The sequence below is a fragment of the Halorubrum salinarum genome (assembly GCF_013267195.1).
GTDB lineage: Archaea > Halobacteriota > Halobacteria > Halobacteriales > Haloferacaceae > Halorubrum > Halorubrum salinarum.
The window spans coordinates 500,045-554,315 of the sequence record NZ_CP053941.1 but is presented as its reverse complement, the minus strand read 5'-3'; the positions used below and the strand labels follow the sequence as shown (position 1 = coordinate 554,315).

Annotated in this window: 58 protein-coding genes (2 of these 58 cut by a window edge); 30 read left to right on the top strand and 28 right to left on the bottom strand. The window is 70.5% G+C overall.

Translation table 11 applies throughout. The annotated features are described in order from the left end of the window. From HPS36_RS02900 to HPS36_RS02890, 3 genes are all read right to left on the bottom strand, one after another. A protein-coding gene (locus HPS36_RS02900) for a methyl-accepting chemotaxis protein (protein WP_235681729.1) crosses the window boundary here: on the bottom strand, positions 1-502 show its start. The gene continues 1,046 nt to the left of window position 1, outside the view; only the first 502 of its 1,548 coding nucleotides appear in the window; the start codon lies at positions 500-502; the stop codon falls past the left edge of the window. 121 nt (positions 503-623) lie between these two features. Continuing rightward, positions 624-2,996: a DNA mismatch repair endonuclease MutL gene (gene mutL / locus HPS36_RS02895; protein WP_173228431.1), complete on the bottom strand. Its 2,373-nt coding sequence runs from the start codon at positions 2,994-2,996 to the stop codon at positions 624-626. 277 nt (positions 2,997-3,273) lie between these two features. Beyond that, positions 3,274-4,407 carry an ABC transporter ATP-binding protein gene (locus tag HPS36_RS02890; RefSeq protein WP_121561809.1) on the bottom strand — a complete coding sequence of 378 codons (1,134 nt, stop codon included), beginning with the start codon at positions 4,405-4,407 and terminating at the stop codon, positions 3,274-3,276. 274 nt (positions 4,408-4,681) lie between these two features. Here HPS36_RS02890 and HPS36_RS02885 point away from each other — a divergent pair, with 274 nt between their 5' ends. Genes HPS36_RS02885 through HPS36_RS02875 form a run of 3 tightly spaced genes read left to right on the top strand, consistent with a single transcriptional unit; the run spans position 4,682 to position 8,067 of the window. After that, the gene (locus HPS36_RS02885; RefSeq protein ID WP_235681728.1) at positions 4,682-5,977 is read left to right on the top strand and encodes an extracellular solute-binding protein; all 1,296 of its coding nucleotides are present in this window, start codon (positions 4,682-4,684) and stop codon (positions 5,975-5,977) included. Positions 5,978-5,992: 15 nt separating this feature from the next. Next, complete coding sequence (locus HPS36_RS02880; protein ID WP_121561810.1) at positions 5,993-6,988, top strand: carbohydrate ABC transporter permease; 996 nt, start codon at positions 5,993-5,995, stop codon at positions 6,986-6,988. Continuing rightward, the gene (locus tag HPS36_RS02875; protein ID WP_173228430.1) at positions 6,985-8,067 is read left to right on the top strand and encodes a sugar ABC transporter permease; all 1,083 of its coding nucleotides are present in this window, start codon (positions 6,985-6,987) and stop codon (positions 8,065-8,067) included. Before HPS36_RS02880 ends, HPS36_RS02875 begins: the two co-directional genes overlap by 4 nt. Positions 8,068-8,130: 63 nt before the next feature. On the opposite strand, the gene HPS36_RS02870 is transcribed toward HPS36_RS02875, so the two are convergent. After that, the gene (locus HPS36_RS02870; RefSeq protein ID WP_173228429.1) at positions 8,131-9,162 is read right to left on the bottom strand and encodes a glutathione S-transferase family protein; all 1,032 of its coding nucleotides are present in this window, start codon (positions 9,160-9,162) and stop codon (positions 8,131-8,133) included. 545 nt (positions 9,163-9,707) lie between these two features. Here HPS36_RS02870 and HPS36_RS02865 point away from each other — a divergent pair. Continuing rightward, positions 9,708-10,976, top strand: a complete 1,269-nt coding sequence (locus HPS36_RS02865; RefSeq protein ID WP_173228428.1) for an NAD(P)/FAD-dependent oxidoreductase — start codon at positions 9,708-9,710, stop codon at positions 10,974-10,976. Positions 10,977-11,006: 30 nt separating this feature from the next. Here HPS36_RS02865 and HPS36_RS02860 read toward each other — a convergent pair whose 3' ends face one another. The 3 genes from HPS36_RS02860 to HPS36_RS02850 form a co-directional block, all read right to left on the bottom strand. Beyond that, a complete protein-coding gene (locus HPS36_RS02860; protein ID WP_137717500.1) occupies positions 11,007-11,423 on the bottom strand; it encodes an Hsp20/alpha crystallin family protein in 417 nt (138 codons plus the stop codon). 3 nt (positions 11,424-11,426) lie between these two features. Next, positions 11,427-11,582: a DUF7559 family protein gene (locus HPS36_RS02855; RefSeq protein ID WP_008581677.1), complete on the bottom strand. Its 156-nt coding sequence runs from the start codon at positions 11,580-11,582 to the stop codon at positions 11,427-11,429. 79 nt (positions 11,583-11,661) lie between these two features. After that, on the bottom strand, positions 11,662-12,111 hold the full coding sequence (locus HPS36_RS02850; RefSeq protein ID WP_173228427.1) for a hypothetical protein: 450 nt from the start codon (positions 12,109-12,111) through the stop codon (positions 11,662-11,664). 94 nt (positions 12,112-12,205) lie between these two features. Here HPS36_RS02850 and HPS36_RS02845 point away from each other — a divergent pair, with 94 nt between their 5' ends. Together HPS36_RS02845 and HPS36_RS02840 are read left to right on the top strand one after the other, a co-directional pair. Next, positions 12,206-14,068 (top strand): radical SAM protein, encoded by a 1,863-nt coding sequence (locus HPS36_RS02845; protein ID WP_173228426.1) that lies wholly within the window; start codon positions 12,206-12,208, stop codon positions 14,066-14,068. A gap of 3 nt (positions 14,069-14,071) precedes the next feature. Beyond that, the gene (locus HPS36_RS02840) at positions 14,072-14,923 is read left to right on the top strand and encodes an MBL fold metallo-hydrolase (protein ID WP_173228425.1); all 852 of its coding nucleotides are present in this window, start codon (positions 14,072-14,074) and stop codon (positions 14,921-14,923) included. Positions 14,924-14,951: 28 nt separating this feature from the next. Here the strand turns inward: HPS36_RS02840 and HPS36_RS02835 are convergent, their stop codons facing one another. Together HPS36_RS02835 and HPS36_RS02830 are read right to left on the bottom strand one after the other, a co-directional pair. Beyond that, the gene (locus tag HPS36_RS02835; RefSeq protein ID WP_173228424.1) at positions 14,952-15,572 is read right to left on the bottom strand and encodes an HAD family hydrolase; all 621 of its coding nucleotides are present in this window, start codon (positions 15,570-15,572) and stop codon (positions 14,952-14,954) included. A gap of 55 nt (positions 15,573-15,627) precedes the next feature. Continuing rightward, complete coding sequence (locus HPS36_RS02830) at positions 15,628-16,110, bottom strand: DUF7321 family protein (RefSeq protein ID WP_053771629.1); 483 nt, start codon at positions 16,108-16,110, stop codon at positions 15,628-15,630. 138 nt (positions 16,111-16,248) lie between these two features. Here HPS36_RS02830 and HPS36_RS02825 point away from each other — a divergent pair, with 138 nt between their 5' ends. The 9 genes from HPS36_RS02825 to HPS36_RS02785 all read left to right on the top strand — a co-directional run bounded on the left by HPS36_RS02825 (position 16,249) and on the right by HPS36_RS02785 (position 22,064). Then, entirely contained in the window at positions 16,249-17,130 is an 882-nt protein-coding gene (locus tag HPS36_RS02825; protein WP_173228423.1) for a DUF7319 domain-containing protein, read from the top strand. A gap of 96 nt (positions 17,131-17,226) precedes the next feature. Beyond that, positions 17,227-17,874, top strand: a complete 648-nt coding sequence (locus HPS36_RS02820) for a halocyanin domain-containing protein (RefSeq protein ID WP_121561820.1) — start codon at positions 17,227-17,229, stop codon at positions 17,872-17,874. After that, positions 17,871-18,260, top strand: a complete 390-nt coding sequence (locus tag HPS36_RS02815) for a DUF7318 family protein (protein ID WP_121561821.1) — start codon at positions 17,871-17,873, stop codon at positions 18,258-18,260. Before HPS36_RS02820 ends, HPS36_RS02815 begins: the two co-directional genes overlap by 4 nt. A 7-nt stretch (positions 18,261-18,267) precedes the next feature. Next, a complete protein-coding gene (locus tag HPS36_RS02810) occupies positions 18,268-19,077 on the top strand; it encodes a cytochrome b (RefSeq protein ID WP_053771625.1) in 810 nt (269 codons plus the stop codon). A gap of 4 nt (positions 19,078-19,081) precedes the next feature. Then, positions 19,082-19,870, top strand: a complete 789-nt coding sequence (locus HPS36_RS02805) for a cytochrome b family protein (RefSeq protein WP_137717508.1) — start codon at positions 19,082-19,084, stop codon at positions 19,868-19,870. A 76-nt stretch (positions 19,871-19,946) separates the two neighbouring features. Next, positions 19,947-20,378 carry a DUF7315 family membrane protein gene (locus tag HPS36_RS02800; protein ID WP_053771623.1) on the top strand — a complete coding sequence of 144 codons (432 nt, stop codon included), beginning with the start codon at positions 19,947-19,949 and terminating at the stop codon, positions 20,376-20,378. Positions 20,379-20,382: 4 nt separating this feature from the next. Then, a complete protein-coding gene (locus HPS36_RS02795; RefSeq protein WP_137717509.1) occupies positions 20,383-20,667 on the top strand; it encodes a DUF7314 family protein in 285 nt (94 codons plus the stop codon). Between the two features lie 112 nt (positions 20,668-20,779). Continuing rightward, entirely contained in the window at positions 20,780-21,523 is a 744-nt protein-coding gene (locus HPS36_RS02790) for an NAD(+)/NADH kinase (protein ID WP_173228422.1), read from the top strand. 97 nt (positions 21,524-21,620) lie between these two features. After that, positions 21,621-22,064, top strand: coding sequence for a DUF7313 family protein (locus tag HPS36_RS02785; RefSeq protein WP_173228421.1), 444 nt, complete (start codon positions 21,621-21,623; stop codon positions 22,062-22,064). A 42-nt stretch (positions 22,065-22,106) separates the two neighbouring features. Here the strand turns inward: HPS36_RS02785 and HPS36_RS02780 are convergent, their stop codons facing one another. The 5 genes from HPS36_RS02780 to HPS36_RS02760 all read right to left on the bottom strand — a co-directional run bounded on the left by HPS36_RS02780 (position 22,107) and on the right by HPS36_RS02760 (position 27,123). Further along, on the bottom strand, positions 22,107-23,429 hold the full coding sequence (locus HPS36_RS02780) for a M28 family peptidase (protein ID WP_173228420.1): 1,323 nt from the start codon (positions 23,427-23,429) through the stop codon (positions 22,107-22,109). 92 nt (positions 23,430-23,521) lie between these two features. After that, the gene (locus HPS36_RS02775) at positions 23,522-24,181 is read right to left on the bottom strand and encodes a DUF420 domain-containing protein (protein ID WP_137717513.1); all 660 of its coding nucleotides are present in this window, start codon (positions 24,179-24,181) and stop codon (positions 23,522-23,524) included. Positions 24,182-24,304: 123 nt separating this feature from the next. Then, positions 24,305-25,357: an NAD(P)-dependent glycerol-1-phosphate dehydrogenase gene (locus tag HPS36_RS02770; protein WP_137717514.1), complete on the bottom strand. Its 1,053-nt coding sequence runs from the start codon at positions 25,355-25,357 to the stop codon at positions 24,305-24,307. Between the two features lie 106 nt (positions 25,358-25,463). Beyond that, the gene (locus tag HPS36_RS02765) at positions 25,464-26,162 is read right to left on the bottom strand and encodes a LysE family translocator (protein ID WP_173228419.1); all 699 of its coding nucleotides are present in this window, start codon (positions 26,160-26,162) and stop codon (positions 25,464-25,466) included. A gap of 160 nt (positions 26,163-26,322) precedes the next feature. Then, positions 26,323-27,123 (bottom strand): DUF2103 domain-containing protein, encoded by an 801-nt coding sequence (locus HPS36_RS02760; protein WP_173228418.1) that lies wholly within the window; start codon positions 27,121-27,123, stop codon positions 26,323-26,325. A 130-nt stretch (positions 27,124-27,253) separates the two neighbouring features. Here HPS36_RS02760 and HPS36_RS02755 point away from each other — a divergent pair, with 130 nt between their 5' ends. Together HPS36_RS02755 and HPS36_RS02750 are read left to right on the top strand one after the other, a co-directional pair. Continuing rightward, positions 27,254-27,913 (top strand): hypothetical protein, encoded by a 660-nt coding sequence (locus HPS36_RS02755; RefSeq protein ID WP_121561829.1) that lies wholly within the window; start codon positions 27,254-27,256, stop codon positions 27,911-27,913. Next, positions 27,910-28,545 carry a hypothetical protein gene (locus HPS36_RS02750; protein ID WP_173228417.1) on the top strand — a complete coding sequence of 212 codons (636 nt, stop codon included), beginning with the start codon at positions 27,910-27,912 and terminating at the stop codon, positions 28,543-28,545. The genes HPS36_RS02755 and HPS36_RS02750 overlap by 4 nt, the downstream gene beginning before the upstream one ends. Before the next feature lie 31 nt (positions 28,546-28,576). Here the strand turns inward: HPS36_RS02750 and HPS36_RS02745 are convergent, their stop codons facing one another. The 3 genes from HPS36_RS02745 to aroA form a co-directional block, all read right to left on the bottom strand. Next, the gene (locus HPS36_RS02745; RefSeq protein WP_173228416.1) at positions 28,577-29,752 is read right to left on the bottom strand and encodes an ArsA family ATPase; all 1,176 of its coding nucleotides are present in this window, start codon (positions 29,750-29,752) and stop codon (positions 28,577-28,579) included. A gap of 82 nt (positions 29,753-29,834) precedes the next feature. Then, the gene (locus HPS36_RS02740; protein ID WP_137717520.1) at positions 29,835-30,377 is read right to left on the bottom strand and encodes a GNAT family N-acetyltransferase; all 543 of its coding nucleotides are present in this window, start codon (positions 30,375-30,377) and stop codon (positions 29,835-29,837) included. Between the two features lie 116 nt (positions 30,378-30,493). Then, positions 30,494-31,873, bottom strand: a complete 1,380-nt coding sequence (aroA, locus tag HPS36_RS02735) for a 3-phosphoshikimate 1-carboxyvinyltransferase (protein WP_173228415.1) — start codon at positions 31,871-31,873, stop codon at positions 30,494-30,496. A gap of 144 nt (positions 31,874-32,017) precedes the next feature. Between aroA and HPS36_RS02730 the strand changes: the two genes are divergently transcribed. Further along, complete coding sequence (locus HPS36_RS02730; RefSeq protein ID WP_173228414.1) at positions 32,018-32,545, top strand: multiprotein bridging factor aMBF1; 528 nt, start codon at positions 32,018-32,020, stop codon at positions 32,543-32,545. 49 nt (positions 32,546-32,594) lie between these two features. Here HPS36_RS02730 and HPS36_RS02725 read toward each other — a convergent pair whose 3' ends face one another. Beyond that, positions 32,595-33,005 carry a disulfide bond formation protein B gene (locus HPS36_RS02725; protein WP_137717522.1) on the bottom strand — a complete coding sequence of 137 codons (411 nt, stop codon included), beginning with the start codon at positions 33,003-33,005 and terminating at the stop codon, positions 32,595-32,597. Then, on the bottom strand, positions 33,002-33,802 hold the full coding sequence (locus HPS36_RS02720) for a DICT sensory domain-containing protein (RefSeq protein ID WP_173228413.1): 801 nt from the start codon (positions 33,800-33,802) through the stop codon (positions 33,002-33,004). Before HPS36_RS02720 ends, HPS36_RS02725 begins: the two co-directional genes overlap by 4 nt. Before the next feature lie 164 nt (positions 33,803-33,966). Here HPS36_RS02720 and tpiA point away from each other — a divergent pair, with 164 nt between their 5' ends. The 5 genes from tpiA (at position 33,967) to HPS36_RS02695 (ending at position 39,251) form a co-directional block, all read left to right on the top strand. Then, positions 33,967-34,611, top strand: coding sequence for a triose-phosphate isomerase (gene tpiA, locus HPS36_RS02715; RefSeq protein WP_137717524.1), 645 nt, complete (start codon positions 33,967-33,969; stop codon positions 34,609-34,611). A gap of 213 nt (positions 34,612-34,824) precedes the next feature. Continuing rightward, a complete protein-coding gene (gene dnaK / locus HPS36_RS02710; protein WP_173228412.1) occupies positions 34,825-36,759 on the top strand; it encodes a molecular chaperone DnaK in 1,935 nt (644 codons plus the stop codon). A gap of 82 nt (positions 36,760-36,841) precedes the next feature. Next, positions 36,842-38,011: a molecular chaperone DnaJ gene (gene dnaJ / locus HPS36_RS02705; RefSeq protein WP_121561839.1), complete on the top strand. Its 1,170-nt coding sequence runs from the start codon at positions 36,842-36,844 to the stop codon at positions 38,009-38,011. A gap of 85 nt (positions 38,012-38,096) precedes the next feature. After that, the gene (locus HPS36_RS02700) at positions 38,097-38,417 is read left to right on the top strand and encodes a cupin domain-containing protein (protein WP_121561840.1); all 321 of its coding nucleotides are present in this window, start codon (positions 38,097-38,099) and stop codon (positions 38,415-38,417) included. Between the two features lie 81 nt (positions 38,418-38,498). Further along, entirely contained in the window at positions 38,499-39,251 is a 753-nt protein-coding gene (locus tag HPS36_RS02695; protein WP_173228411.1) for an acyl-CoA synthetase family protein, read from the top strand. 27 nt (positions 39,252-39,278) lie between these two features. Here HPS36_RS02695 and HPS36_RS02690 read toward each other — a convergent pair whose 3' ends face one another. From HPS36_RS02690 to aglJ, 6 genes are all read right to left on the bottom strand, one after another. Continuing rightward, positions 39,279-40,613, bottom strand: coding sequence for an ABC transporter ATP-binding protein (locus tag HPS36_RS02690; RefSeq protein ID WP_173228410.1), 1,335 nt, complete (start codon positions 40,611-40,613; stop codon positions 39,279-39,281). Beyond that, entirely contained in the window at positions 40,606-41,667 is a 1,062-nt protein-coding gene (locus tag HPS36_RS02685; RefSeq protein WP_173228409.1) for an ABC transporter ATP-binding protein, read from the bottom strand. The genes HPS36_RS02690 and HPS36_RS02685 overlap by 8 nt, the downstream gene beginning before the upstream one ends. Further along, entirely contained in the window at positions 41,667-42,851 is a 1,185-nt protein-coding gene (locus HPS36_RS02680) for an ABC transporter permease (protein WP_173228408.1), read from the bottom strand. The genes HPS36_RS02685 and HPS36_RS02680 overlap by 1 nt, the downstream gene beginning before the upstream one ends. 8 nt (positions 42,852-42,859) lie before the next feature. Further along, positions 42,860-43,834 (bottom strand): ABC transporter permease, encoded by a 975-nt coding sequence (locus tag HPS36_RS02675; RefSeq protein ID WP_137717530.1) that lies wholly within the window; start codon positions 43,832-43,834, stop codon positions 42,860-42,862. Positions 43,835-43,876: 42 nt separating this feature from the next. Next, positions 43,877-45,808, bottom strand: coding sequence for an ABC transporter substrate-binding protein (locus HPS36_RS02670; protein WP_173228407.1), 1,932 nt, complete (start codon positions 45,806-45,808; stop codon positions 43,877-43,879). 317 nt (positions 45,809-46,125) lie between these two features. Then, positions 46,126-47,184, bottom strand: a complete 1,059-nt coding sequence (gene aglJ / locus HPS36_RS02665) for an S-layer glycoprotein N-glycosyltransferase AglJ (RefSeq protein WP_173228406.1) — start codon at positions 47,182-47,184, stop codon at positions 46,126-46,128. Between the two features lie 105 nt (positions 47,185-47,289). On the opposite strand from aglJ, the gene HPS36_RS02660 reads away from it, so the two are divergent. Then, complete coding sequence (locus tag HPS36_RS02660) at positions 47,290-47,670, top strand: DUF7522 family protein (protein WP_121561847.1); 381 nt, start codon at positions 47,290-47,292, stop codon at positions 47,668-47,670. Between the two features lie 126 nt (positions 47,671-47,796). Here HPS36_RS02660 and HPS36_RS02655 read toward each other — a convergent pair whose 3' ends face one another. Further along, positions 47,797-48,156, bottom strand: a complete 360-nt coding sequence (locus HPS36_RS02655) for a response regulator (RefSeq protein ID WP_053771593.1) — start codon at positions 48,154-48,156, stop codon at positions 47,797-47,799. A 211-nt stretch (positions 48,157-48,367) separates the two neighbouring features. Between HPS36_RS02655 and HPS36_RS02650 the strand changes: the two genes are divergently transcribed. From HPS36_RS02650 to HPS36_RS02625, 6 genes are all read left to right on the top strand, one after another. Then, a complete protein-coding gene (locus HPS36_RS02650; RefSeq protein WP_053771592.1) occupies positions 48,368-49,399 on the top strand; it encodes a phosphate signaling complex PhoU family protein in 1,032 nt (343 codons plus the stop codon). Between the two features lie 94 nt (positions 49,400-49,493). Next, positions 49,494-49,676 (top strand): DUF7525 family protein, encoded by a 183-nt coding sequence (locus HPS36_RS02645; protein WP_053771591.1) that lies wholly within the window; start codon positions 49,494-49,496, stop codon positions 49,674-49,676. A gap of 78 nt (positions 49,677-49,754) precedes the next feature. Then, positions 49,755-49,982, top strand: coding sequence for a DUF7123 family protein (locus tag HPS36_RS02640; protein WP_008440311.1), 228 nt, complete (start codon positions 49,755-49,757; stop codon positions 49,980-49,982). 87 nt (positions 49,983-50,069) lie between these two features. Beyond that, the gene (locus HPS36_RS02635) at positions 50,070-50,498 is read left to right on the top strand and encodes a CoxG family protein (RefSeq protein WP_053771589.1); all 429 of its coding nucleotides are present in this window, start codon (positions 50,070-50,072) and stop codon (positions 50,496-50,498) included. Then, positions 50,495-51,301: a nitrilase-related carbon-nitrogen hydrolase gene (locus HPS36_RS02630; RefSeq protein ID WP_173228405.1), complete on the top strand. Its 807-nt coding sequence runs from the start codon at positions 50,495-50,497 to the stop codon at positions 51,299-51,301. Before HPS36_RS02635 ends, HPS36_RS02630 begins: the two co-directional genes overlap by 4 nt. Before the next feature lie 693 nt (positions 51,302-51,994). Continuing rightward, entirely contained in the window at positions 51,995-53,020 is a 1,026-nt protein-coding gene (locus tag HPS36_RS02625; protein WP_173228404.1) for a presenilin family intramembrane aspartyl protease PSH, read from the top strand. A gap of 315 nt (positions 53,021-53,335) precedes the next feature. Here the strand turns inward: HPS36_RS02625 and HPS36_RS02620 are convergent, their stop codons facing one another. Together HPS36_RS02620 and HPS36_RS02615 are read right to left on the bottom strand one after the other, a co-directional pair. Next, positions 53,336-53,845 (bottom strand): PUA domain-containing protein, encoded by a 510-nt coding sequence (locus HPS36_RS02620; RefSeq protein ID WP_173228403.1) that lies wholly within the window; start codon positions 53,843-53,845, stop codon positions 53,336-53,338. 50 nt (positions 53,846-53,895) lie between these two features. Beyond that, positions 53,896-54,271, bottom strand: partial view of a transcriptional regulator FilR1 domain-containing protein gene (locus HPS36_RS02615; protein ID WP_173228402.1) — the 3' portion only. The gene runs 3,443 nt beyond the window's last position; 376 of the gene's 3,819 nt are visible here — the last part of the coding sequence; the start codon falls outside the window, past its right edge; its stop codon occupies positions 53,896-53,898.

Here is a 54,271-nt window from a genome sequence, read left to right as displayed (position 1 = left end):
ACTCCCCGACGGTCGCGAGGCTCTCGTCGCTCGCGTCGACGTCGACCCGGCGCGTGAGGTCGCCGGTCGCCGCCTCCTCCATCACCTCGGCGTAGCGGTCGGCCGTCCGGCGGTACCGTTCGGCCATCTCCGTCGCCTCCGCCCGCGCGTCTTCGAGCTCGTCCTGCGTCCGCTCCATCTCCGCGAGCCGGTCCTTCAGCGAGACCCGCATCTCCTCGATGGAGCCCGCCAGCTCGCCGAACTCGTCAGTTCGTGTCGACCGTACCTCGCGGTCGATGTCGCCGTTCGCGACGCGCCGCGTCTGCGCGCCGATCTCCGTGACGCTGGCGATCGTCTCGGCCGCATTGATCGAGCCCAAGGTCAACAGGCCGGCGACGGCCGCGACGACCGTCGCGTTCGCGTCGTTCGTGACCACGCCGACGGCGACGATGAACGCCCCCGTCGCGACGTACCCGACCCCCAGTTTCACCCCGTAGCTGTCTTTTACCGCTGCGATCGGCATACGATCTATCACGAAAACCAACGTGTTAAACGGCGGCCCGCTGGTATCAAACGTGATATTCGGGATCGGCGGCGAGTCGGGCTCCGCGTCCCCGCCTCGTCAGGGTCGCTCCCCGCGGACGCTACTCCGCGCGTCGCCCGCCGTGGCCCGGGTAGTCGCGCTCGAATCGCGACCCGATCTCCTCGCGGTCGAGCCGGATCACGACCGGGCGCCCGTGCGGGCAGGCGTATGGGTTCTCGCAGGCGTCGAGCCGGTCGAGGAGGTCGACGACCCGTCCCTCGGTGAGCGAGGTGTTCCCCGTGACCGAGGGGTAACAGGCGAGGTCGGCGAGCAGCTCGTCGACCGCGTCGGCGACCGGCTCGTCGCCCGCGGCGTCGTCGTCGACCAGCGCGGACAGCGCGTCCCGCAGGAGGTCAGGATCGAGCGCGGCGTCGAAGACGGCCGGAACCGCGGTCACCGCGACCTCGCGGTCGCCCGCGCGCTCGGCCCGGAACCCGATCCCCGCGAGGTCGTCGACGAACTCCTCGAACAGCGCCGCCTCGCGCGCCGTCAGCTCGATGCGGACCGGCTCCGCGAGCGCCTGCGCGTCCGCGCCGTCCGCGAACACCGACTTCAGCCGCTCGTAGTTCACCCGCTCGTCGGCCGCGTGCTGGTCGATCAGCACCAACCCGTCGGGGGCCTCGGCGACGACGTACGTCTCGTGGAGCTGTCCCAGCACCCGCAGCGAGGGCAGCGAGTCGAACTCGCGCTCGCGCTCGGTCCCCTCGCCGCCGAGGGTCCGCTGCCGCGTCGCGGAGCGCGCCCGCGGAGACGGCCGCGACGACTCTTCCGCGAGGGACCGGTTCTCCTCCTCTTCGCCGGCCGGCGAATCGGAACCCCGCTCGGCCGCGTCGGTCAGCGTCTCCGCGCTGTCGCCGGTCGCTCCCGCAACCTCGTCGGTCTCCGTCGTCGACTCGGCGTCGCGGTCCGCGGAGTCCGCCTGCCAGCTTCGCGGGGACGGGCGCGCGTCGCCGCCCGCGTCGGTGCGCCCGGAACCCGTCTGCTCGCCGGCCGTTCCGTCCGTCGACGCGCCCTCGCCGTTCAGCCCGTCGACCGACCACGCCGCGTCGTCCGCGGGGTCCAGCTCGGTCGGCGCCGACGGGTCGGCGTCGCCCTCGGCGGCGTCGGCGGTGGCCCGTTCGGTGTCATCGTCGGATCGGGTGGCGTCCTCGTCAGCCCAGGCGATACCCTCGTCGGCCCGAGGGACTTCGCCGTCGCGAGCGCCGTCCGAGTCGCCTCCGGCGTCCGTCGGGTCGCCCGACGCCGCGGACTCGGTCGCGCGCTCGCGCCCCTCGCGCGCGGCGCGCTCGTGGTCGGTGTCCGCGCCGCCGACGGCCTCGAGGTCGGGCGTCTCCGGGGCGACCGCGGTCTCGTCGGGCGCCGACTGCCCGCGGGGCGCCGTCGAGCGGATCAGGCCGTGGTCGAGGAGGGCGTCCTCGACGGCCGTCTCGACCGCCGAGCGGACCGCCGGCTCCTCGTCGAAGCGGACCTCCAGCTTGCGGGGGTGGACGTTCACGTCCACGTCGCCGGCCGGGACCTCGACGAAGAGGACCGCGAACGGGTAGCGGTCGGGGGCCAGCTGGCCGCCGTAGGCGTCGAGGGTCGCCTCGCGGAGCGCGCTCGCGGTGACGTACCGCCCGTTGACGTACGTCGAGAGGTAGTCGCGCGTCGAGCGCGCCGTCTCGGGGTGCGAGACGAGTCCCGTCACGCGCTTGACCGGAGCGTCGTCGGCGTCGGCCGCGCCGTCCGCCTCACTCCCCTCGGGCGTCCAGTCCACGTCGATCATCGACTCGGCGACCTCGCGGCCGTAGACCGCGAGGACGGCCGACCGGAGGTCGCCGTTCCCCTCGGTCGCGAACGTCTCGCGGCCGTCGTGTTCTAACGAGACCGCCACGTCCGGGTTCGCGAGCGCGTAGCTCGTCACGACCGTGTTCACGTGGTCGAACTCAGTCGCCGTCCGCTTGAGGAACTTCTCGCGGGCGGGCGTGTTGAAGAAGAGGTCGTCGACCTCGACGGTCGTGCCCGCCGGACAGCCCGCCGGGCGGACCTCGCCGACCTCGCCGCCTTCGACGGTGATCTCAGCGCCCGCCTCGGCGTCCGGGGGGCGCGAGCGGACGGTGAGCCGGGAGACGGCGCCGACGGTGTACAGGGCCTCGCCGCGGAAGCCGAGGGTGCCGACGCCGCGGTCGAGGTCCTCGATGTCGCCGATCTTCGAGGTGGCGTGCTCCGCGACGGCGGCGTCCAACTGGTCTTCGGGGATGCCGACGCCGTCGTCGCGCACGCGGATCCCATCGGTGCCGCCCGACTCGACCGACACCGCCACGCGGCTCGCGCCCGCGTCGAGGCTGTTCTCGACCAGCTCTTTCACGACGCTCGCGGGGCGCTCGACGACCTCGCCGGCCGCGATCCGCTGGACGGTCCGCTCGTCCAACCGCTCGATGTCTGGCGGCTCCATGCTTACGGACCGTCCGACGAGCGCGCACTTCAAGCCGTTGTCGGCGGCGACGTGAGACGGACGGCTCGCCGCGACGCGGCTCGATCTGTATACAAATCCGCGGTGGCGCGCGCCTCCGAGCGCATCGAGTCGTCGCGGCCGAGGATTTGGCGGTGTTCACTGCCGAAACGGCGGGTCCCCACCGAGCAGCGGAACTCACGATGTCCGTCTCGGATTCAGCGAGAAAGTACGAACGATCGGTTCACGCGCCGCCGCCCGATCTAAAACTCGACCCTCCCTAAGCGACCGCGGCCGCGATCTCCTCCTCGGTCAGGAACACGTCCTCGCCGGTCTCGGGGTCGAACAGGTGGAGGTCCGCCTCGTCGAAGGTGACGCCGACCTCGTCGCCGGCCTCGGGCTGGACGTCCGCGGGCGACCGCGCGAGGAAGTCCTCGCTCACGTCGAGGTGGACGTAGTTGTCGGAGCCGATGGGCTCGACGACCTCGACGGTCGCCGTGAGGGTCTCCTCGCCAGTCGGCTGCTCGACGACCTCGATGTTCTCGGGGCGGACGCCGAGGGTGTACGGGCCGCTCTCGAGGTCGTGGCCCGCGACGTAGTCGCGGCTGAGCGGGAACGCGAGCCCGGACGCCTCGTCCCGGATCGTCGCCGTCGTCCCGTCGGTCTCCACGTCGACGTCGAGGAAGTTCATCGACGGCGAGCCGATGAAGCCGGCGACGAACTCGTTGACCGGGTTCTGGTACACCTCCGTGGGGGCGCCGACCTGCTGGAGCTTCCCGTCGTTCAGGATGGCGAGGCGGTCGCCCATCGTCATCGCCTCCTCCTGGTCGTGGGTGACGTACATCGCCGTGACGCCGAACTCCTTCTGGAGCTTCTGGATCTCGGCGCGCATCTCCGTGCGGAGCTTCGCGTCGAGGTTCGAGAGCGGCTCGTCGAAGAGGAACACCTCGGGCTCGCGCGCGATGGCGCGGCCGAGCGCGACGCGCTGCTTTTGCCCGCCCGAGAGCTCGTCGGGCTTGTCGTCGAGCAGGTCCTCGATGCCCATCATCTCGGCCATCTCGCGGACGCGCTCGTGGCGCTCCTCTTTCGTCATGTCCGTGCTCATCTTGAGCCCGAACGCCATGTTCTCGCGGACCGTCTTGTGAGGGTACAGCGCGTAGTTCTGGAACACCATCGCGACCGGGCGCTCCTTCGCGTGGATGTCGGTGACGTCCTCGTCGTCGAAGCTGACGGTGCCGGAGGTCGGCTCTTCGAGCCCCGCGACCATCCGGAGCGTGGTCGTCTTCCCGCACCCCGACGGCCCGACCACGGTCACGAACTCCCCGTCGTCGATCTCCAGGTCCAGGTCGTCGACGGCGACGATGGTTCCTCGGTCGAACTCCTTCCGGAGCGTGTCGAGCGTGACGCGTGCCATTTCCCTGAAGACTGGTCCGCTGGCATATGAGTTCTTTGCTGTTTTCCTGATATATGGTGAATAATCTCTTCTCAAATATTCGCACCCTGCCCCGTCCGACTCGGTCGCCCCGGCAGAACCGGACGGAACCGTCCCTCCCGAGCGGAAACCGCTCTTTCGAATCGGTCGAGTCGATCGTCGAACGACTCGGTCGACGCGGATCGATCCCGATCGATCGGAACGTACCCCAAACACTAAATGTATGAAAATATAATTCATCATTTGTTCTGGCCACATGAACGAGAAACGTAGAACGCTGCTCAAGGCGATGGGGGGAACGACTGCGCTCGCGGGGCTCGCGGGCTGTATCAGCACTGGCGGCGACGGCGGCGACGGCGGTGACGGCTCCGACGGGTCGGACGGCTCCGACGGGTCGAACGGAAGCGACGGTTCCGACGGCGGGAACACCGGGTCCGCGCGGCTGTGGACGGACCTCTCCGACGCCGAGGACGAGGCCATCACCGAGTACATCGACCAGTACGAGTCGGAGACGGGCAACACCATCAACAAGGAGGCGCCCGGCGGCGAGCTCGACCAGCAGCTCGAAACCGCGATCCCGGCCGGCGACGGCCCCGACTCGTGGATCTGGGCGCACGACTGGGTCGGCCGGTTCGCGGTCCGCGAGGACCCGCCGTTCCTCTACGACGCGAGCGACGACGTCGACGTCTCGCTCGACAGCTACACGCAGGCGGCGCGCGAGGCGGCCCAGTTCAACGACGGGCTCTACGGGCTCCCGTTCGCCTCCGAGACCGTCACGCTGTTCTACAACGAGGACATGGTCGACGAGCCGCCGGAGACCCTAGAGGAGATGGTCTCGATCATGGAGGAGCACCACGATCCCGAGAACGGCCAGTACGGCCTCTCGTACCCCGTGACGGACCCGTACTTCGCCAGCGGGTTCCTCCAGGCGTACGGCGGGAACATCTTCGACGAGCAGAACCTCGAGGTCGGCGTCGACAGCGACGCGTGTAAGCGCGGGATCGACGCCCTCGAGACGGTGTCGCAGTACGTCCCGGCCGACCCCGGCTACGAGTCGCAGATCGTCGCGTTCGCGGACGGCCTCGCGCCGTTCGCGATCAACGGCCCGTGGGAGCTCGGGAACCTCCAGGACTCGATCGAGAACCTCGGCGTCGCGACGCTGCCGACCATCGACGGGAACCACCCGCGCACCTACTCGGGCATCCAGCTGTTCTACTTCTCGTCGATGCTGGCCGACGCCGACCAGTCCACGGTCGACGCGGCGACCGGCCTCGCCGAGTGGTACACCACCAACGAGGAGATCATCCAGACCAACGCCGCGGAACAGGGGTACATCCCCGTCCTGGCCGACGTGGTGGGCAACGGCGACCTCTCCTCGGAGGTCCAGGCGTTCGCCCAGCAGGTCGACCACGGCGTCCCGATCCCGACGCACCCGGACATGGACAGCGTCTGGACGCCCGTGACGGAGGCGCTGGAGCGCGTCTTCAACGACGAGCAGGACAGCGACGCCGCGCTCGACCAGGCAGCCTCCGAGATCCGGGAGGCGCTGTAGGCACCGCTCGGAGCGATGGCCTCTTCGCAACCCGGAACCGGCGTGAGCGGACTGGCGCGCCTGCGGTCGGCGCTGCCGTTCTCCAGTCGCGACTGGGGGCTGCTCCTCGTCGCGCCCGGCGTGCTGCTCTTCTCGAGTTTCATGCTGTACCCCATCTTCTACCTCTTCTACATCTCGCTCACCGACGCGACGTTCGCCGGGTCGGTGATCGGCGGCGGCGCCGAGCTGATCGGGCTGGCGAACTACGTCCAGCTGATCGGCGACTCGCAGTTCTGGACGTCGATGACGACGACGTGGCTGTTCGTCGCCGTCTCGCTCGTGATCAAGGTGATCCTCGCCGTGGGGATCGCTCTCCTCTTGAACCACGTGCGGGTCGCGGGCAAGCGCTACATGCGCGCCGCGGTGATCGTCCCGCTGGGGTTCCCCGGCATCTTCACGATCACCGTCTGGCGCGGGATGTTCAGCGACGCGCGCTTCGGCGTGTTCAACACCATCCTGGGCCGGTACAACGACGTGATGTCGTCGCTGTCGGCCCCGCAGGCCCTGCTCTTCGACGTGCCCATCGGGTTCCTCAGCGGCCGCTGGGAGGCGTTCTTCGCGTACGTCACCACCGAGGTGTGGCTGGCGTACCCGTTCATGGTGATCATCATCGTGAGCGCGCTCCAGGACGTGCCGAAGTCGCTCCACGAGGCCGCGATGGTCGACGGCGCGGGGGCGCTCCAGCGGTTCCGGACCGTGACGCTGCCCGCGATCAAGGGCCCGGTGCTGTTCGCGTCGATCCTCACGGCCGCGACCTCGTTCCAGCAGTTCCTGATCCCGTGGGTGTTCAACCAGGGCGGGCCGTCGAGACAGAACGAGCTGATCATCGTGTACGGCTACCGCGAGGCGATCACGTTCAACCAGTTCGGCCTGTCGGCCGCGATCCTGATCGTCGGGATCGGATTCGTCGGGCTGTTCATGTACGTCGCCGTGCGCTACGGCGGCCTCGCAGAGGGGGTGGGTGACGAATGAACCCCCTCGAGTCCGCGGCCGCGCTGGTCGCCGGCGCGGTCGGGCTGGTCCGCTCGAAGCTGATCGGCCTCGCGACCGCGCCGAAGCGGTTCGCCGTGGTGATCCAGCGGGCGATATACGACGTCCGCACGGGGAAACGCAGCGCGTGGGACGTGGCCAAGAGCGTGCTGATGACGCTGTTCGGCCTCGCGATGGTGCTCGTGCTGCTGTTCCCGCTGTTCTGGATCACGACCGCGTCGCTCGCGGAGGGGTCGCGGCTGTTCAACACGAGCGGCATCTTCCCGGACCCGTCGACGTACAACCTCGGCGCGTACCGGTGGGTGATCTTCGAGTCCGACTTCTTCTTCGTCGACGGCGACTGGGGGTACCCCCAGCTGGTCCTCGGCGGCGGGGACGGGCTCGTGAGCTTCCGGTGGGCCGGCACGGAGACCGGTCCCGGGGCCGTGTTCAACAGCCTCTACATCGTCAGCGTGACGCTCGCGGCCGGCTTCGGGATGATCGTCCCGGCGGCGTACGCGTTCTCGCGTCGCAAGTTCGTCGGCCGCAAGCGCATCCTCTACGGCTACGTCCTCTTCACCCAGATCGGCGCCGGCCTGTCGATCGCGACGCTCGTGGCGCTGTACTCGCTGTTCAGCACCTACGGGCTCACGAACAACCTGTTCGTCCTCGGGCTCTTCTACGCCGCGTCGGCGATCCCGTTCAACACGTGGCTGCTGAAGACGTACATGGACAACATCCCCGTCTCCTACGAGGAGGCGGCGATGGTCGACGGCGCGAGCTTCCTCGACACGATCCGGGAGGTGATCCTCCCGCTGACGAAGCCGGGGCTCGCCGTCGTCCTGATCTTCGTCTGGCTGGCCGGCTGGAACGAGTTCATCATCGCGCAGACGCTGCTGCGCCCCGAGAACTACCCGCTCTCGGTGGAGCTGTACAACATCGCGACCGAGGGCCGGTTCTCGACGCCGTGGACGCGGTTCGCGGCGTTCGCGAACCTGTTCGCGCTCCCCGTCGCGATCGTCTACTTCGCGGCCCAGCGCTCCGTCGAGGACGGGCTCTCGTTCGGCGGGATGGAAGGGTAGCGAACCCGACCGTCCCGTCTCGATTTTTTCTACTCCTTCGATTCTTTCGACGACGCGGCCGCCTCAGTCGTCCGCGGCCGGCGTCGGCGCCTCGCCGCCGAGCCGCTCGCGGTCGTGCTCGGCCTCGAAGTCGAGGTCGGGCCCGCGCGCGATGATGCCCGAAGGGGTCACGTCGGGGTGCGTGGTGTAGTAGTGCTCCTTGATGTGGGCCATGTTCACCGTCTCGGCGACGCCCGGCGTCTGGTAGAGGTCGCGCAGGTACGGCCAGAGGTTGTCGTACTGGTGGACGAACTGCCGGTTGCACATGAAGTGGGTGTGGTACACCTGATCGAACCGGATCAGGGTGGTGAACATACAGATGTCCGCCTCCGTCAAGGAGTCGCCGACGAGGTACCGCTGATCGGCGAGGTGATCGTCGTAGCGGTCGAGCGCGTCGAAGAGGTCGTCGATGGCCTCGTCGTACGCCTCCTGCGAGGTGGCGAACCCGGCGCGGTAGACGCCGTTGTTGATCGGCTCGTAGATGTCCGTGATCACCTCGTCGACGTCCGCGACGGTCGCGTCGTCGTCCGCGTCGGGGAGCAGCGAGGCGCCGTTGCCGAGGTCGGCGAACGCGGTCGAGAGCATCCGCAGGACCTCGCGCGACTCGTTGTTGACGATGGTCTCCTCTTCTTTGTCCCACAGCACGGGGACGGTCACTCGGCAGGTGGCGTCGGGGTCGGCCTCGACGTACAGCTCGCGGAGGTAGTCGCTGTCGCGGAGGTGGTCCCGCGTACAGCCGTCCTTCTCCGGGCTGAACTGCCAGCCGTCCTCGCCGCGCCACGGGTCGACGACCGAGACGCTGATCGCGTCTTCGAGGCCCAAGAGGGACCGGGCGAGGAGCGTGCGGTGCGCCCACGGGCAGGCGTACGAGACGTACAGGTGGTACCGGCCGGCCTCCGGCTGGAAGCGCTCGTCCGGCTCCGCGTCGACGTGCTCCGGCACGTCGCTGCCGGCGATCCAGTTCCGGAAGGTGGTCTCGCCGCGCTGGAACGCGCCCTCCTCGTCGGTCGCCTCGTAGGTGTCCGTGCGCCACTCGCCGTTCACGAGCTGATTCATGTTCGGAACGTGGGGTTCGACGCCTATAACGTGGGCGGGGACACGCGTGTCACCGGTCGAACGCAGAGTAAGACGCCGCATTCTGCGTACCCTACAGATAATCGATCGACGGAGAGCAAACGAGAGGCTCCGCCAAAACCCCAATTACTCGCTGATACATCGATGATGGTAGGTCGGCGGTGAACACCGCCAAAGCCCCAGTCGCTCGGCACTACGTCGTTGCCACTACGGGGAACTCCGCCAAAGCCCCAGTCGCGAGGCCGCAGTACGCTCGTTGCGCTCCTCGCTCGCTCCGCTCGCTGCGGTGCTTACGTCGCCTACTGCGGCCTCGCGACTGCCCCTTTGTGTCCCGCCCCGCACCACGACCGCCCCTCGCGCCTCCCCAGCCTCGTCAGTCGCCCTCGCTCCGCTTCGGGCGACTACTCCCTCGCGCGTGCTGACTCGCGACCGCCTCCGGCGGCCGCTCGCAGGCACGCGCCACCGCAGTAGTGTATACGCAATCGTCGTCCCGGAGGCTTTTCGTCGTCGCTCGCGTGTCCAGATCCATGACCGAAGCAGACGAGTCCGCCCGGTCGGTCGCGGTCGTCGGCGGCGGCACGGTCGGCGTCACCGCCGCGCACGACCTCGCGGCCCGCGGCGCCGACGTGACGCTCTACGAGCGCGGGGACCTGGCGGCCGAGAGCTCCGGGCGCGCGGCCGGGGTCCTCTACGACGCCTACGCCGAGGACGTCGACGCCGCGGTCGGCGCCCGCGCGCTGGAGCGGTTCCGCGCGTTCGACCGCTCGCTGCCCGGCTTCTCCTTCGCCGCGTGCCCGTACGTCATCGCGGTCCGCGAGGGCGACCCGGACGCCGACGCCGTCCCGGCGATGGTCGACCGCATGCGCGAGCACGGCCGCGAGGTGTCGGTCGTCGCGCCCGACGCGCTCCGCGACCGCTTCCCGTCGCTCCGGACCGACGACCTCGCCGTCGCCGCGGTCGCGGAGGGCGCGGGGTGGACGGATCCCCCGAGCTACGTCCGCGCGCTCGGCGAGCGCGCCGCTCGCGAGGGCGTCGCGGTCGAGACGGAAACGGCGGTGGAAATCGGCCCGCGGACCGACGCGGGGCGCGAGATACGGGTCCGCGGCGACGCTGACGGCGGGGCACCGGCGGCCGAGCGGCGCGCGTTCGACGCGGTCGTCGTCGCGGCCGGGGCGCACACGCGCTCGCTGCTCGCGGACGCGGGCGTCTCGGTCCCGGTCGTCCCCTACCGCGTTCAGGCGCTCGTGGCCCGGGACGCCTACGACGGCCCGATGGTCTACGACGCCACCGCGGACGCGTACCTCCGCCCGCATCCGGACGGCCTGCTCGCGGGCGACGGCACCGAACCGGTCCCGGCCGATCCGGACGACTACCGTCGGGAGGCGGACGACTGGTTCCGCGAGGACATCGGGGCCGTCCTCGACGAGCGACTCGCCCGGGCCGACTCGACCGGTCGCTCGGCGGGCACCGGCCGCGACCTCGGCGACGCGCGGGCGTGGGCCGGGCTCTGTACCGCGACGCCCGACGGCGACCCGGTGATGGGGCCGGTCGACGCGGGCGCCGAGGCGGGCCCGACGCTCTTCGTCGCCGCCGGGTGGCAAGGACACGGGTTCATGCGCGCGCCGGCGACGGGCGAGACGGTCGCCGAGGGCGTGCTCGCGTCGCTCGCGGGCGTCGCGGTCGACGCGTCGGACTCGCCGTGGATCGGCGCGTTCGACCCCGCGCGGTTCGACGGCGACGAGTCCTTCGAGATCACGGAGGGGATGTCGCTGTCGAACCGGACGGACGGGGAGTAGCCCGCCGGTGCGGGACGGGAAAAGGGAGATTCAGTCGCTCTCTTCGACGACGTCGACGTCGCTCGACCCGCCGCGTTTGGGTATCTCGACGTGGAGCGTCCCGTTGCGCGTGAGCGTCGCGTTCGCGCCCTCGGGCGTCACCTCGGCGTCGCGCGGGAGGTCGACGCGCCCGGACAGCGAGACGCCGCGGCCGGGGAAGACGAGGTCGTATCCGTCGTAGAAGTCGCGGAAGCGTTCGAGGTTCACCTCGACGGTGCGGTCGAGGAAGGTGACGTCGACGTCCTCGCCGCGGACGCCGGGGGCGTCGAAGACGACGAGGTACGCGTCGTCGCTCTCGAGGAGGTCGGTGGAGAGCGGGCGCCGCTCCTGGACGCGCCCCCACCCGCGACCGACGCGTTCGAGGGCGCTCCGGAGCGCCGAGCGACCGGTCTCAACGAGTCGGCCCACGGCTCACACCTCGATTTCGACCAGGTCGCTCCCCCCGCAGTACGGACACGAGAGGTCCTCCACGGCGTGGTCGTCCGGTACGTCGTACGTGTAGTGGTTCTCGAACATGTCCAGCTCGCAGTCGTCGCTCTCGCACTTGACCTCCATCGTCGATGGCATATACGAGCCAGTTGTGTCGGCGAGGGCTTAAACGGCGTGGCGGCGGCGACCCGGGAGCGCCGAACGCGCCGCGCGGCGGTCAGATCCCCGCGCCGCGCATGCGCTCCGGGACGATCGTGCGCTCGGCGACCGCGACGACTGCGATGCCGACCGCCACGCCGGCGAGGAAGCCGGGACCGTACGGGTAATACGGGACCCCGAACGCGAGCGCGACGCCCAGCCCGACGGAGACGGCGAGGATCGCGGCGCCGAAGGCGACGTAGGTCAGCGTCTCGTAGCGTTCCGGCGAGAGGCGGTCGCGGGCGAGCCACGCGACCGGTCCGAGGCCGAACGCGGTCGCCGCGGCCCACCCGGCCGCGAGCCCCCAGGGCCGAGGGTCGGCGCCGAGGAACTGTATCGCGGCGAGCGCGCAGAGCGCGGCGAGCGAAACCGCGTTTCCGATTCGTTTCCATCGAGAGGGCTCGTCGGCGGCCGAGGGGGGACCGTCATCCGAGCGCGTCTCGGCGGTCGCGGGCGTCTCGGAGGGCATGGCCGGCGCTTCCGCGCGTTCCGGTATAAGCGATCCGGCGACCATCCCGGCGTTCCGCACGCTTTTCCCCTCTCGGCCGACTACGGGAGGTAACATGACCGATTCGCCCGCGTCGGCCCGGGGGTCGCTCCCGGCCGACCCGAACGACCTCGCCGTCACCATCGTCGACGGGTACGTCGACGAGCCGGCCCACTTCGGCGTCCCGCCGTACCTCTCGACGTACCCGCGGTACACGGCCGGCGCGCTCGTCGACGCGGGCGTCCCGGAGTCGCAGATCACGTATCACACCATCGACGAACTCCGCGAGGACCGCTCGAAGCACGCCGACGTGGCGGACGCGGACCTGATGGTGTACGTCGGCGGGATGACGGTGCCCGGCAAGTACGTCGGCGGCACCCCCGCGGAGCCCGACGAGGTCCGCGAACTCGGCTGGACCGCGGACGGCGTGACGCTCCTGGGGGGTCCCGTGCGGTTCGGGGTCGGCGAGGAGAACGCGGGCGCACAGGAGACGCAGCGCGACGACCTCGACTACGACTTCGTCGCGATGGGCGACGTCGAGGCCGCGGCCCACGACCTCGTCCGCGAGGGGTTAGAGGGGTACGGCAACCGGATGCGGACGAACGAGGAGGTCGACCGCTGGGCGCGGCGGGGAGCGTTCGTCGTCGAGCAGCACCCGAACCACCCCGACTACCTCATCTGCGAGATGGAGACCTCCCGCGGCTGCGCGTACCGCTGTTCCTTCTGTACGGAGCCGCTGTACGGCGACCCGGCGTTCCGCGCGGCGCGGTCGGTCGTCGACGAGGTCGACGCACTCTCGGACCGCGGGGTCAGGCACTTCCGGCTCGGGCGGCAGGCCGACATCCTCGCGTTCGGCGGCGACGGCGAGGCGCCGAACCCCGACGCGCTCCGCGAGCTGTACGGCGGGATCCGCGAGGTCGCCCCCGACCTCCGGACGCTCCACCTCGACAACATGAACCCGGTGACGATCACCGACTACCCCGAGGCGTCCCGCGAGGCGATCCGCGTCATCGCCGAGCACAACACCCCCGGCGACACGGCCGCGTTCGGGCTGGAGTCGGCCGACCCCGTGGTCCAGGAGGAGAACAACCTGCTCGTCACCGCCGAGGAGTGTCTGGAGGCGGTCCGCGTCGTCAACGAGGAGGGCGGCTGGCGCCCCGGGGACGACCCGACGACGACGCCGGGCGACGCCTCCCGCGTCACCGGTCCCTCGACCGGCCCGGACGCCTCGCCGCGGCTGCCGAAGCTGCTCCCCGGGATCAACCTCGTCCACGGGCTGACCGGCGAGCGACCGGAGACGTACGAGCACAACAAGCGCTTCCTCCAGACCGTCTACGACGAGGGGCTGATGCTCCGCCGGATCAACATCCGGCAGGTGATGGCGTTCGCCGGCACGGAGATGGCCGAGACGGGCGCCGAGGTCGCACAGGAGCACAAAGACCAGTTCCAGGCGTACAAGCGCGAGGTGCGCGAGACCATCGACAACCCGATGCTCGACCGCGTGGTCCCGCCGGGGACCGTCCTCCCGGACGTCCACCTGGAGTACCACCAGGACGGCAAGACGTTCGGGCGCCAGCTCGGCACCTACGCGCTGCTGGTCGCGGTCCCCGGCGAGCGCGAGTTAGGCACCAGCATCGACGTGGCGATCACCGACCACGGCTACCGCTCCGTGACGGGCGTCCCGTACCCGCTCGACGTGAACGCGGCGTCGATGGACGAGCTGACGGCGATCCCCGGGATCAACCGGAGCACGGCCGGGGACGTCGTGGTCGGCCGCCCGTACGACTCCGTCGACGCCGTCGACGCGGTCGCCCCGGGGACCGTCGACCTCGCCGCCTACGCGGTCGCGGGCGACACCGACATGCCGATCCCGGGCCGCGACCGACGCGGGTCCGGCCCCGGTCCGGCCGCGCGGTCGTCGCTCGGCCGCGGGGACTGAGCGATGGCGGCCGACGACCCCGGCGACGCGGAACGGCCCCGCGACCCCGCGGTCACGCGGGTCGAGGTCCCGGTCGACACGCGCGCGCCGGGCGGGACCACGAACGCGTACGTCGTTGACGGCGTGCTGATCGACCCGGCCGCCCGGACGGACGCGCTCAACGCGGCTGTCGCGGCGGACCGTCCCGGTGATCCCGGCCTCGAGGCCGTAACGGTCACCCACGCCCACCCGGACCACGTCGGCGCGGTCGCCGACTACGCCGCCGCGACGGGGGCGACCGTCGTCGCCCGCGAGGGCCACGCGGACCGGTTCGCCGCGGCGACCGGGACCGAGCCGGACGAGACTGTCGCGCCGGGCGAGCGGGTCGCGGGCACTGCCGTCCGCGCCGTCGACACCCCGGGGCACGCGCCGGACCACCTCGCGTTCGCGGCCGGCGACCCCGACGCCCCCGGGCGCGCGGTGCTGTGCTGTGGCGACCTCGCCGTCGCCGAGGGGAGCGTCGCGGTCGCCGCGCCCGAGGGCGACCTGTCCGCGTACCTCGCGAGCCTCAAACGGGTCCGCGACGCCGGCTACGGTCGCTTGCTCCCCGGGCACGGGCCGCCGATCGACGATCCCCAGGCGACCTGTCAGCGGCTGATCGACCACCGGATCGACCGCGAGCGCGACGTGACCGCCGCGATCGACGCCGGCGCGACCGACGTCGACGCGGTCGTCGACGGCGCCTACGAAAAAGACCTCACCGGCGTGCGGGACCTCGCCCGAGCGACGGTCGTCGCGCACGTCGAGAAGCTGGTCGCGGAGGGGCGGGTCGACGAGGCGTGGCGCGCGCGGCTGGCGGACCGCGGCTTCGACTGACGCGGCCGCTCGGCGCCGTCGGTCTTGCCTACGGCTCGGCCTCGAGTTCGCCGACGACCTCGGACAGCGGCGTCTCCGTCACGTCGACGAAGCGGCCGCCCGCGGCGACGATGCCGCCGTCGGTCTCGGCGTCGTCGCCGACGTGGACGAGCCCGGTGGTGGTGGTCCCGAGCGCCTCGGCCGCGGCCTCGAACGCGGAGGGATGGGGCTTCCGCCAGCCGCAGCCGACGCTCGTCGTGACCGCGTCGAACTCGCCGCGGAGCCCCGCGCGGATCAGCGTCCGCGGGACGAGCTCGGGGACCGCGCAGTTCGAGAGGAGGCCGACCGGGCCGCGCTCGGCGGCGCCCCGGACGGCGTCAAGCGCGTCGTCGCGCCGGGTCACGTCGGGGTCGAACGCCGCGATCACGGCGTGCCTGGCGATGTTTTGGGGCGCGTCGACGCCCCGCGAGTCGAGCGCGCGGGCGACGTGCGCGGGGAGGGGGACCTCCGCGCCGGCCGGCGCCTCGACGTGCTGTTCGCCGTACGCGACGTGCCAGTCGTCGGGGACCGTCACGTCGCGGGACTCCAGTTCGCGCGCGACCGCTTCCGCCGGGTCTGACGGGTACTCGACGTCGACGAGGGTCCCGAAGAGGTCGAAGGTGACTGCCACGATACCACCGTTAGGGCCAAACCCGGATTGAACCTGTCGGTCGGGGAGACCGGGCCTAAAACGCCGACCCGAAGTGGAGCGTGACCAGCCGGTAGAGCCCGGTCACCCACGCGCACAGCCACAGCAGCATGAACCCCGCGACCCCCGCCCTGAGGCGTTTCCGCCAGTGGCCCATGTCCTCGTGGAGCTCGTCGATGTCCACGCTGGGGTCCTCGTAGGCGTCCGCGTTCCGCTTCGCCTGGAAGATCCGCACGATGCCGGTGAGCGCGAACGCCAGCAGGGCGTACGCCTGAACGCCGAAGAACGCGTGGAGGATCGCCATCCCGCTCACCTGGTCGAGGACGCGCGGGATCATCCAAGTGACGATGGGGACCGTCGTGAGCACCAGCCCGACGAGGATGTACCGGAGGTGCCGCATCAGCACGTTCCACGACACCGTTTCCGCGTCGATCATGATCCAGGCCCCGTACAGGAGGAACGGGAGGCTCGTCGTCACGGACACCCCGGCGAGCGCCGCGATGACCGACTCGTCGACCATGTCGACGGGTACGTGCTCCGGCGCGTAAAGCCCCGCGATCCGCGTCCGGCGACGCGGTCGCCCGCCCCCCGTCCCGTCTTCCCGGCGGCCGGGCGCGGACGAAAACAGTTAGCGTCAGGAGCACGTAGCGCCGGGGTGATGGAGGACACCTCGACGCGGTCGGAGTCGGAGTCGCCGCCGGAGGAGTCGGCCGATCCGGCTCCCGACGGTCCGGACGACCCCGGACCGACGGGCGAGGACGGAGGGAGCTCGACGGCCGACGAGGGGACCCGAGACGACGAGGCCGACATCGAGGCCCTCCGCGAGCGCGTCGAGTCGGAGTACGACTTCGACGACTTCGGCCCGTCCGACATGGCCCGGATGAGCGCCGAGGAGTGGGACGCCGCGTTCGACCCCGACACGTGGATCACCGGCGACCGACTCTTAGACCGCGTCGACGCCGAGCTGAAGTCCCGGATCGCGACCCGGGACGTGTTCGGGGTCTTGGAGCGCGTCCGCGAGGACGGCGAGGAACGCATCCTCGTCTACTCCGACGAGGGGTACGCGATCATCCGCCCCACGGGCGAGGTCCGCGGCGAGGGGACGGTGCTCCGGGACATCGAGCCCGTCGTCGCGCTCGCGGCGATGGACTCGTACGAGGTGCCCGAGCCGCCGGAGGACTGGTCGCTCCCGCACCCCGACAGCGTCCCCGAGGGCTCCGGCGAGTTCGGCAACCTCGTGGTACAGGTCGTCGCCGCGATCCAGGTGCTCGCCGGCGCGGCGCTCCTCGTCGCGAGCGCCGTGGCCGACCTCGGAACTATCGTCGCTCCGGTGATGGGGATCGTCTTCCTGCTGGTGGGCGTCTTCCTCTTCGCGATGGTGGCGAACGCGCGGCTCTCCGACCGGTTCCGTTCGGAGGAGTACCGGGAGCGGCTCCGGGCGCTCCGCGAGGCGAAGGAGCGGCCCGAGTTCGTGCCCGTCGAGGACGGCGTCGTGACCGACCGCGACGCCGCCGCGACCGACCGCGACCGAGACGAGTAATTACGCCGATTTCGGCCGTCTCAGCCCCTCCAACCTCCTCCACGTCGGCGGTTTCAGTCGGAGGGTTTAAGCGGGGCCCGTCCTGAGTGAAACCGTATGAAAAGGCGGGACTTCGTGCGGACGGCCGGCGGCGCGACCGCCGCCGTCGCGGCCTCCGCCGGGGCGACCGGAACGGTGGCTGCACAGGAGGTACAGCCCGACTGGCCGAGCGGCGCGTCGAGCGGCAACGTCGGGTCGTACACCGACGCCCGCGGCCAGGACTCGGTGACCATCTCGGTCGGCGCCGGCAGCAACGGCCTCGCGTTCGACCCGACCCTCGTCTGGGTCGACGAGGGGACGACGATCACCTGGGAGTGGACGGGCGCGGGCGGCGACCACAACGTCCAGACCGTCGACGACGGCGGCCCGGCCAGCCTCGACAGCGGAGACCCCGTCGGCGAGGAGGGGTACACCTACGAGTACGAGACGTCGAGCGAGGACGCCGGCATCACCCATTACCACTGCGTCCCCCACACCGCGGTCGGCATGCACGGCGGCATCGCCGTCGGCGAGGACGTCGCCACCGTCGAGACCGGCGGGGCGAACACCGGGTGGCCGGAGGACATCGCCAAGGTCGGCGTCCCCCTCCACGCCCACTGGGTCGGCATCTCCGCGATGCTCGGCATCGGGATGACGTTCGTGTTCACGTTCTACATGCTCAAGTACGGCGAGTCGGCCCACACCGGCCACGGGGGTGCGAGATGAGCTCCGGCAACTCCTCGTACGGGGACATCCACCGGTACGAGCCGGCCCGCGAGAGCACCGCCGCCGCGATCGCGATCGTCCTCCTCACCGTCATCGAGGTCGTCTTCGTCTCGCTTTTCACCTACGGGCTGATGTCCGCGTGGGCGTCGACGGAGGCGGGGAACATGTACGTCGGCGCGCTCCTGGCCTTCATCTTTATTGATCTCGCGTTCATCCTCCTCCTGTACCGGAAAGAGTTCCTTCCGGACGTGATGATCGTGAAGAAGCGCCGCCGTAAGTGGGAGGACCTGTACGTCCGCGAGGAGGACAAAGACGGCAAGGGAATTGACACCGGCGGGCTCGCGGAGACGCTGAAACGCGCGGTGTACCCGTACTACAAGAAGTGATTCGACAATGAGTCTGAAAAAACAAGACGACATGGACCACAACGCGTGGCTCAAGAGTCAGGACCTCACCGCCATCGAGACGGCGTTCCTGACCACGCTCATCTGGCTGGACAAGCGGCTCCGCATCGTCGACTACCTCGAGCTGCTGGAGACGATGTACTACCGCGCGAACCTCCAGATGCCGAAGAGCCACACGGAACAGTACGACCTCGACAACAAGTTCTGGTACTGGTACCCGCTGTACTCGCTCGGGTCTCTCTCTATCATCGCGTACCTGCTCGCGGCGGTGTCCGGCGCCATGCTCGGGTTCTACTACGCGCCGTCGACCGCGGGGGCGGCGGCGCAGGGCGACCCGACCGCCGCGTACGACTCGATGGTGATGATCATGCAGGACGTCCAGTTCGGCTTCATGCTCCGGTCGATCCACCGCTGGGCGGCGCAGTTCATGGTGGCGGCGGTGTTCCTCCACATGCTGCGCGTCTACTTTACCGGCGCGTACAAGGAGCCGCGCGAGGTCAACTGGATCCTCGGCGTCGTGCTCATCGCCCTGACGCTGCTGTTCGGGTTCTCCGGGTACGTCCTCCCGTGGAAGCAGCTGTCCTTCTGGGCGGCGCAGATCGGCGTCGAACTGGCGCTCGCGACCCCCATCGTGGGCGAGTGGGCGGCCCAGTTGCTGTTCGGCGGGTTCACCCTCGGACAGGCGACGCTCGTGAGAATGTACATCCTGCACGTGTTCGTGCTGCCGTTCGTGGTCACCGCGCTCATCGCGATCCACGTCGGCATCGTCTGGGTGCAGGGCATCGCGGAGCCGCACTAATCCAATGACCGACGACACCACCCCCATGACGGACGGAGGCACCGACGACGAGGCGCGGACCGACGGCGGGCCGCCGGCGACGGTCCCGCCGGACGACGAGACGCCGACCTGGTCCGAGCGGAAGGAGCGCAGCCAGGGGCTCGCCCAGCTCACCTACCAGTACTTCGAGCGCTCCCGGCGCGAGGACGAGGACCTGCGCGCGGAGTCGACGTACGTCGAGCGCGACGTGCTCGGCTTCCCGACGTGGCCCCACGAGACGATCCGCAACCTCGCTATCACCTCGTTCTTCCTCGGGGTCATCCTGCTCGTGGCCTCGATCCTCCCCTCGCACTTCGGGGACCCGGCGAACCCCGGGTCGACGCCGGCGATCATCCTGCCCGACTGGTACCTCTACTGGTCGTTCGGCCTGCTGAAGCTCAGCCCGATCAACCCCGAGCTCGCCGTGCTGGGCGGGAACATCGTCATGTCCAACGAGCTGTACGGGCTCGTGGCCCACGGCGCCATCTTCGGCGTCATCACGCTCGTCCCCTTCCTCAACAAGGGGAACGCGCGGCGCCCCGTCGAGGAGCCCGGCTGGGCCGCGCTCGGCGTGACCGGGGTCATCCTGGCGATCACGCTGGCGGTGCTGGCCATCCAGAACTTCTTCTCGGTCCCGCTCGAGCTGCTGTTCTCGCTCGTGTTCATGTTGCCGATAGCGGGCGGCGTCATCACCTACGCGGTGCTGAAGACGATGCGCGAGGGGTACATGTACGACCTCAACCGCCGGTACTACATGCTGCGCCCGCCGAAGTAAGCGGCCGAGACCCGCCCGCCGCGACCCCGCGACCGACGCGCGGTCGCGGTCACCGTTCCGCCTTCCCGTGTCACACATGTCATCCTCAACAGACGGCGACGCCTCGCAGGCGTTCGACGAGACCGGCGACCCGATCGCGGCCGACGACGACGCCGACCCGCGCAACGAGCCGACCGGCCCGCGGGACGGGCCGAGCGGCCGGGAGGTCGTCGTCCCGTTCCGGCTGTACAAGGCCGTCACCGTCTTCTCGACGCTCGCCGCGGTCGTCACGTACTTCATCGGGTTCACGCTCATCGACGCCGCGACCCTCCAGATCAGCTTCGTCCGGACGACCATAGTCTACCTGCTCGACAACGCCGGGATACTCCCGCCGGAGGACGTGCTCGTCGCGATCATGGCCATCACCGGCGTGGGCTTCATCGTCCTCGGGACCGCCGTGTACGTGCTCGGGACCCGGTTCCGCGGACAAGGGATGGGAAAGTCTCAAGACGACTCCAGCGAAACGTGAGATAATGGCAGACGAGTTCATGAAGGGCTTCGCCCTGTTCACGATCGGCGGTCTCGGGTGGATCACCTTCGGCGGCTGGTACCGGACGCCGTCGTACTACCAGATCTCGCAGCTCGTGAACCCGGCGGAGGGCGTGAACACGGCGTACGGCGAGGTCGGCCTGCTCGCCGGCGACGTGCTGTTCTGGCTGATGATCCTCGGCGCGCTGACGTTCTGGGTCCTCATCCCCGCCAGCCGCCAGCTCCGCGACGCCCTCAACGACGGCGAGGACGACGCGGCCGCGAACTGAACCGTTCACTTCTCGTCTCCGTTCTCCTTCCGTTTCGCTCCCCCGCGAGCGACGCCAAGGTGTCCGCCGACGAACCGGGAGCTTTTCACCGCCGCTCGTCCCACCCTCGCGCATGAGTGAGCCGACGCGCGGCCTCGCGGTTCTCGGCGACGGCGACCCGGCGGCGGCGATCCGATCGGCGGCGACCGCCGCGGGCGCCCGCCTCGTCGACCGCTCCGCGGCGGACGCGGTCGTCGCGGCCGGGGACGCCGCGCTTCGGGAGGCGATGCGCGCGGCGGCGAGCGACGCGCGGCCGGCGCCGATCCTGCCGGTCGGCGGCGGCCGTCACGCCGTCGCCCCCGACCGCGCGACCGAGCGGGTCGCGGCCGTGGTCAACGGGCTCGACGACGCTTCGGACGCCGTCGAGGGGTTCTCCCGGGTCGGGCACCCGCTCTTAGCGGTCGACGGCGCCGGCGACGGCGAGCGCCGGGTCGCGGTCGCGGACGTCGCGTTCGTGACGGCGGCGCCGGCCCGGATCTCCGAGTTCGAGATCGCGCTCGACGACGGGGAGTCGGCGTCGGTGCGCGCGGACGGCGCCGTGGTCGCGACGCCGTTCGGCAGCGACGGGTACGCGGCGGCGGCGGGCGGGCCGGTGGTGTCGCCGGGCGGCGGCCTCGCGGTCGTCCCGGTCTCCCCGTTCACCACGCGACCCGACACCTGGGTCGCGAGCGGCGGCGTCAGGGTCACGGTCGAGCGCGAGGAGGAGCCGGTCGCGCTGGTCGTCGACGGGACGCGGCGCGGGACCGTCGAGCCGCACCGCGCGGTGGCCATCGAGGTCGCGGCGCGGGTCGATCTCCTCGCGCCGACGGCGCAGTGACCGGCGGCCCGTCCCCCGTCCGCGGCGGCGTCACCCGCCCCGCGGCCGGAGCGCCGATCGGAAACACTCTAATACGTCGTGAACGGAAATGGTGGATATGGACCCACTGCAGTTCCTCGTACCCCTCGGCTGGCTGTCGGCCGCCGGGCCGGCGCTGCCGTACGCGATATTCGTGATGACAGTCGCGAACCTCGCGACGCGGCACCTCGCGCACAGGCGGCACGTCGAACAGGGTCAGGACGCCGACAGCGTGGAGGCGTACACGCCCCACGTCTTCACGAACGTCGGGCTCGTCCTCCTCTCGTTCGTGTTCATCCTCACCGCGCCCGTGCGGGGGACGATCCTCTCCGTGCTCGTGCTCGCGATGTTCATCGCCGACTTCTTCGAGCTGGAGGCCCGCAACGTTGAGGCCCGCAACGACATGGAGATCGAGGCGCCGAAGAGCTCGATCGCCGCCTCGCTCGTCGTGCTGATCTGGTCGTCGTACTTCGCGCTGTTCTTCCTCGTCGAGGGGTTCTGGAACCAGTTCGTCGTCGCCTGACGAACCCCCAACCTGCGTCCCGTTTTCCCCGATTTTGCCGCCTCAGAACGACCAGTCGCCGGTGAGCTTCATGCCGGTAGCCTTCCCCTCCGCTTCGAGCGCCGCCGCGATCTCGTCGGTGTCCCGGCGCGGGATCGACGCGTCGGCCTCAGCGAGGTCGACGACCAGTTCGGTCAGCAGGATCGCCTGCTCCCGGAGGTTCCGCGACTCCAGCTTGTCGAGCGTGTCCGCGTGGGTGTGACCCCACCCGCGGCCGCGCCCCTCGGTTTCGCCGGAGATCATGTACCCAGGAATTCCTCGCTTCACGAACGGCCAGTGGTCGCTGTGCGGGACGAGCGCTTCGCCCGTCGAGATCGGGTGATCGAAGCGGTCGCTCACGCGCTCGGCGGCCGCCGCCAGCGCGTCGAAGTCGTGGTGGTCGACGCGGAGCGTCCGTCCGAACACGTTGCTGTCGACGTTGACGACGGCGCGGACCGCGTCCCTGTCGGCCGCCTCGGCGGCCACCGACGAGCCGACGAGTCCGACCTCCTCGGCGCCGAACGCGGCGAACCGCACCCGCACGCCGAGCTCGTCCTCGCGTGCCGCGAGCGCCCGCGCGACCTCGACGATGGTCGCCGTGCCCGCGCCGTTGTCCATGGCGCCCTCCGCGAGGTCGTGCGCGTCGACGTGCGAGGAGACGATCAGGTGCTCGTCGGTGTCGGGGCCGAGCTCGGCGACCGCGTTCCCGCTCGTCGCGGTCGGCGTCTCGCAGTCGACCGCGACGGTCAGGTCGTCGCCCTCGTTCCGTCGCGCGAGGCGGGCGCCGGTCTCCTTCGAGACGCCGACCGCGGGGATCGCGCCGATCGGGTCGTCCGCGGTCCCGACGCTGCCGGTCGGGGGGAGGGTCCCCTCGACGTGGTTGGCGAAGACGAAGGCGGCGGCGCCCGCGTCGACCGCGCGGTAGTACTTCTCGCGGCGGTGGATGAAGCGGTCGACGGAGTCGGGGGTGTCCGACGAGACCATGACGACTTTCCCCTCCAGGTCGGCCTCGAAGTCCTCGGGGACGCCGTGGCCGAGGTCGACGAACTCGCCGGCCGCCTCGCCGCTCGGGCTTCGAGGCAGCGCGATACAGGCGTTCGGGCCGACCGCGACGGGGTCGCCGCTCGCGGCGTCCCGAACCGCGCTGTCGCCGCGCTCCCAGCCCTGGATCTCGAACTCCTCGATCGCGGCGTTGCGCGCGCCGGCGTCGGCGAACGCGTCGCGGGTCAGCTCCAGCCCCTCGCGCTCGCCCGGGGACCCGGCCATCCGGTCGCCGACGTCGACGAGGTCGGTGAGGTGGTTCCAGCCCGCGTCGCTCGTGAACGTCTCGCCGATCCAGTCGGTCATGGGTAGCGGTGTCGCGGGCGCCGCTCAAGCGTTTCGGTGGCGGCGGGGGCGGCCGGAAGCGGGCGTCCGGCCGGCGGGTCGGCGGGGAGCGGTCAGACCGGCACGGCCGGAAGCAGGGCCGTCGCGGCCTCGGCGGCCGCGAACGTCGAGTCGTACAGGTGGTTCAACAGGAGGTAGGTGACGACGCCGAGGACGAGCGAGAGGATCCACGCGCTCGCCGCGATCCGGCCGACGCGGCGGTGCGGCGTCTCGTTCCGAAGCTCCCGCTCCGTGTGGGTGAGCCCGAGGACGATGGCGTACAGCACCACCGGGACCGAGACCACGGAGAGGACGATGTGGATCGCCAGCATGAGCAGGTACGCCGGGTACACCCAGTCCCACAGCGGGACCCACGCGTACGACGAGTCCAGCACGAACTCCTTGGTGCCGCCGCCGGCGACCTTCGGGAGGTACATCCCGAGGAACAGGAGGATGAGCGCGAACGAGGTCGTCATCGCCGCGGCGTGCTTCTTCACCTCGTCGTTGCGGATCCAGTACCACCCGAGCGAGAGGCTGATCACGGCCAACGTGTTGACGACGGCGATGGCGTGCGCGAGGAGGTTCACGGTCTCCTGCGTGAGCGTCGGGAACAGCGCCTGGAACTCGGGGACCAGGAAGACGCCGCCGACCGCGCCGTAGCCGACGACGGTGAGGAGGACGGTGATGGCGGTGGCCCGCTCCTTGGCCCGCTCGCGAACGCTGGCGGTGGACATATCAGGTGTACTCCCGGGAGCGTTATTGGCCTTTCGAGCGCGGCCGCCGTCGCCGGAAGTGGGCGGGGGTCGCGGCCCGCGTCGCGCCGGGACCGATCGACGGTCCGCGCGCCCGAGGCGGGGTCACTCGTCGATGACGCCCGTCGCGGTCGCGACCTCTACCGCGGCCGACTCGTTGATCCCGCCCTGGAGGATCGTGTAGCGGTCGCGGATCTCGTGGGCGCTCGTCAGGGCGGCGATCAGCTCGGCGTCGTCGATCCCCAGCTCGGCGGCGGTCGTGGGGGCGTCGAGCTCGGCGAGCGCGTCGCGGATCGCCGCCCACCGCCCGTTCTCGCCGCTGTGGAGGTACTCAGTCATGATCGAGGCGACGCCGACCTGGTGGCCGTGAAGCGCCTTGCCGGGCGCGATGCGGTCCAGCTGGTGGGAGATGAGGTGCTCCGCGCCGGAGGCGGGCCGCGAGGAGCCCGCGATGGACATCGCGACGCCGGAGGAGACGAGCGCCTTCACGACCACCCACGCCGACTCCTCTAGGCCCGGGCGGATCATGTCGGCGTTCTCGACGAGCAGCTCCGCGGTCATCTCCGAGAGCGCGCCCGCGTACTCGCTGTACTCGACGTTGCGGAGGCGGCGGGCGAGCCGCCAGTCCTTCACGGCGGTGTAGTTGGAGATGATGTCGGCGCAGCCGGCGGTGGTGAGCCGCCACGGCGCTTCCGCGAGCAGCGTCGTGTCCGCGACGACGGCGAGCGGCGGGTCAGCCGCGACCGAGTGGCGCGTGTCGCCCTCGGGGATCGAGGAGCGGCCGGAGACGATGCCGTCGTGGGAGGCGACGGTCGGGACGGAGACGAAGCCGACGTCGAGGTGGTCGGCGGCCATCTTCGCGATGTCGATCGGCTTCCCGCCGCCGAGGGCGATCAGGTAGCCGGGGTCGACCGCCTCGGCGGTCGCCTTCAGCTCCTCGACCGCGTCGAAGGAGGCGTCCTCGACGACGGCGGTCGCGGGGTCGTCGAACTGCGCCCGGACGCGGTCGCCGGCGATCTCGTTCGGCGTCGGGCTCGTCACGATCAGCGGCCGCCCCGTCAGGTAGAGCTCGCCGACCGCCTCGCCGAGGTCGTCGATGACGTCGTGTCCCACGAGGACGTTCCGCGGGAGCTTGATCCACGTCGTCTTCTCGAACATATCGGGCGGTCGCGCCGACGGGTCAAAGCCGTTGTCCATGCGGGCCGCGGGCCGCTCTGACGCGGCGCGCCTGTCGGCCCGGGCGATCGATTTGCGGCCGCCCCCGCTACGCGCCGAGGGCGGCCAGCGTCGTCGCCGCGTCGTAGAGGAAGTACACGCCGAACCCGGCGAGCACGACCGCGGACAGCACCGCGACGATCGGCGCGAACGTCTCGATCCGGCGCTCGGCGGCGACGAGCCCGGTCGGGAAGCCGACGATCCACGTCAGCACGCCGAGGAAGAACCCGCCGATGAGCGCCGGCGAGCCGGTCGCGACCACGAGCGTCCCCGCGAGGTCGCTCCCGACCACGGGGAGCCGCGCGAGCACGTCGAGCTCGCCCGGCTGAAGCAGCCCGACGCCGATCGTCAGCCAGAACAGCACCTGGTACGGGTTCGTCAGGGCGAGCACCAGCGCCTTGCGGAACCCCTTCCCCTCCGCGACCATCGGCTCCTCGCCGGCGGTCGGGCGGAACGACTCCCGCGCCCCCCGGGCGGCGCCGGCGGCGAAGTACAGCATCAGCACGCCGCCGACCGCGACCATGAGGCCCTGTAACAGCGGGAGCGACTCGACGACCGCGACGACGCCGACGTACGCGAGGACGAAGAAGATCGCGTCGGCGGTCGCCGCGCCGAGCCCGGCCCGGAAGCCGGCGAGGCGGCCGCGGAGGACGGACTCCTCGGCGATAACCGCGTTCATCGGTCCGGGCGGCGCCGCGAGCGCCAGGCCGAAGACGACGCCCGCACCGAGCGTGACGAGGGAACTCACGTCGCTCGAAACGGCCGATTTCGTGAAAAAGCCCGCGAAGAAGGGGCGGACAGCAGCGGACGGCTCCGGCCGTCACGCCCGGGATCGGGACATCGACGGACGGATCCGAACGTCGGTGCGCGCGGCGGACGACCGCCCCCGGCCGGCGGCGCCCTCGCGCCTACGCGTCTTGGAGCTCGGCGTCCCGGAGCGCCTCGTTGAGGTCCTCGCGGACGCGCTCGCCGGTCTCGCGGTCCATCGCCGTGGTGACGATCCGGTTCTCCTGGACGCTGGAGCCGTCCCGGAGGAGCAGTCGGACGTTGCCGTTCGTCCCCGCGCGCGTCGCCTTCGCTCGGAGCCCGGTCCGCGAGCCCGTCCCGCCGGCGTCGATGGGGCCGGGAACGATCTTCTTGACGTGCGGGTGTTCCGCGACGGTCTGGACGGCCTTCCGCCCCTTGCGGTCGCCGATGAGCGTCGAGTGCGAGCCGCCGATCTTCTCCCGCGGCGGCGTCTCGACCACCGCGAGCGACCGGTCACCCCGGCGGTCGAGGACCCAGCGAACGACCGGGCTCACGTCCGCCTCGCGGTCGTCCGAGGGGTCGCCCGCGGTTCCGGCCCCGTCGTGGGCGCCCTCGCTCGCGCCGCCGTCCGGCACGCGGTAGAACTCGTGGTGGAGCTGTGCGCGCGTCTCGCGGAGCGGCTCGCGCTCCCCGGCGGCGTAGACGGTCTCGGGGCGCTTCCGACGGATCTCGTCGGCGACGCGGCCCGCGAAGTTCCGCAGTTGGACCTCGCTCAGCCGCTCCCGGTCCTCCGGGCGCGTGGTGACGGTCGTCTCGCCCACGACGTCGTCCTCGTCGAGCAGCGTCAGACGCGCGCGGTCGGGCTCGAACTCGGCGACGACGGCGTCGGCGTTGGCGGTGTTACAGGTCAGACAGTAGTCCCCGGGCTTCTCTAACGGGGTCCCGCACCGCCGGCAGTTCATACCGATCGGACGGTCGTGTGGGCTAAAAGGTCGTCCGTTCGCCGTGCGACCGCCCCGTCGGGCCGCGCTCCGCGGTCGGCGCCCGGGCCGGAGCAACAGGTTATAACCCTCGCCGGTCTCCCTACCGGGTATGGACGGAGACCGACGCCGCCGCGGCGACGACGGCGCCGAGCGGGACGGCGGGGAGCCGGAGACCGTCGAGGACCGGCTGGCGCGACTGGTCCGCGACGGGCGGTTCAACGCGCTCGCGGCGTGGACGATGATCGCGGTCCTGGCGGGGGTGCTCGTCGAGAGCGCGCTCGACTACGACCTCCTCTCGGCGGTCATCGTCGTCGGCCTCGGGGCGGTCGTCCTCGCGCCGACGGTCGCGGCGCGGGACTGGCGGGCGATGCTGCCCGCGGAGCTGGTCGGCCTCGCGCTGCTTCCGGTCCTCGTGCGCGCGGTGTTCGGCGGCGAGCTGGGCACGTTCGCCACCTACGTCGCCATCGCGGCGCTGGCGCTCGTGGTCACCGTCGACCTCCACATGTTCACGTCGCTGCGGGTGACCCACTGGTTCGCGGTCGTCTTCGTCGTGATGGCGACGCTGGCGACGGCGGCGGTGTGGACGGTGCTGCGCTGGAACCTCGATCAGCGCGGCGGGACGGCGTACCTCACGACGAACGACGCGCTGATGATCGAGTGGCTGTACGTCACGCTGGCGGGGCTCGCGGCGGGGCTCCTCTTCGACGGCTACTTCCGGGGCCGCGGGCGCCGCCTCCGCCGCGCCATCCGACGGGTGGTGCGGCGATGAGGCTGCTCCCGCGCCCCTCCATCCGGTCGCAGCGGCGCCTCACCGGCGCGATGCAGGTCCTCCTGATCGCCATCGTGGCCTACGGCTTCCTCGCCGGCGAGCAGAAGGCGATAAGCAACGGGATCATCGCCTTCCTCGTCACGCTGGTCCCGGCGACGCTGGAGCGCCGGTACGACCTCCCCCTTGACCCGTGGCTCGCGCTGTGGATCACGATGGCGGTGTTCCTTCACACGGTCGGGTCGGCCGGGTTCTACGCCCGCGTCGAGTGGTGGGACCACATGACCCACGCGCTGTCGGCCTCGCTGGTCGCCGCGGTCGGGTACACGACGCTCCGGGCCGTCGACCTCCACAGCGACGGCATCCGCATCCCGCCGCGGTTCGCGTTCGTCTTCATCGTCGTCGTCGTGCTCGCGTTCGGCGTGCTCTGGGAGCTGTTCGAGTTCGGGCTCGACATCGTCGCGACCGAGACGGGCATCGACATGCCGCTCGCGCAGCACGGGCTCGAAGACACCGTCAAAGACCTCACCTACAACACCATCGGCGCGATCCTCGTGGGCCTGTTCGGACAGGCGCACCTCACGGGGGTCGCGGAGCTGGTCCGGGACCGCCTCCTCGGGAGCGCGGCCGAGTAACGCCGACGGGGCGCCGGCCCGGCCGCGGCGGTCAGTTCAGGCAGGCGGCAACGACCCGCAGCGCGGCCTCGCCGCGCACCTCGTTCGCGAGCAGGGGCACGCGCTTCACCTCGCGGCCGCGGAACAGGTCGGTGGCCTCGCGGAGCGCGTTCTGCTGGACCTCCCAGCGGCGCGCGCAGAACTCGCAGGTCTCCGGGTTCGGCTCGACCACCCAGTCGGGGTCGATCCCGGCGCCGCTCCCGTCGGTCACGTCGCCGACGCCCTCCATCACCCGGTTGACGACGAGCGTGTCCACCGGAATCTCGAACTCGTCGAGGCGCGCGACCAGCCGCTCGGACTCGACGACGCTCATCTCCTCGGGGATCATCACGACGCGGAAGTCGGTCTTCGCCGGGTCGCGGAGGACGGCCCGCAGGCGCTCGATGCGCTCGCGGAGCTCGTCGAGGTCGGCCGACGGGTCGGGCTCGTCGTCGCCCCCGCCGAACATCCCCTTGAGTCCGTCCATCATCCCGGAGAAGCGCTGGCGGAGCTTCATCACGCGCCCCAGCATCGAGTCCATGATCTCGGGCAGTTGGAGCAGCCGGAGCGTGTGGCCGGTCGGCGCGGTGTCGACGACGACGCGGTCGAAGCGAGGGTCGTCGAGGTACTCCAGCAGCTGGCGCATCGCCGCGGCCTCGTCGGCGCCCGGCATCGTCCCGCCGAGGAGGCCGCCGAGCCCCTCGCCCTCGCCGGCTTCGTCGCCCGTCTCGCCGCCGGGGCCCATCCCGCCCATCGCGTCGCCCATCTCGCCGAGCCCGCCGAGCGGGTCGGCGTCGGCGCCGAACATCCCCTCCTCCATCGCGGCGTCGGGGTCGATCTCCGCGGCGTACAGGGGCAGGTCCTCGCGGATGCGCGCGGGCTCTGCCGGGATCTCCGTCTCGTAGGTGTCCGACAGCGAGTGCGCGGGGTCGGTGGAGACGACGAGCGTCCGGACGCCGCCCGCGGCCGAGGCGAGCCCCGTCGCGGCCGCCATCGTCGTCTTCCCCACGCCGCCCTTCCCGCCGTACAGCACGTAGTCGGGCGCGTCGACGCCCGCCGGAAGGTCGGCGAGGTCGTCGTCGACGGTCAGCGCCTCGTCCGTCTCCGCGGGCTCGACGGCGGCGCCGTCCCCCTCCTCGTCTTCGGGCCCCTCGACGCGGTCGACGGGCTCGACGTCGATGTCGTCCATATGCCCGTTTCGTTTCGGCGGACACCTGTACCCGTCGGTCCCGAGAAGGCGATCGCGCGGGCCGTGTCGGACGGCCCTGCGCTCAGCACTCCCGCGCGTAGACGACCGACGGGTTCGACTCGCCGACCACGACGATCTCGCCCGTCGCGCGCGGCTCGAAGCCCTGCCCCTCGTAGAACGCGCGGCTCTCGTCGTGGGCTTCGAACGCCTCCAAGACGAGGCGATCGTACCCCGTCGGAACGCGCGACAGGACCGCCTCGACCAGCGCGCCCCCGACGCCGGCGCCCTGATGCTCGGGGTCGACGTAACAGGCCCGGAGCTCCGCCTCGTCGTCGCCGACGAACTCGCCGGTCCACTCGTCGTCCCACACGAGGGTCGCCCAGCCGACGACGGTCGTCGAACCACCCGCCCCGTCGTCGGCGACCGCGACGAGCGCGCGGTTGTCGACCTCCGACCCGGTGAACTCCGCGTGTTCCTGTTCGAAGTCCTGGTCGAGCATCACCTCCTCTATCGTCGACAGCGCGTCCGGCGAGAGGAGGTCCCCGTAGCCCTCCGCCCACGCCCGAACGGTCAGTTCCCTTCCGGCCCGAACCTCCGCCGCGCTCTCCGGTTCGCGTACGTCCACGACCTATCCCCTTATTCTCTGACAATAATTCTGTCGGACCCACGCGCCCGAGCGCCCTGAGACGCGGTCGGTGACGCCGCCGTTTGTCGGGAGCGGGGCTTCGACGTGTACGAGTTCTACTCGGCTCCCTCGCGCTCGACGTCCATCCCGAGATCGGCCATCGCGTCGAAGAAGCCGGGGAACGAGACGTCGACGTGCTCGGCGCCGCGGACCGTCGTCGTCCCCTCGGCCGCGAGCGCGGCGACGGACAGCGCCATCACGATCCGGTGGTCGCCGCGGCCGTCGACCGTCGCGCCCCGGAGGTCGCTCTCGGAGCCGTGGACCGTGAGCACGTCGGGCTCCTCCGTGGTCTCCGCGCCCATCTTTCCGAGTTCCTCGGCCATCGCCGAGACGCGGTCCGTCTCCTTGTAGCGGACGTGCTCGCAGTTCTCGATCCGGGTGTCGCCGTCCGCGACCGCGCCGAGCGCGGCGATCGTCGGGAGGAGGTCGGGCGTGTCGCCCACGTCGACGGTGACGCCGGCGAGGTCGGCGCGCTCGACCGCGATCTCGCCGGCCTCGCGGTCCCAGTCGACGGCCGCGCCCATCTCCTCGACGATCCCGACGATCGCGGCGTCGCCCTGCGCGCTCGGTCGCGCGCCCTCGATCCGGACCGCCCCGCCGGGGTCGGCCGCGACCGCGCCCGCGCCGAGCAGGTACGAGATGGACGAGAAGTCGCCGGGCACCGCGTAGGTCCCGCCGCTCGGCGCGTACGTCTGCCCGCCCGGGACCGAGAAGCCGGCCGCGCCCGCGGCGCCGTCGAGCGGGTCGCCGTCGTCGTCGACCGGCGTCGCCTCGACGCCGAAGTCGGCGAGCAGTTCGAGCGTGATGTCGACGTACGGCGCGGACTTGAGCTCGGTCGTGAGCTCGACCTCGACCCCCTCGTCGGTGACCGCGCCGGCCATCAGCAGCGCGGTGACGTACTGCGAGGAGACGTCGCCCGGGATCGCCACCTCGCCGCCCGCGAGCGGGCCGGCGACCACGAGCGGGGCCTGCCCGTTCGACCGCGTCGACTCCGCGCGGACGCCGAGGTCGCCGAGCGCGTCGAGGAGCGGACCCTGCGGCCGCGAGCGCAGCGACCCGTCCCCGGTGAGGACGGTGGCGCCGTCGGCGAGCGCGGCCGCGGCCGTGACGAGCCGCATCGTCGTCCCCGAGTTCGCGCAGTCGATCACGTCGTCCGGGACCGCGGGGCGGCCGTCGAACCCCTCGACGGCGAGCGCGTCGGCGTCGGCGAGGTCCGGCTCGGCCTCGGCTCCGCCGTCGGCCCCCGCGGGCGCGACCGCCCCGCCGAACGCGGTCACGGCGCGGGCTGTCGCCCGCGTGTCGGCGGAGACGAGCGGCGACTCGACGGTCGCGCCGTCGCTGTACCCCGCGGCGAGGAGCGCGCGGTGCGTGTAGCTCTTCGACGGCGGCGCGCGGGCGGTCCCCCGGAGGGTCGAGCGCGTGACGTGGACGTCCATACCCACTCTCCCGCCCCCGGTGACAAGTCGGTACCGGCCGCGGCACGATTGCGGCCGCGCGGGCGGCGGCGGGCGACGCGCCGCGGACCCTCCTCGCGACGCCGCGGCACACCCTTTATACCAACGGGAGCGTTAGCGTCGCGTATGCCCCAGTGTGAGATGTGTGGCGCCGAGGAGGCCTCGCTGACGACGACGAAGGTCGAAGGCGCCGAACTGGAGCTCTGTAGCTCGTGTACGGACTTCGGCACCGAGGTCCGCGACGAGTCGACGAGCTCCGGCGGCGGCAAGTACTCCACCAGCTCCAGCACCGGGAAGTCGTCCTCGTCGTCCGGTTCCTCGGGCTCCGGTGGCTCCTCGGGGAGCTCGACCCGCCGCCGCGACATGTTCGACGACATGGACGAGATCGCCACCGACTACGACGAGCGGATCCGCGAGGCGCGGGAGTCGCGCGGGCTGAGCCAGGAGGAGCTGGCCGACCAGCTCAACGAGAAGGCGAGCCTCATCCGCAAGCTCGAACGCGGCGACACGCTCCCGACCGACGAGGTCCAGCGGAAGCTCGAACGCGCGCTCGACATCTCCCTGGTCGAGGGGCAGTCGTCCGACGACGCCGACTGGGAGACCGACGACGCGGGCACGATGACGCTCGGCGACGTCGTCAAGCGGAAGGACTGACCGGCCCGCTCGCCCCGCCTGACCTTCTCGTTCCCCGTCGACCGCGCGCTCAGACGCGTCGCCGGAGTCCGACCAGCGCGACCGCGAGCAGTCCGAACGCGACGAGCGACAGGTTCGGGATCGTGAGCCCGAGCAGCGGGCTCTGCCACTGAACGGTCGCACAGGGGCCGCCGACCGTACACTGCGTCATCGTCGCCTGGAGGTACGAGTGGTACGCGGCGAGCGGGAGGCCGACGGACACGAGCGGCAGCGCGGTCCGCCAGACCGCGGGCCGCCGCTCGACGGTCGCGACCCCGAGGACCGCGACGAGCGGGTACATGAGGATCCGCTGGTACCAGCACAGGTCGCAGGGCACGAGCCCGAGTCCGAGGCTGAACCAGAGGCTCCCCGCGGTCGCGACCGCCGCGACGACCGTCGCGGCCGACAGCCACGCGGTCGCCGGGGACGGGCGGGCGGTCACACCGTCGCGCCGCCGTCGTCCGTCTGCTCCGAGCCGCCGTACCGCTCCGTGAGGTAGTCGATGATGTACTCGACGGTCTCGGGGTCGTAGCTCCAGAAGCCGTAGAACTCGCCCGGCGCGCGCTCCTCGGCGAGCAGCGCGCACTTCGCCTCGTCGTAGCCGCCCCCGTCGTACGCGACGAACCACGTCTCGCGGATCTCGGCGGTCTCGCCGACGTGGACGGTGTAGTGTTCCACGTCGGGCGCGTCGCCCTCGTCGGCCGCGTACGCGTGGACGTCGAGCCGCTCCTTCTCGCCGAGCAGGTCGTAGGTGTCCGCCTCGCCGGTGAGCACGTCGAGCGTCTGGAACCCCGCGTGGAGCTCGCCGTCGCCCACCCGCCACGCGCGGTCCTCGATCTCCCTCGACGCGGCGACCATGTCCTCCCGGGAGTAGGAGGTGAACATCGTCTCGTCGAGGTGGTCCAACACCGGCCGCCCGACGCGGTCACCCGCGCCGCCTCGTTCCCTCGATTCGCCGCCTCCCTCGTCGGACTCGGCGACTCCCACGCCGGTGGCCGCCGTTTCCCCCTCGCCCGGCCGCGACAGCAGTTCGTCGACGGTCACGGCCGTGACGAACTCCCCGTCCCGCGCGAGGACGGCGAACTCCTCCGGGCCCGAGGCGGTCTGGTCGTCGACGATCCGGACGTTGCGGTCGGCGAAGTGCTCCCGGAGTTCGTCGGTCACCGCCGGATCGGCGTTGAACACGGTCAGCGTGGCCTCGTGCGCCTCCACGCCCGCGATGAGCTCGATGAGGGACATCCCTTGTCCGACCCACAACAGCGGGGTATAAGGACGTTTCTGCTCCCGGGACCGCGACCGTCCCCGGAAACCGGGGTTCGCGTGGGGCCGGCGAACCGGACCGCCGCCGGGCGCGGCGTGCGCGAAGCACGAACCTATTTGCGCCGCGCTCCCCCAGCGTGGGTATGTTCATCCTGGTGAACCTCAAGGCGTACCCGTGCGATCCGATCGAGGTAGCGACCGCGGCCCGCGACGTCGCCGAGGCGTCCGGCGCGCGCATCGCCGTCTCGCCGCAGGCCGCGGACGTCGCCCGCGTCGCCGAGACCGGCGTCGAGACGTGGGCGCAGCACGTCTCGCCGAACGGGCACGGCTCGCACACGGGCTCGACGCTCGCCGAGGCTGTCGCCGACAACGGCGCCGAGGGGACGCTGATCAACCACTCCGAGAACCGGCTGAAGCTCGCGGACGTCGACGGCTCCGTGCGGGCGGCCGAGCGGGCCGACCTGGAGACGATCGTCTGCGCGAACAACCCCGCGCAGGTCGGCGCCGCGGCCGCGCTCGGCCCCGACGCGGTCGCCGTCGAGCCCCCGGCGCTCATCGGCGGCGACGTCTCCGTCGCCACCGCCGACCCGGGGATCGTCGAGGACGCGGTCGCGGCCGCCGAGGCCGTCGACCCCGCGGTCGACGTGTTCTGCGGCGCCGGCGTCTCGACCGGCGAGGACGTGTCGACCGCCGGCGACCTCGGCGCCGCCGGCGTCCTGCTGGCCTCCGGCGTCGCGAAGGCGGACGACCCCGAGGCCGTGCTCGAAGACCTCGTGAGCGGCATCTGAGCCGCTGCGGGGGCTCGACGCCCCGATCTCAGCAGCCCGGTCGCGGCAAGTGACCTTCCCCCTTCCGTCCCGGAGCCGCTGCGTTTGCGGATCTGTATAAATACATCGATGTGAGCGACTCACACGATCGAGAAATCGCACGACGGCAGCGGGTTCGTTTGTGCGGCCGTATGGCAGCATCTAGTAACCTTTAACCGAAACAAGCCGCTACCTATGACCAAGATGGCGAGCAACAAGATTCTCGGTATCGACCTCGGTACCACCAACTCCGCGTTCGCGGTGATGGAGGGCGACGAGCCCGAGATCATCGCCAACGCGGAAGGCGACCGGACCACTCCGTCGGTCGTCGCCTTCGCCGACGACGGCGAGCGCCTCGTCGGCAAGCCGGCGAAGAACCAGGCCGTCCAGAACCCCGACCGCACGATCCAGTCGATCAAGCGGCACATGGGCGACGACGACTACACCGTCGAGATCGGCGACGACGACTACACCCCGGAGCAGGTCTCGGCGATGATCCTCCAGAAGATCAAACGCGACGCCGAGGAGTACCTCGGCGACGATGTCGAGAAGGCGGTCATCACCGTCCCCGCCTACTTCAACGACAAGCAGCGCCAGGCGACGAAGGACGCCGGCGAGATCGCCGGCTTCGAGGTCGAACGCATCGTCAACGAGCCGACCGCGGCCTCCATGGCGTACGGCCTCGACGACGAGTCCGACCAGACCGTCCTCGTGTACGACCTCGGGGGCGGCACGTTCGACGTGTCGGTCCTCGACCTGGGCGGCGGCGTCTACGAGGTCGTCGCCACGAACGGGGACAACGACCTCGGCGGCGACGACTGGGACGAGGCGCTCATCGACCACCTCGCCGACGAGTTCCAGAACGACCACGGGATCGACCTCCGCGACGACCGGCAGGCGCTCCAGCGGCTGAAAGACGCCGCCGAGGAGGCGAAGATCGAGCTGTCGAACAAGAAGGAGACCACGGTCAACCTCCCGTTCATCACCGCGACCGACAGCGGCCCGGTCCACCTCGAACAGTCCGTCACCCGCGCGACGTTCGAGAACCTCACCTCGGACCTCATCGAGCGCACCGTCGAGCCGACCGAGCAGGCGCTCGCCGACGCCGACTACTCGAAGTCCGACATCGACGAGGTCATCCTCGTCGGCGGCTCCACGCGGATGCCGCAGGTCCAGGAGCAGGTCGAGGAGCTCGTCGGACAGGAGCCGAAGAAGAACGTCAACCCCGACGAGGCGGTCGCGCTCGGCGCGGCGGTCCAGGGCGGCGTGCTCTCCGGCGACGTCGACGACATCGTGCTGCTGGACGTCACCCCGCTCTCGCTCGGGATCGAGGTGAAGGGCGGCCTCTTCGAGCGGCTCATCGAGAAGAACACCACGATCCCCACCGAGGAGTCGAAGGTGTTCACCACGGCCGCCGACAACCAGACCTCCGTCAACGTCCGCGTCTTCCAGGGCGAACGCGAGATCGCCGAGGAGAACGAGCTGCTCGGCGCGTTCCAGCTGTCCGGCATCCCGCCGGCGCCCGCGGGCACCCCGCAGATCGAGGTCTCGTTCAACATCGACGAGAACGGCATCGTCAACGTCGAGGCCGAGGATCAGGGCTCGGGCAACGCCGAGTCGATCACCATCGAGGGCGGCGTCGGCCTCTCCGACGAGGAGATCGAGGAGATGCAAGAGGAGGCCGAGAAGCACGCCGAGGAGGACGAGGCCCGCCGCGAGCGGATCGAGGCCCGCAACGAGGCCGAGACGACGATCCAGCGCGCCGAGACCCTGCTCGAAGAGAACGAGGAGGAGCTCGACGACGACGCGCTCGTCGGCGACATCGAGGCGGCCATCGAGGACGTCGAGGACGTGCTCGAAGACGAGGACGCCGACACCGACGAGATCGAGTCCGCCACCGAGGCGCTCACCGAGGAGCTCCAGGAGATCGGCAAGCAGATGTACGAGGGCCAGGCCGCGCAGGCCGGTCCGGGCGGCGCGGGCGGCGCCGGTCCCGGCGGCATGGGCGGCATGGGCGGCGCCGCCGGTCCGGGCGGCGCGGCGGGCCCCGGCGGCGCCGGGCCCGACGGCGACGACGAGGAGTACGTCGACGCCGACTTTGAGGACGTGGACGACGACGACGAGGAGTAAGCCGCTCCGACCCGATTCTCGACGCCGCGACCCCGCCGTTTAAATCGACCCGTCGATCAACACCAACCAACGAACGCAACGCATGAGCGAAGATTTCTACGACGTCCTCGGCGTGTCGCGGGACGCCAGCGAGGAGGAGATAAAGAAGGCGTACCGCAAGCAGGCCGCCGAACACCACCCCGACGTCAGCGACGACGAGAACGCCGAGGAGCGGTTCAAGAAGATCCAGAAGGCCAAGGAGGTGCTCACCGACGAGCAGAAGCGACAGCAGTACGACCAGATGGGCCACGACCGGTTCACCGAGGCCGACAAGCGCGGCGCGACCGGCGGCGGTGGCCCGGGCGGCGCCGGCGGGCCCTTCGGCGGCGCGGGCGGCGCCGGGGGCGCCGGCGGCTTCGAGGACATCTTCAACCAGTTCTTCGGTGGCGGCGGCGGTCGCGGCCGCGGCGGCGGTGGCGGCGGCAACCGGCCGCGGCAGGGGCGCGACCTCAAGACGGGGCTGACCATCGACCTCGAAGAGGCGTTCGAGGGCGCGACCAAGGAGGTCACGCTCACGCGACCCACCACCTGCGCCACCTGCGACGGCGCGGGCCATCCCCCGGACGCGGACGTGGAGACGTGCCCGCAGTGTAACGGTCGCGGGCAGGTCCAGCAGGTCCAGCAGACGCCGCTCGGGCGCGTCCAGCAGACCTCGACGTGCCCCCGCTGTGAGGGCGAGGGCGAGCTGTACAGCGAGGACTGTTCCGACTGCGGCGGCGACGGCGTCGTCCGCGAGGAGGCGACGCTCTCGGTCGAGATACCCGCCGGGATCCGCTCTGGACAGAGCCTCCGGATGGAGCGCGAGGGCGCGCCCGGCGAGAACGGCGGCCCGAAGGGCGACCTGCTCATCGAGGTCGACGTCGACGTCGGCGACCGGTTCGAGCGCGACGGCGACGACCTCCGCGTCAACGAGGCCATCTCCTTCCCGCAGGCCGTCTTCGGCGACACCGTCGAGGTGGAGACGGTCGACGGCAGCGTCGAGATGGACGTCCCCGCCGGGACGCAGAGCGGCGAGACGTTCCGCCTCCAGGGGAAGGGGATGCCCCGGCTTCGGCGCCGCGGACGGGGCGACCTCTACGTGCAGGTCGCCGTCGTCGTCCCCGAGTCGCTCAACGACGAGCAGCGCGAGGCGCTGGAGGCGTTTGCCGAGGCCGGCGGCGAGGACATCGACGTCGGCGGCGGGTTCTTCGAGAAGCTGAAGAGCTCCTTCTGAGCGGAGCGAGCCCTTCGTCCGGCACCTGAAACGTTCCCCTTCCGCGGCCCGTAGCTTTTCGGCCTTTCGAGTCGTTCGCCGAGGCATGGGCTACGACACGACCGCCTACGACGACGTCGAACCCCGCGCGCCCGGCATGTACTTCCTCCGCGACGCGCTCGACTGCGAGCGCCTCGGCGTGACCGTCGTCGAGGCCGACGCCGGCTGGGAGGGGATGGAACACGACCACGCCGACGCCGACCACGAGGAGGTGTACGTGCTGCTCCACGGCGAGGCGACGCTCACCGTCGACGGGGACGCCGTCGACCTCGCTCCCGGCGACGCGGTCCGCGTCGACCCCGGGTCCACCCGCGACCTCGCCTTCTCCGCCGACGGCTCGAAGATGGTCATCGCCGGCGCCCCGTGACGCCGGTTCCGACTCGGTACGGTCCCGGACCCGTTTCGCCGACGCCGCAGCGTTAAGGCTCGCGCGCTCCGAACGTCGCCTATGGACCTCGTCGGGGACCTGCTCGCGCGCGACCGACGCACTCGCGAGACGGCGCTCGTCACGGCGGACGGCCGGGAGCGGAGCTACCACGACCTGATCACGAACGGGTACAAGGCGGCGAACGTGCTCCGGTACCTCGGCGTCCGCGCGGGCGCGACCGTCGCCGTCGACCCCAAACCGGGCTTCCACACGACGCTTGCGTTCCTCGGTGCCGCCGCCGTCGGCGCACCGGTCCGGTTCGACCCGGCGGCGGGGATCGAGGCCGGCGACCGCGTCGTGCTCGCGCCTGTCGCGACCGCCGCCGCCTTCGACCCGGCGCCGGGCACGAACCTCGCCCTGTTCGGCGGGTCGCCGGAGCGCCCCGAGACCACGCACTGGGAACAGGAGCTGTGGAGCGAGAATCCGGGAACCCCGCCGAGCGACGTCGTCCCCGACGACGACGCCGTCGTCGGCCCGGACCGGGCGTTCAGCCACCGCGACCTCTGTTCGACCGCGGCGGCGGCCGTCGAGGCCGGCGCGATGGAGGAGGGGACGCGCGTCGTCCTCCGTCGCCCGTTCTCCGATCCGCCGGCGCTCGCGGCCGGGCTCGTCGCGCCGCTCTCGGTCGGTGCGACGGCAGTGCTCGCGCCGCCGGACGGCGACGGCGAGTCGGACGTAGAATCGCGCGGGGACGTGGCGGTGGCCCCGCTGGACGCGGACGTTCCGGAACCCCGACGGATCGACCCGTCGTCGGTCGGTTCGGCGGCCGAGTAAATATCGCCGACCCGGGTCGCGCCCGGATCAGTCGTCCGCGGGGTTCGGCTCCGCGGGCGTCCGCTCCCCGTGGAGGAGGCAGGCGGACTCGTGGTCGGCCGAGTGCGCCGTGCGCTGCGGCTCCGTCTCGGCGCACGGCGTCGTGATCGCGTCCGACAGGACGCTTCCGGCCTGTTCCTCGTCGTCCTCGATGAGGAGGTCGAGCGCCTCCGAGAGCGTCCGTTCGAGTTCGGGGTCGTCGACGGTCTCGCTGATGTCGAACTCGCGGCGGATCTCCGCGCGGATCTCGGCGCTGGTCGGCTTGGTGCCGCTGGCGGCGACGTTCTCGCGGACCCCTTCGACGTCGATCTCGCCGGCGTTGACGTTGTCGCGCAGGTTCAACAGCCCCCGCCAGTCCTCCTGGTCGACGTCGACGCCGTCCGGCTGGATCACCTTGTGACACCGCGTGTGGAACCGACAGCCGCTCGGCGGGTTCGTCGGGCTGGGGACGGTGCCCTTCAGCTCGATGCCGCCGACGCTCGCGCGCGGGTCCGGCGTCGGGATCGAGGACAGCAGCGCCTCGGTGTAGGGGTGTTGCGGGTTGGTGAAGATCTCCTCGACCGGGCCGATCTCGACGATCTCGCCGAGGTACATCACGGCGACGCGGTCGCAGATCTGGCGGATGACGGACATGTCGTGGCTGATGAACAGCAGCGACAGCCCGAACTCGTCCTGGAGGTCGTTGATCAGCGAGAGGATCTCCGCCTGGATGGAGACGTCGAGCGCGCTCACCGGCTCGTCGGCGATGATGAGGTCCGGGTTCAACACGAGCGCCCGGGCGAGCGCGATCCGCTGTTTCTGCCCGCCGGAGAACTCGTGCGGATACCGGTCGAAGTCGTTCGCCGAGAGCCCGACGCGTTCGAGCAGGTCCTCGACGATGGCGCGGCGCCGGTGGCGGTCGCTCATGCCGTGAACCTTGAGCAGCTCGCCGACCGCGTTGCCGATGGACACCCGCGGGTCGAAGCTCGACGACGGGTCCTGGAAGATCATCTGGGCGCCCCGTCGGAACTCCATCATCTCCTGGTCGTCGAACTCCGTCACGTCGTTGGGGTGGGTCCCGTCGGGGTTACGCGTCGCGCCCTTCCGGCCGTTCCCGTTGAAGATGACCTCTCCCGAGGTCGGCTCCTCCAGGTGGATGACGGAGCTCGCCGCGGTCGACTTCCCGCACCCGGACTCGCCGACGAGGCCGAGCGTCTCGCCCTCCTCGATGTCGAAGCTGATCCCGTCGACGGCGCGCGCGGCGCCGACCTTCCGGTTGAAGATCCCCTTCCGGATCGGGTAGTGCTTCTTCAGGTCGCGGACCGAGAGCAGCGGCTCAGTCATCGGCCGGACCCACCTCGCTGTCTCCGGCCGCTCCGGTCTCGTCGCCCGGCCCGAGCCCCTCGCTTCGCACTATCGAGGGGTTTCCGCCCGGCCCGTAGTGGACGCAGGAGACCTCTTGGTCGGGCGCGACCTCGATCTCGTCCGGCTGGTCGCCGGTGCGGCACGCCTCCTCGGCGTATTCGCAGCGGGGCGCGAACCGACAGCCGTCCGGCGGGTTGTGCGGGTCCGGCAGCGTTCCCGGAATCCCGCCGCCGGAGCCGCCGAACTCCGGCAGACACTCCAACAGCTGCTGGGTGTACGGGTGTGCGGGGTGATCGAAGATGTCGAGGACCCCGCCCCGCTCCATCACCTTCCCGGCGTACATCACGACGATCCGGTCGGCGATCTCCGCGACGACGCCGAGGTCGTGCGTGACGAACAGGATGCCCATCTCGAACTCCTCTTGGAGGTCGTCGAGGAGCTTCAGGATCTGGGCCTGAACGGTCACGTCGAGCGCCGTCGTGGGCTCGTCGGCGATGAGCAGGTCGGGGTCGCCGACCAGCGCCATCGCGATCATCACGCGCTGCTTCTGTCCGCCGGAGAACTCGTGGGGGTAGTCGTCGAACCGCGAGCTCGCGTTCGCGATCCCCACGCGGTCCATGAGGTCGACCGCCTTCGCGCGGGCCTCGTCGTCGGAGACGTCCTGGTGGATCTGGAGCGCCTCGGTGATCTGCCACCCGACGGTGTAGCAGTGGTTCATCGCCTCCTGCGGGTTCTGGAAGATGTGCGCGATGTCGTTGCCTCGGATGTTCCGGAGCTCCGACTCTGACATCGACAGCAGGTCGCGCCCCTTGTACCGGACGGTCCCCTCGATCTCCCCCGGCGGGGTGTTGATGATCCTTGTGATCGACTCGGTCGCGACCGTCTTCCCGGAGCCCGACTCGCCGACGATACAGACCGTCTCGCCGGTGTCGACGGTGAAGTCGACGCCGTCGACCGCGGTGAGGGTTCCGTTGTCGGTGCTGAACGTCGTCGTGAGGTTTTCGACCTCGAGTAGTGGCTGATCGTCGGCCATTATTCGTTCTCCGCCTCCGCTTCGGGGTTCAGCGCGTCCAACAGCGCGTCGCCGAGGAAGTTGAACGCGAGGATGGTCAAGAACAGCACGATACCCGGCGCCAACACGATCCACGGGGCGAACGACAGGTCGCTCCGCCCGGCGGAGATGAGCTGCCCCCACGAGGGGACCGTCGAGTCACCGATCCCGAGGAACGCCAGCTGCGCCTCGAACAGCAGGAAGCCGGGGATGAGCAGCGTCAGGTTCGTGATGATACTGCTCGCCGCGTTGGGCACGACGTGGCCGCGGATCACCTGGTACGTGCTCGCGCCGCTGATCCGGCTCGCCTTGATGAACTCCTCCTCGGAGATGGACAGCGACTTGCTGCGCACGTAGCGCGCCATGCCGCCCCAGGCGAACAGCGAGAACACCACGATGAACATCCCCAGCCCGCCGCCGTAGATGTACAGGATGAGCAGGAACATCAGGAACGTCGGGAACGAGAGGATGATGTCGACGAACCGCATCATGATCTCGTCGACCCAGCCGCCCGCGTACGCGCTCAGCGTCCCGAACGAGATCCCGATCGTCGCGACGATGGTCGTCGTGATGAACGCGATCTGCATGCTGATCGTCATCCCGTAGACGATCATCGTGAACACGTCCTTCCCGCCCTGCGTGGTTCCGAGCGGGTGTTGCCAGGTGCCGTAACACCGGCCGTTCATCACCTCGCCGACGCAGGTCGCCGGGGTCGTGTCCACGACGGACGTGAAAACCGGCGGCTGGTAGGCGATGAGCAGTTCCTGCTGGGGGGCGCTCAACACGAGCGGCCCGACGAGTCCGCCGACGAAGACGATTGCGAGCCAGCCGAGGCTCACGACCGCCGGCCGGTTGCGCTTGAACTCCTTCCAGTAGTACCGCGTCATCCGCGGGTTCTGGTACAGCGGTAAGACGAGGTACCAGAACGCCAGGAACAGCGTGAAGATGAAGAGGAAGTCGATCGTCTCCAGGTTCCGCTCGAGGCCGATGAACTCGAAGGTCGGGGTCCGCTGACCGGTGAACCGCCAGTCGTACACGCCGAGCAGCGCGAGCGGGACCGTCGTCAGGAGCATCCCGAGCGAGTTGATCGACAGATCGAACCGTCCCGACCGCGAGAGGTCGTTCCAGTCGACTTGGTCGAACCGTTCGGATTCTTCAGTTGCCATTGTTTGTGTTACCTGTCATCGTAGCTGATCCGCGGGTCGAGTACGGTGAACACGAGGTCTTCGAGGAGGTTCCCGATGACGGCGACGAACGTGAAGAACAGCGTCGTCCCCAACACGAGGCTCGTGTCCTGTGCGACCAGCGCCTCGTAGGTCAACCGTCCAAGCCCGGGAATGGCGAACACGACCTCGACGAGCAGCGACGCGCCGAGGAACAGCGCGAGCAGCTGCCCGACGAGCGTGGTCGAGAGCGGGACGAGGGTCGGCCGCATGACGTGGTACGCGTACGCACGTAGCGGTGATACGCCCTTCGCCTTCGCGGTCTTCATGAAGTCGGCGTTCTGGAACTCCGCCGACTCGTTCCGCGAGACGCGCATCACGGCGCCGATCGACCCGGTGACCAGGACGAACACCGGCACCGCCAACTGGATCGCGTTTTCCACGCTGAACACCGGCACGCCCGTGTTGTAGGTGATCGGTATCCACTCCAGCCACACCCCGAAGACGAGCAGCAGGATGATCCCGAAGAAGAAGTTCGGGATGGCGTAGCCGAAGAACGCGAACCCGGTCGCTGCGTGGTCCTTCCAGCTGTACATGTTCGCGGCGGAGTAGACGCCGACGAGCGGGCCCAAGATGATCGTGAGGATCGTCCAGGGGACCGAGTACTGCGCGGTGTAGTACAGCGCCTGCGTGACGGCCTCCATGACCGGCTGGCTCCGACTCACGGACCAGCCCCAGTCGAGCGTGTACACGCTCCGGATGAAGTCGAAGTACCGGACGTGGAGCGGCTCGTTGAGGCCGCGTAGCTCCCGCGCGCGCTCGGCGGCGGCCGCCGGATCGCCCCCTTGGAGCGCCGCCTGCGTCGCCGCCCGCTGAACGGCCGGGTTCGGGGCGGCCGAGAGCAGCAGGAACGTGACCGTAACGATGATTAGCGATACCACTGCTGCCCAGAGAACCCGAGCGGTTACGTACCTTCCAAATCCCATGTGGTGTCTAAAACGGTGAAGTGAGAGCGGGGTGGTTCGGGCTTACCCGTCCGTCTCCGGGTAGAACTCGGACCAGCGGGGCTGCCACGTGAAGTGCGGCGAGGCGAGCCCGCGGTAGACCCCCTGGATGAGGTCCTGCTTGCTGATCGCCGACGCCATCGCCTGGCGGAACGGGACCAGCTGGAAGAGGTTACCCGGACCGGCGTTCCAGCCGTTCGCACGCTGGTTGACGGAGATGATCGTGTTGTACGGCGTGGGGACCTGCCGGACGGTGACGTTGTCGTTCTGGTTGTACGACTCGTACTGCTCCGGCGGAATCGCCGCCGAGTCCGCCTCGCCGGTCTCGAGCGCGCCGAGACGCGACGCCTGCTCCTGGACGACGCTGATCGAGGCTTCCTCGAACAGCGGCCCCTCGGAGAACAGGTCGGGACCCTCGTCGATGTCGCGGAGGTAGTACTCGTCGTTGCGGACGTACTCGGTGCCCGAGCCGCGGTTCCACTCGGTGAGCTCGTACGCGCCGAGGTTCCCGGTGAACTGGAGTTCGAGCAGCTCCTCGTCCTGCTGGAGCCCCTCGACGTCCTCCTCTTCCACGTACGGCTGGACGAGGTCCTTCGGGATCGGGTACAGGAGCGGGTCGTACGTCTTGGGCCACAGGATGTTCGACGACTCAAGCGTCGCCTGGAACTGGAACTCGCCGGTCTGCTCGACCGTCACGCCGTCCCAGCTGCTCGACGCCGCGGTGGGCGCCCAGTCGGCCTGGTGGAGCTCCTGCACGAGGTAGACGAAGTCCTCGGCGGTGACCTGCCCGTACGGCTCGCTGAACTGGAGGTTCTCCCGCACGTCGAACGTCCACACCTCGCCGTCCTCGGTGGACATGTCGTACAGCAGCGGGAAGTAGTCCTGGTTCTCGTCGAACGTGTACCCCTGGTCGAGCGCGCGGGCGATCGCGTTGCCGGCGCCGTTCTCGGTGTTGAAAAGCGGGTTGAGGGTGGTGAACCGCGCGGAGGTGACCGTGTCGTAGGATCCGCTGATGTTCGGCTCGCCCTCGTACCACGCGGGGAGGTCCCAGCCGTTCGAGAAGTTCTCGATCGGCCCCTCGAGCTCGGGGTTGTAGCCGACGATGTCGTCGCTGAACAGGAGGGTGATGTACGGCTGCTCGTACGCGAGGTTCTCGAAGATCTCGACGAACGCCTCCTGAAGCTCGTCGACGCTCGTCGCCTGCCGGGCCTCGTCGAACAGCTCCTGCGCGTTGAACTGCGGATAGTAGCCGACCGGGTTGTAGAACGGGGTCGCGCCGTCGAAGAACACGGAGTTCGTGAGCGGGTTGAGCGGGTAGGTGTTCAGCCCGAACACGATGGACATGTCCCACGCCTCGTTACTGGTGACCGACTGCGGGCCGGGGTTCTGCGGCGTCGGGTTCTCCCAGGTGACCTCCTCGCCGTTGACCGTGTCGGTGCCGCCCTGGGGCTCGGCCGTCCAGTACTCGTTGTTGAACCGCGTGCCGTCGATGGCCTCGACGGTGACGTCGATGCCGAGGTTCTGCCCGAGCTCCTGGGCGATGAAGTCGGCCGTCAGCTGCGAAGTTTCCTGGCCCGCGCTGTGGTAGATGTCGAGTTCGACCTGGTCTCCGTCGGGGTTGACCATCGTGTCCCCGTCGAAGGAGTAGTCGTACTCGGACTGCTCGAAGGCGCGTTCGGCCAGCGTGTGCGCGACGTCTCGGCCGTAGAGGGGGTCGACGCCGAACTTCGGGAAGTCGGAGAGCTCGAGGCTTTCGCCGCCGTCGGAGCCGTCAGACCCGTCGGAACCGTCCGAGCCGTCCATCCCGTCGGAACCGTCTGAGCCGTCGCCGCCGTCGCCGCCGTTTCCGGAACAGCCGGCGAGCGTCACTGCGCCGGCCATGCCGAGCGCGGAGAGCCATTGTCGCCGGCCGATATGCCGGGAATCATCACGATCCTCAATGTTTCGCCGTGGCATACCAAGTAGTACGAGTGGGTGTATAAAAAACTTCAGACTTCGGGACAGTTGTCGGGGACGATCATCTTACACGCGTTTCGATAATCGGCGTATCCGGGCGGGAAAACCGGGCTGACGGCGTCCCTTTCGCCGCGTATCAGAAAGTTTGACACAATCGCAGTCGCGAAATTTACCCCAACCGACCGCTCCGTGACCTCGGACGCGGAGTCGGCGTCCCCGGAACGATTCTCGGCCCCTTCCCGGAGCAGGCTCCGGAAGTTCCGGCGAGGCCGTGTTCCCCTTCGCACGGTCTCGGGTCGACCGGTCTCGCGCGCCCCTCAACCGCCGCGACCGTCCCGACCGGCGACGTCGTCGGGGCCGGCGTCCTGTCCCCCGGTCGTGCGGCCCGCGTCGGCGACCTCCTCCGTTCCGATCGCCCGGTCGTCGCCGCCGTCGGCCGACGACCTTCCCGTCGATCCGTCGCCGGCCGCCCGCTCGTACCGCGCGATCTGCTCGCGGTGGAGGGAGTGGATCATGTCGGCGAGGACCCCGAACACCAGCAGCTGGATCCCGAGGATCGTCGCGCCGACCGCGCCGACGGCGACGATTTCGTGGCTGATCCCGAACGCGAGGTACCGGTAGAGGACGAACGCGCCCATCGCCAGCCCCGTCGCGGTCGCGGCCGCGCCGGCGCTCCCGAAGTAGAACAGCGGGTTGTTCGTCTTCGCCTTCCGGTACAGCTCCAGGAAGATCACGCCGCCGTCCCGGACCGGGTGGAGGTTCGTCGCGGAGCCGCCGGGCCGCTCCCGGTACGTGATCGGGACCACGGCGACCGAGACGCGGTTCTTCACGCACTCGACGGCCATCTCCGTCTCGATGCCGAACCCGTCGGCGGTGAGGTGGAGCCGCAGGAACGACTCGCGGGTGAACGCGCGGTACCCGGAGAGGATGTCGCGGTAGCTCTCGCGGTGGATCGCCCGGAACGCGAGGTTGATCAGGCGGTTTCCGATCCGGTTGAGCCGGGTCATCGCCCCCGGGCGCATGTCCGCGAACCGGTTCCCGATGACGTGGTCGGCCTCGCCGTCGAGCAGGGGGTCGAGCATCGCCGCCGCGTCGCTCGCGTCGTAGGTGGCGTCCGCGTCCGCCATCAGGACGTACGGCGCCCGGACGTGGTCCCTGACCGCCTCCCTGACCGCCTGCCCCTTGCCGCGCCCCGACTGCTCCACGACGCGCGCGCCGGCCTCGCGGGCGATCGATCGCGTCTCGTCGGTCGAGCCGCCGTCGATCACGAGGAGGTTCTCGAAGCCGGCGTCCCGGAAGTCCGCGACGACGCGTGCGACCGTCTCGGCCTCGTTCATCGTCGGCAGCAGGACGCAGACGTCGTCGTGGTCGCTCATCAGACGAGCGATCACGGGGGAGTCGGTAAACTCTGTCCCTCCCGGTCGCCGGCCGGGGCTGCGGCCACCCACACGCTCATGTGTGTGAACATTGATCGTGAGTGTATGCCCCACCCACCGGACCAACGCGCAGAGGAACTGCTCAGCGCCGCCCGCACCGCGACGGGAGACGAACTGCGGAGCCTCACCTACTTCACGGAAGCGGACGTCGACCAGCTGTACCTCCGCAGCGACCTGAGCCGGACCGCCGACCTGGTCGGCTTCGCCGAGAACGAACGCCAGGGGTTCCACGCCCAGTCGATGTACGCCAACACCCAGCTCGGCGACTACCAGTTCACGGTCCGCGTGTTCGAGAACGGCTACCTCACGCGCGTCATCGCCAACGACCACGGCGTGTGGGTGACGACCGACTCGATGGAGATGGACCGGTTCGAGGAGCTGGCGAGCGCGCTCGCGTCGATCCTCCGCTCGTTCGATCCCGCCTGATACCGCCTGATCGCGCCCGTTCGATCGCCGCCCGATCCCCCGTTCGATCGCCGCCCGATCCCCCGTTCGATCGCCGCCCGATCCCCCGTCGGTCTCGCCTGATCCCGCGTCGACTCCCGGGCGCCGCTACCCGAGGTGGCTCTCGAACTCGCCGACCAGCTCCTCGGCGTCGACCGGCTTCGTCACGTAACCGTCGGCGCCCGCCTTCACCGCCTCCATCATCTTCTCCTGCTGGTCGACGCTCGTGCACATCACGATCACCGCGTCGGGCCAGCGGTCCTTGATGGCCGCCGTGGCCTCGATCCCGGTCATCTCCGGCATCACGACGTCCATCGACACCGCGTCCGGCTCGTACGCCTCGAAGAGTTCGACCGCCTCTGCGCCGTTTTCCGCCTCGTCGACCACCTCGAACCGCTCCGCCAGCGCGTCTCGAACGACGGTCCGCTGGAAGGAGGAGTCGTCGACGACGAGTACCCGCTCGGTCATACCCGTTCTCTCACCCTGACCGACATAAGCGCGCGGATCGGTCGCTGCCCCGTCCGCTCGTCGTGAATCCGATCCCGGCCTCGATCCGTCTCGTCGTCGCGTCGGCGGCGTCCGACCCCACCGCGGCGCGCAGGGTATCCCTTGTATATTCGGCGTGGCGTATAATGAACATGGGAACAAGGTTAAGGTCTATCCGGCGGTACGGTCGGGCATGGAAACCCGGAAGGTCCAGCGGTTGGGGCCGTCGACGCTGGCGATGACCCTCCCGGCCGAGTGGGCGCAGGAACACGGCGTGAACAAGGGCGACGAGGTGTCGCTGCGGATGGGCGGGAAAGGGACGCTCACGGTGCTTCCCGAGTCGGTGAGCACCGAGGAGTCGGAGGCGGTGATCAACGCCGACGGGCTCGACGCGCGCTCGCTCGAACGCGCCATCGTCGCGCAGTACGTGCTGGGGCGGCGCGTGATCCACGTCCGCAGCGAGGGGGCGCTCGACAGCGAGCACATCAACGCGGTGTACAAGGCCGAGACCCAGCTGATGGGGCTCGGCGTCATCGAGGAGACCCCGGAGGACATCTCGATCCGCTGTTCGGTCGACCCCGAGGACTTCACCCTCGATAACCTGCTCGAACGGCTGGAGAACACGGGCTCGACGATGCGCGGCGAGGGCGTGAAGGCGCTCGCCCACGGCAACCCCGACCTCGCGCAGCGCGCGCTCAACCGCGAGCGGCAGGCGAACAAGATCTTCGTCCTCCTGCTCCGGCTCATCTTCACCGCCTACCAGAACCCCAACCTCGCGCGCGCGGTCGGCCTCGAAGAGGGGTTCCCGCTGATCGGCTACCGCTCCGTGGCGAAGAACCTCGAACTCACCGCCGACAACGCCGAGGACATCGCCGAGATCGTGATGGAGGCGGACGGCCACACCCTCGACGTCGACAGCGCGACGATGCGGCAGATCCGCGAGTTCACCGACCAGGTGGACGAGCTGACGGCGCTCGCGGTCCGGGCGGTCGTCGAGCGCGACTACGACCTCACCGTCGAGTGCCGCGACCTGTTCTCGCGGTTGGAGGACCGCGAACAGGAGATCCTCGACGAGCTCCCGAACGACCTGGACAACGAGACGCTGCTCATGACCCGGGAGGTGCTCGTCAGCCTCCAGCACACCGCGGAGTACGCCATGCGAAACGCAGAAATCGCGGCGAACCTCGCGCTCAACGAGGCGTCGGACCACGTCGAGATCATCTGATCGCGGCCTCCCGGCCCGCACTCTTTCCTCTCGTCTCCCCGACGCGCGTCGCGCGGTTCGCATGAACTAAGTGGCCCCCCGCGAAGCGACTCGTATGAGCGAGGGTTCCATCGAGTCGGACAAGGAGGTCGGCGTCGCGCTCGCGCTCGGCGCCATCGCGGTCGTCGGCGCCGTTGTGATGGCAGCGTACCCGGGTCAGCTCGGGAAAGCGTGGGGGTTCGCGGGCGCGTTCCTCTTCGCGACGCTCGCCGTCGGCGCGGTCCAGCTGTTCGACTGACCGGTCCGCGCCCCGGACCGGTCGGCCGACCGCGAAAGACGAGAAACCGTTAAGGATGTCAGACGCGTAGGTCTGATAATGAGCGAGTACACCGAGGAGGAACAGCGGATCCTCGCGTACCTCACGGACAGCGTCACCCGTGGTGAGCGGTACGTTCGCTCGAAGACGATCGCCGACGCGATCGGCCTCACCGCGAAGCAGGTGGGCTCCCGGCTCCCGCGACTCGCCGAGAAGTCGGACGACGTGGACATCGAGAAGTGGGGCCGCGCGAAGTCGACCACCTGGCGCGTGACCCCGGAGGGCTGAGGTCGTCGGGCAGCGCGGCGACCGCGTTCCCCGCACCCGACACCGTCGACGCGCATTTTTAACCCCCGTAGTCCCAAACGGGTACGTATGACCGTTCGAGTCTCCCGGACGTTCGAGTTCGACGCGCCGCCGGCCGACGTGTGGGCGTTTATCTCGGACGCGGAGCAGCGCGCGGGCGCCATCAGCGTGGTCGACTCCTTCGAAGTACACGACGACGGCAGCGCGACGTGGCACGTCGCGCTCCCGATCCCGATGATCCGCTCGACGATCGACGTCGAGACGAAGGACATCGCGCGCGACCCCCCGAACCGAGTGAAGTTCGTCGGGAAGTCGCGGGCGTTCCGCGTCACCGGCGAACACGAGATCACCGAGACCGACGGCGGCTGCCGGCTCGCCAACGAGTTCGTCGTCGACGGGAAGCTCCCGGGCGTCGAGTCCTTCTTCAAGCGGAACTTCGACGCCGAGCTGGACAACTTGGAGGACGCGCTCCGCGCCTCGCTCGCCTCGCCGGCATGAGGCTCGCCGGCGTCCAACTGGCGGTCGAGGGCGGCGCGGTCGAGGCCAACGTCGAGCGGGCGCTCGACCGGGTGCGAGAGGCGGCGGCCGACGGCGCGGACCTCATCGTGCTCCCCGAGCTGTTCGACGTGGGCTACTTCGCGTTCGACGCGTACGGGCGGGCCGCGGAGAGCCTCGCCGGCGACCGGCTCGCCCGGTTCGCGGCCGCGGCCGACGACCACGACGTGGCGGTGCTGGCCGGGACGGTCGTCGAGGACCTGTCTGCGTCGGCCGCGGACGGCCTCGACGTGCCGGCCGAGTCCGGGCTCGCCAACGCCGCGGTGCTGTTCGACGCCGACGGCGAACGGCGCCTCGTCTACCGGAAGCGCCACCTCTTCGGGTACGGCTCAGAGGAGACGGACCGGATGGTCCCCGGCGAGCGGACGCCCGTGGTCGACCTCGGGGGCGTCACGGTCGGGGTGACGACCTGCTACGACCTCCGCTTCCCGGAGCAGTTCCGTGGGATGGTCGATCGGGGCGTCGAGTGCGTGCTGGTGCCGAGCGCGTGGCCCTACCCGCGGATCGAACACTGGCGGACGCTCGGCCGCGCGCGGGCCATCGAGAACCTCGCGTACGTCGCCGCGGTCAACGGGAGCGGCCGGTTCGGCGACGACGCGCTCTGCGGTCGGAGCGCGGTGTACGACCCCTGGGGGACCGCGCTCGCATCGGTCGGCGACGAACCGGGCGTCGTGACCGCGACGGTGGACCCCGACCGAGTCGCGGCGGTCCGCGAGGAGTTCCCGGCGCTGCGCGACCGTCGGTGAGCCGGTCCGCGCGTGCCTCGCGGGCAGCGCCGAATCTCACGTGTCCCGATCTCGCGCCGCCGGATCCCACGTGCCCCGATCCCGCCTCGCCGGATCGTGCCGTTCCGGATCTCACACCTTTATACGCCTGAGGGACATAGCGCCTTTTGCCGAAGACCGACGCTTTTCTCGTTGGAATTCGGCGTTAATCGATCCGCGCGCCCGTCCCGACCACCCGGGCGGCGACGCCGACGACAGCCTGGGGGTCCGCTGTCCGGCCGCCGCCCGCCGCCTCTCGCCGCCGCTTCGCCTTTCGCCCGCCTCCCACCTCTCCCACCCCTTTCCCGCGTTCCGCGGCCCGCCAGCGTCGCCCTCGTTCCGTCCGGTTTCGTCCTCCTCGTTTCGTCCGGTTCCGTCCCCTTCACACGCCGAGTATCTCTCCTGATAACTCGGCCGGTAGGTTCTTACGTCGCTCGGGGAAGGAAGCAAACGCCGCGGACGAATCCGGCCGGCCCCATCCCGTTCCGGGCGGGCCGGTCGGCCACTCGCTTCCACCGTCCGTCGTCCGTCGGCTTGGGTTCGGGTCCACCCGCTCCCACACCGAGCCCGAACCCGTTTCTGTTCGCGCTCCGCTCCTCGAACAGCGACCGCCGTCGCCGCCGCGCGCGGCCGAAGCGCAAGGACGAAACCCTCGGCCGACGAACCGGCGGTCGAATGTTCCCCCGCGAGTACCGCGGCGTCGCCTTCGTCGTCGGGCTGTTCGTAGTCGTTCAGGTGGGCGCGCTGGCGCTCGTCCCCGAGTTCGCCGAGAGCGGGTATCAGGCGGTCGAGAACCCTGATAACCCCGTGAACAGCGTGGTGTACGTCGCGGCCATCGTCGTGATGACCGGACTGATGCTGGCGGCGTTCCGGTATGACTTCGACGGGGCGATCCGGCTGCTGATCGTCGGCGTGTCGGCGTGGCTCTCGTGGTACGTGTTCTCCGCGCTCGTCCCGCCGCTCGCGGCCGCCGTCCCGGCGGTCGCGGTCGCGGTCGGCCTGCTCGTTCACCCCGAGTGGTACGTCATCGACACCGCCGGGGTGTTGATGGGCGCGGGCGCCGCCGGGCTGTTCGGCATCTCCTTCGGCCTCCTGCCCGCGCTGATCCTGCTCGCCGTCCTCGCCGTTTACGACGCCGTCTCCGTGTACGGCACCGAACACATGCTGTCGCTCGCGGAGGGCGTGATGGACCTCAACATCCCCGTCGTGCTGGTGATCCCGCTGTCACTGTCGTACTCGCTGCTCGACGGCGAGACGGCCAGCGAGGAGGCGTCAGGAGTCGCCGGGGAGTCGGAATCGGACGCGGAGGACGGCGAGACGGCGGACGCCGGCGACGCCGACGCGGACGCGAATGACACCGAGGACGTGGCCGCCGACCCCGCCGACGCCCCCGGCGACCGCGACGCGTTCTTCATCGGCCTCGGCGACGCCGTCATCCCGACGGTGCTGATCGCGAGCGCGGCGACGTTCTCGCCGGCGGCGGACCTCGCGGTCCCGCTCCTCGGGGTCAACCTCCCCGCGGCGCTGGCGATGGTCGGCACCCTCGCGGGGCTGCTCGTCCTCATGCGGTGGGTGATTCAGGGGCGCCCCCACGCGGGGCTCCCCCTCCTGAACGGCGGCGCCATCGGCGGCTACCTGATCGGCTCCGTCGTCGCCGGGGTCCCGCTGATCGAGGCGCTCGGACTGGCGGGATTCTTATAAGTCGATTCGGCGCACGATGAGTTCGTTCACGGACCACCGACCGACACGAACACCCCCGAAGCCCCAGCCGCGAGGCGACCAGAGGCGACGCAAGCACCGCAGGAGCGAGCAACGCGAGCGACGAGGAGCGCAGCGAGCGTCTGGTCGCCTCGCGGCTGCCCCTTCGAGCCCCGCCCGACCGCAACCGCACCTCACACCTCCCCAGCCTCGCGGTTCGCGCTCTCCGAGCGCTCACCGCGTCCCTCGCGCGTGCCGCCTCGCGGCCTCCGCTTCGCTCCGGCCGCTCGCAGGCACGCGCCGCCGCGGATCGGTTCGTCAGTCGTCGTCCGTGGGGTTCCCGTCGCGCGTCTTCACGGCGACGCCCGAGCCGAGTTGTTCGGCCTCCGCGCCCGAGAGCTCGGCCCGCCCGACCCCGAATATCGCGTCGGATTCGTCGACGACGAGCACCTCGTCACCCGGGCGGATCCCGTCGTCCGCCGCGGTGACGAACTTCGCGAACGCGTTGCGCCCCTCCCGGACGAACGGCTCGCTCTCCTCGCCGACGACCATCCGGTGCCGCGGCGCGGCGAACGCCTCGTGGATGCGCTTCCCGCCCGCGAGCCCGAGCGTGAACCGGCCGTCGGTGCCGTAGGAGACGAGGCGGTCGCCCTCGCTGCTGCCGGGCGTGTCGTCGACGTCGCCGTCGATCACCTGTCGCGGGCGGCCGCCGCTCGACCGGCGCACGGTGAGCGGGTCGCCCGGCGGGAACAGCGCGTCGCCCGCGCCGGCCCCGAACTGGTAGTCTGCCGCCGTCCGCAGGTCCGCGAGCGTGTCGGCGTCGGTCATGGCCGCGGTTCTCCGCGCGCGCCCAAAGCGATTGCGACACCGCCCGCGGCTCACCCGAGCGGTGGGTACGTCGCGGCGCCGTCGCCGTCGACGCGCCAGCGGTCGGCGAGCGCCCGGTACGCCGCCGGGTCGGCGGCCGACTCGGCCGGGACCGCCTCGGGCGGCGACTCCCGGAGCGCCTCGGCCACCGCCCCGCGGTCCGTCGCGGACGAGCCGCCGCGGCCCTCGGCGAGGAGATCGGCCAGCTCGTCGGCGGTCGCGACGACCGCCCGAACCGCCTCGACCCGGTGGCCGAGGTCGAGCGCCGCGGTCAGCCGGGACGCCGCCGCCTCGCCGTCCCCGCGCTCGGCCGCCGCGGCGCCCAGCGCCGCGAGCGCCTGCGCCTCGACCTGCGTGAACCCGCCCGCGCGGGCCGACTCGACGGCG

What these genes read in the sequence shown, in the direction of transcription:
- mutL (WP_173228431.1), bottom strand. Translation starts at nt 2,996, where the DNA reads ATGGAGCCGCCAGACATCGAGCGGTTGGACGAGCGGACCGTCCAGCGG.
- HPS36_RS02890 (WP_121561809.1), bottom strand. Translation starts at nt 4,407, where the DNA reads ATGGCACGCGTCACGCTCGACACGCTCCGGAAGGAGTTCGACCGAGGA.
- HPS36_RS02885 (WP_235681728.1), top strand. Translation starts at nt 4,682, where the DNA reads ATGAACGAGAAACGTAGAACGCTGCTCAAGGCGATGGGGGGAACGACT.
- HPS36_RS02880 (WP_121561810.1), top strand. Translation starts at nt 5,993, where the DNA reads ATGGCCTCTTCGCAACCCGGAACCGGCGTGAGCGGACTGGCGCGCCTG.
- HPS36_RS02875 (WP_173228430.1), top strand. Translation starts at nt 6,985, where the DNA reads ATGAACCCCCTCGAGTCCGCGGCCGCGCTGGTCGCCGGCGCGGTCGGG.
- HPS36_RS02870 (WP_173228429.1), bottom strand. Translation starts at nt 9,162, where the DNA reads ATGAATCAGCTCGTGAACGGCGAGTGGCGCACGGACACCTACGAGGCG.
- HPS36_RS02865 (WP_173228428.1), top strand. Translation starts at nt 9,708, where the DNA reads ATGACCGAAGCAGACGAGTCCGCCCGGTCGGTCGCGGTCGTCGGCGGC.
- HPS36_RS02855 (WP_008581677.1), bottom strand. Translation starts at nt 11,582, where the DNA reads ATGCCATCGACGATGGAGGTCAAGTGCGAGAGCGACGACTGCGAGCTG.
- HPS36_RS02850 (WP_173228427.1), bottom strand. Translation starts at nt 12,111, where the DNA reads ATGCCCTCCGAGACGCCCGCGACCGCCGAGACGCGCTCGGATGACGGT.
- HPS36_RS02845 (WP_173228426.1), top strand. Translation starts at nt 12,206, where the DNA reads ATGACCGATTCGCCCGCGTCGGCCCGGGGGTCGCTCCCGGCCGACCCG.
- HPS36_RS02840 (WP_173228425.1), top strand. Translation starts at nt 14,072, where the DNA reads ATGGCGGCCGACGACCCCGGCGACGCGGAACGGCCCCGCGACCCCGCG.
- HPS36_RS02830 (WP_053771629.1), bottom strand. Translation starts at nt 16,110, where the DNA reads ATGGTCGACGAGTCGGTCATCGCGGCGCTCGCCGGGGTGTCCGTGACG.
- HPS36_RS02825 (WP_173228423.1), top strand. Translation starts at nt 16,249, where the DNA reads ATGGAGGACACCTCGACGCGGTCGGAGTCGGAGTCGCCGCCGGAGGAG.
- HPS36_RS02820 (WP_121561820.1), top strand. Translation starts at nt 17,227, where the DNA reads ATGAAAAGGCGGGACTTCGTGCGGACGGCCGGCGGCGCGACCGCCGCC.
- HPS36_RS02815 (WP_121561821.1), top strand. Translation starts at nt 17,871, where the DNA reads ATGAGCTCCGGCAACTCCTCGTACGGGGACATCCACCGGTACGAGCCG.
- HPS36_RS02810 (WP_053771625.1), top strand. Translation starts at nt 18,268, where the DNA reads ATGAGTCTGAAAAAACAAGACGACATGGACCACAACGCGTGGCTCAAG.
- HPS36_RS02805 (WP_137717508.1), top strand. Translation starts at nt 19,082, where the DNA reads ATGACCGACGACACCACCCCCATGACGGACGGAGGCACCGACGACGAG.
- HPS36_RS02800 (WP_053771623.1), top strand. Translation starts at nt 19,947, where the DNA reads ATGTCATCCTCAACAGACGGCGACGCCTCGCAGGCGTTCGACGAGACC.
- HPS36_RS02795 (WP_137717509.1), top strand. Translation starts at nt 20,383, where the DNA reads ATGGCAGACGAGTTCATGAAGGGCTTCGCCCTGTTCACGATCGGCGGT.
- HPS36_RS02790 (WP_173228422.1), top strand. Translation starts at nt 20,780, where the DNA reads ATGAGTGAGCCGACGCGCGGCCTCGCGGTTCTCGGCGACGGCGACCCG.
- HPS36_RS02785 (WP_173228421.1), top strand. Translation starts at nt 21,621, where the DNA reads ATGGACCCACTGCAGTTCCTCGTACCCCTCGGCTGGCTGTCGGCCGCC.
- HPS36_RS02780 (WP_173228420.1), bottom strand. Translation starts at nt 23,429, where the DNA reads ATGACCGACTGGATCGGCGAGACGTTCACGAGCGACGCGGGCTGGAAC.
- HPS36_RS02775 (WP_137717513.1), bottom strand. Translation starts at nt 24,181, where the DNA reads ATGTCCACCGCCAGCGTTCGCGAGCGGGCCAAGGAGCGGGCCACCGCC.
- HPS36_RS02770 (WP_137717514.1), bottom strand. Translation starts at nt 25,357, where the DNA reads ATGTTCGAGAAGACGACGTGGATCAAGCTCCCGCGGAACGTCCTCGTG.
- HPS36_RS02760 (WP_173228418.1), bottom strand. Translation starts at nt 27,123, where the DNA reads ATGAACTGCCGGCGGTGCGGGACCCCGTTAGAGAAGCCCGGGGACTAC.
- HPS36_RS02755 (WP_121561829.1), top strand. Translation starts at nt 27,254, where the DNA reads ATGGACGGAGACCGACGCCGCCGCGGCGACGACGGCGCCGAGCGGGAC.
- HPS36_RS02750 (WP_173228417.1), top strand. Translation starts at nt 27,910, where the DNA reads ATGAGGCTGCTCCCGCGCCCCTCCATCCGGTCGCAGCGGCGCCTCACC.
- HPS36_RS02745 (WP_173228416.1), bottom strand. Translation starts at nt 29,752, where the DNA reads ATGGACGACATCGACGTCGAGCCCGTCGACCGCGTCGAGGGGCCCGAA.
- aroA (WP_173228415.1), bottom strand. Translation starts at nt 31,873, where the DNA reads ATGGACGTCCACGTCACGCGCTCGACCCTCCGGGGGACCGCCCGCGCG.
- HPS36_RS02730 (WP_173228414.1), top strand. Translation starts at nt 32,018, where the DNA reads ATGCCCCAGTGTGAGATGTGTGGCGCCGAGGAGGCCTCGCTGACGACG.
- HPS36_RS02720 (WP_173228413.1), bottom strand. Translation starts at nt 33,802, where the DNA reads ATGTCCCTCATCGAGCTCATCGCGGGCGTGGAGGCGCACGAGGCCACG.
- tpiA (WP_137717524.1), top strand. Translation starts at nt 33,967, where the DNA reads ATGTTCATCCTGGTGAACCTCAAGGCGTACCCGTGCGATCCGATCGAG.
- dnaK (WP_173228412.1), top strand. Translation starts at nt 34,825, where the DNA reads ATGACCAAGATGGCGAGCAACAAGATTCTCGGTATCGACCTCGGTACC.
- dnaJ (WP_121561839.1), top strand. Translation starts at nt 36,842, where the DNA reads ATGAGCGAAGATTTCTACGACGTCCTCGGCGTGTCGCGGGACGCCAGC.
- HPS36_RS02700 (WP_121561840.1), top strand. Translation starts at nt 38,097, where the DNA reads ATGGGCTACGACACGACCGCCTACGACGACGTCGAACCCCGCGCGCCC.
- HPS36_RS02695 (WP_173228411.1), top strand. Translation starts at nt 38,499, where the DNA reads ATGGACCTCGTCGGGGACCTGCTCGCGCGCGACCGACGCACTCGCGAG.
- HPS36_RS02690 (WP_173228410.1), bottom strand. Translation starts at nt 40,613, where the DNA reads ATGACTGAGCCGCTGCTCTCGGTCCGCGACCTGAAGAAGCACTACCCG.
- HPS36_RS02685 (WP_173228409.1), bottom strand. Translation starts at nt 41,667, where the DNA reads ATGGCCGACGATCAGCCACTACTCGAGGTCGAAAACCTCACGACGACG.
- HPS36_RS02680 (WP_173228408.1), bottom strand. Translation starts at nt 42,851, where the DNA reads ATGGCAACTGAAGAATCCGAACGGTTCGACCAAGTCGACTGGAACGAC.
- HPS36_RS02675 (WP_137717530.1), bottom strand. Translation starts at nt 43,834, where the DNA reads ATGGGATTTGGAAGGTACGTAACCGCTCGGGTTCTCTGGGCAGCAGTG.
- HPS36_RS02670 (WP_173228407.1), bottom strand. Translation starts at nt 45,808, where the DNA reads ATGCCACGGCGAAACATTGAGGATCGTGATGATTCCCGGCATATCGGC.
- aglJ (WP_173228406.1), bottom strand. Translation starts at nt 47,184, where the DNA reads ATGAGCGACCACGACGACGTCTGCGTCCTGCTGCCGACGATGAACGAG.
- HPS36_RS02660 (WP_121561847.1), top strand. Translation starts at nt 47,290, where the DNA reads ATGCCCCACCCACCGGACCAACGCGCAGAGGAACTGCTCAGCGCCGCC.
- HPS36_RS02655 (WP_053771593.1), bottom strand. Translation starts at nt 48,156, where the DNA reads ATGACCGAGCGGGTACTCGTCGTCGACGACTCCTCCTTCCAGCGGACC.
- HPS36_RS02650 (WP_053771592.1), top strand. Translation starts at nt 48,368, where the DNA reads ATGGAAACCCGGAAGGTCCAGCGGTTGGGGCCGTCGACGCTGGCGATG.
- HPS36_RS02645 (WP_053771591.1), top strand. Translation starts at nt 49,494, where the DNA reads ATGAGCGAGGGTTCCATCGAGTCGGACAAGGAGGTCGGCGTCGCGCTC.
- HPS36_RS02640 (WP_008440311.1), top strand. Translation starts at nt 49,755, where the DNA reads ATGAGCGAGTACACCGAGGAGGAACAGCGGATCCTCGCGTACCTCACG.
- HPS36_RS02635 (WP_053771589.1), top strand. Translation starts at nt 50,070, where the DNA reads ATGACCGTTCGAGTCTCCCGGACGTTCGAGTTCGACGCGCCGCCGGCC.
- HPS36_RS02630 (WP_173228405.1), top strand. Translation starts at nt 50,495, where the DNA reads ATGAGGCTCGCCGGCGTCCAACTGGCGGTCGAGGGCGGCGCGGTCGAG.
- HPS36_RS02625 (WP_173228404.1), top strand. Translation starts at nt 51,995, where the DNA reads ATGTTCCCCCGCGAGTACCGCGGCGTCGCCTTCGTCGTCGGGCTGTTC.
- HPS36_RS02620 (WP_173228403.1), bottom strand. Translation starts at nt 53,845, where the DNA reads ATGACCGACGCCGACACGCTCGCGGACCTGCGGACGGCGGCAGACTAC.